Consider the following 43,990-nt stretch of genomic DNA (forward strand, 5'->3'; position numbering starts at 1 on the left):
TGTAACAACCTGGATGCCCGCCTGCGCGGGCATGAGGTCGAGGTAGAGAATGGCCTGGCGGTAAAAGCGCGGCCATGATGGTAAAAGCGCTGGCATGACGGTAAAGGTGCAGGCATGGGCTTAAGGAAGAACGCAGGAAAACGCGGTAAGCCCCTCTCCTGTGATCCCGGTCGCTGTCTCTCGTCTCAGGGGCCGGACTCCTCTGTTGCCAGCGGGTATGGCTCGGGTTGCGGCGACTGCTGTCCGGAAAGGTGTTTTTCCTGCGAGGGACTTTGCTCGATCGGTAGACCCCGGGCCGCCAGGACCTCATCCTCCACCGAGACCAGCCGTTCATCCACGGTGGAGTGGTTGAAAAAGAGGATGGTCAACAGCCAGCAGTAGCTCGCCACCGCCAGGATGGCAAACAGGGGGATGAAGTAGCCCAGGGGACAGAGGACCAGCACGGTCAGCCAGTGGAGCAGGATCAGTCGGTGGGAGTGGAGTTGGATGGGGAAGTCACCGTGGCGACCGATGACGATCAGGCCGCTGAGGTTCCAGCCGTAGAGGGCGGTAAAGGCATGGAGCCGGAGCAGGGGGAGACTGATCTCCGGGACATAGTAGCGGGAAAAGCTGAGCAGGATGTAGCCGATGCCTGTGATGGAGGTGATCAGCAGAAAGAGGATCCCGGAGGTGAGGAAGGTCTTCTGCTGGAGCCGGATGCCCTGACGCCAGTAGAGGTAGAGGATAGAGGTCACGGTGAGAAAGAGCAGGCTGCTGATCACCACCTGGGGCAGGAAGACTTCGGCCAGGATAAAGAGAAAGAAGATGATCACCCCCAGGTTGATGATCCAGAAGGCCGCCTCCTTCAAGAGACTGGTCAGCTTGAGCCCCTCCTGTCGCATCAGGGAGAAGATCACGGCCATGGAGATCAGGGAGATGGGAAAGGAAAATCCCAGGAAAAAGGTGTCCAGCTTGAGCTTCTCGATGGTGAACCAGTGGGTGAACTCCGAGTTGAGGATCACCGGGCTGGAGAGGGCAAGCCCCAGGGAGAGGCAGAGCAGGGCGGCCTGGTGAAACTTGCGTGAAACCGGTTCCTTCCTGGTGAACAGGGCCCGGGGCAGGCGGGAGCCAAAGTGGTTGATTCGGACCTGTTCGACCAGGGCGGCCAGCACCAGGGGGATGAGCATGGCCGGGAGGTACCAGTGGAGAAAGGCAGAGCCGGCAAAGAGCAGGGCAAAGAGCAGGAACAGCCGTCCCTGCCGGGAGAGTTGGGGCTGATCGTCGGTGAAGTAGATCAGCAGGGTACCGCCGCTGCAGAGGTTGAAGAGAAAGATATGCAGCCGCTCAAAGTTGAGTACCTCCGGCGGGATCAGGTGGTGGAGAAAGCCACAACCCAGCGCAGTGGTCATCATGCCCAGCAGCAGGGCCTTTAGTTGCCAACTCACGGTGTCTTCCTTGGGGCTAGGGATTAAGGGGATGGCTCACCTGCCCAAGAGCGCTGCCAGGGCGTCCTTGAGCTCGGGATGACGGAAGGTGTAACCGGACTGCTCCAGTTTGTCGGTGGCCACCCTGCATCCGGAAAGTAATACTTCAGAAGCCATCTGTCCGTAAAGGGTTTTCAACAGCCCGGCAGGAACCGAGGGCAGGAGCGGGCGTCCCGTCACCTGGGCCAGGGTCTGCATCAGCTCGCTGTTGCTGACCGGGGTGGGGGCGGCGATATTGACCGGGCCCTGCAGGGTCGTGCAGTCGAGGGCGTGGAGCATGGTGGAGATCATGTCGTTGATGGAGATCCAGCTGATGAACTGTGCGCCGGAACCGAAGCTGCGGGAAAAACCGATGGCTGCGGTGGTGAGCAGACGCTCCAGGGCACCGCCCCGGGGGCTCATCACCACCCCGATCCGCATGAAGACCGTGCGGATGCCCGCATCCCGGGCCGGATTGGCGGCCTGTTCCCAGAGCGAGCAGACATCGGAGATGAAGTCCTGACCCGAGGGATCCTCCTCCCGCATACAGCAGTCCTGGCAGTTGCCGTAAAAGCCCACCGCAGAGCTGCTGAGCAGGACCTTGGGCCGGGGGGATATCCGGGCCATGGTTCTGGCGATCAGGCCGGTGCCCAGAACCCGGCTGTTGAGCATCCGTTCCTTCTTTTCTCCTGTCCAGCGGCCCTGGCCGATGTTGTCTCCAGCCAGATGGATCACCCCGTCCAGGGCGGGGATGGCGGCCTGGTCGATCTCCTCCTTCTCCGGATTCCAGTAGATCTCCCGGACTTGGGGATCGGCCTTTCTGCGGACCAGGGTCCAGACCTCATGGCCGCCGGTGGTCAACAGCGGCCGCAGGGCCCTGCCCAGGACCCCGCTTGCCCCGGTGATCAGGATACGCAGGGGCCTGGTGCTGCAGCGCTGATGGAGGAGGATGTCATCGCGCAGGGTGGTGTGGCGGTAGCGGAAGATCCGTTGGAGCATGGCCTCCACCTGGCTGAGGGCAAAGCCGGGCAAGAGCCCGTGGCCGGGCAAGCGGTACTCGATCCGATCCTCCAGCCGGCATCCTTCCGGGTCGTCATGGAAGAGGTGGCTGTGGCGCCAGCTCGAAAAGGGACCCCGTTCCTGGGTATCGACAAAGATCCTGCCCGGGTGATCCTCGAGGTGACGGGCATGCCAGTGATAGGGGATGGGCCCCAGATGGAGCCTGAGACGGGCGCTGCCCCCAGGGGCGATCCCTCCCTGACTCGCCACCAGGCTGGTACGCTCCCAGGGCGGGATCAGCCGTTCCAGGGCCCCGGGCCGGCTGTGCCAGTCGTAGAGAGCACGGGGGCTGCAGGGAAAGGTGGAGGTGTGGACAAAGGTGGCGGTTTTAGTCACAGAGGATCTCCTGGAGCGCTGGTTGGAGTTCCGGGAAGGAGAAGATATAGCCATGGTTTTCCAGGGCCTCGGGGATGCTCTTCTGACCCTGGAGCAGTGAGCGGCCGAATTCACCCAGGACCAGCTTCATCATCATCCCGGGGACCGGGAGGATGGCCGGTCGATGGAAGACCTTGGCCAGCTGGCGGGAGAATTCCCGCTGACGCACGGTCTCTGGGGCGGTGAAGTTGAAGGCGCCGCGGAGCTCGTCTGTCAACAACAGGAAGAGCGCCCCGTTGATGATGTCATCCAGGTGAATCCAGGGAAACCACTGTTGTCCCGAGCCCAGAGGCCCGCCCAGTCCCAGCTGAAAGGGCAGTTTCATGGTGGCCAGGGCCCCGCCGCCCCTGCCCAGGACCACCCCCAGGCGCATCACCGCCACCCGGCAGCTCTTCTGTTCGGCCTGGAAGGCTGCATCCTCCCAATCCCGACAGACCCTGGCCAGAAAATCCGTGCCCGGGTCTGCGGTCTCCCGTTTTTCCACCTCGCCGCCATCGCCGTAGTAACCTGCAGCAGAAGCGCTGAGCAGGACCGTGTCTGCCTGCGAGGGGATGGCCTCCACCAGGTGGCGGGTGGTGAGGATCCGACTGTCATAGATCGTCTTCTTGTAGCCTTCGCTCCAGAGGTGAAAGACCGAACGACCGGCCAGGTTGATCAGGGCATCGTGACCGGCGACCTCGTCCTGCCAGGGGCCGGGCCGGGTGGTATCGGCGGAGATGTAGCTGAGGTGGGAGTGAGCAGGGAGGCTGCAGCGCTTCCTGCTGCCGACCACGGTGATCTCGTGGCCAAGTTCCAAGAGGCGAAGGGATAATGCTGAACCGACAAATCCGGTTCCACCGGTGATGAGAATGTTCATGGGCTCCTCCTTGCAGAAATCCGAGAGCGGTAGGTCGGGCAGGTGCCGCATCCCGTGGTTGTTGGGTTGTCTATAATTATAGCTAAAAGGTAATCAATGGAGAGTGTTTAGGTACTTTTTTTTCTTCCCCCCGGTCCTGTGGTCAATCCTGCAGCCCCTGTCGGGGAGAGCGGCTTGCGCTCATCTTGTCCCTCCAGGGGCAGGGAGAAGAGCCGATAGCCATAGCTGATCCGCATCAGGGCGGTGAGCAGACAGCAGCCTGCAAAGAACCAGGCCAGGGCCGGGAAGTGGCAGGGGAAGCAGCAGCAGAGGATAAAGAAGAGGATGGTTTCGCTGCCTTCGGCGAGGCCGCCCAGGTAGTAGAAGCCCTTGTTGGGCAGGCGCAGGTTGACCAGACGCCTCCGTTCCGCCAGGATGGAGAAGGCGAGAAAAGAGGCTCCGCTGCCCATGAAGGAGAAGAGCAGCAAGCTACCTGCCAGAGCGTTGGCCGCCGGATCTGCCAGGACAAAGCCAAAGACCACCCCTGCATAGAAGAGAAAATCACAGACAATATCAAGAAAGGCGCCGCTGTCGGTCGGCTTGGCGAGCCTGGCCAGGGGGCCGTCGATACCGTCGGCCAGCCGATTGAGCAGGATGACGGCCAGGGCCGCCGGATAGGCCTGGTGGAAGAGCAGGGGGATAACGCCGAGACCGAGAATGAAACCGCTCAGGGTGACCTGATCGGCCCGCACGCCAGAGGCGTGGAGTCGCCGGGCCAGCCAGGCCAGGGGGCGGCGGAGGAGTCGGAGGGCAGCCGGATCAAGCATGGGGCGTCTGCCTCTTCTTTGCGGCCACCCCCTTGGCTCGCCGGTAGAAGCGGGCCAAACGGTCGGGGGCGATGCCCAGGGTATAGCCCAGGACGATCAACTGGTTGATTAGGGTGGTCCGGAGGATGCCCAGGTTTTGCCAGCGCCTTGCCGAGGTCAGCACCACCTGGGGCAGGATGACGATCCGGCCCATCTTGCCCAGGCGGCGGATAAAGATATAATCCTCCATGATGGGGGTCTGGGGGAAGCCGCCTGCAGCCCAGAAGGTCTCCCTGCGGGTGAAGATGGCCTGATCCCCGTAGGGCAGCCCGAGGAGGCGGGAGCGCAGGTTGGCGCCGGCGGCAATCAGCCGCAGCATGGGTCGGGGATGGTCTATCCCTAAGGAGAAGGCTCCGCCGACCACTCCGGGGCGGTCCAGGGCCTGGCGGATGGAGCGGCCGGCCTCCCGGGGCAGCCGGGTATCTGCGTGGACAAAGAGCAGCAGCTCTGCGCTGCTCAGTTCTGCCCCTTGGTTCATCTGGCCGGCCCGTCCCGGAGGGGTCTGGATGACCCGGGCACCGGCCTCTGCCGCCAGCGCACAGCTTTGGTCCGTGGAGCCGCCGTCCACCACCAGGATCTCCGTGGGTGCTGCAGCCGCCAGTGCGGCCAGGGTCGCGGGGAGGTTGGCGGCCTCGTTGAGGGTGGGGATGATCACGGCCAGGGTGGAGTTCATGGCCTGACCGCCTTGGGGATGGTGTCCAGGTCCTCGGGCCGGTCGATGTCCTGGAGCGTGGGCAGGGTGGTGAAGCTGGCCTGATGCGCCTCCAGGATGGCCACGGTGGAGAGATAGACCCGGGAGGTGGACCAGTTGATCCCGCTAAACAGGGGAGAGAGCAGCTCAGGGGCGCGGTCTCTCTTGATGCCGATCAGGTAGTAGCCGCCATCCATGGCAGGCCCCAGCACCGTATCGTTCCGCTCCAGGGCGGCAAAGGCCTTCTCCAGGATCTGTTCGTTGAGCCCCGGGATATCGCAGCCGATCAGGACCACCTGTTCCATCCCCTGGTCAAGGGCCTCCCGGAAGGCCTGCCGCATTCGTTCTCCCAGGTCCCGGCCCTGCTGCTCATGGTAGTGGAGATCCGGACCCAGCCACCGGATCATCTCTGCCAAGCCTGCCCCGGTGTAGTAGACCATGATCTCCAACTCCAGCCGCCGGGAGAGGAGCCTGGCCCGTTTGACCACCAGCTCGCTCAGCCGCTGTTGGAGACGGGCGGCACCTTTGGCTCCCAGGCAGGGGATGAGTCGGGTCTTGGTTGAGCCGGGTGCTGGAAAACGGCTGAAGATGATCAGGCCTTGTCGGTTCTGCATAGGGTCTGCTTAGGTTGTGCCAATGGTCTCAGTGGTGAAGGTAGGGGGCAAAGAGGGCGCGGATAAATGCCGGCTCCAGATAGCGGTTCAGGACCTGCCAGGTCTGCTGGTTGCGGATGCCCTGGTAGTCGCCTTGGTCGTAGGTTTGGTAGGCGGCCCAGGCCATGGCTGACCAGGCGATGCCGCGGAGGAGCACAAAGGGCATCTTCAGCTCCAGCCGGTCATGGATGGTGGCCGCCAGCCGCTGGCCCTCTCTGCCCCGGAAACCGTCCAGGTAGGTGCGGACAAATGCAGCCCTGGTCTCCGTATCCAAGCGGTGGCTGCTCCTCCAAAGCGTGGTCAGCGGCGAGATGAAGTGACAGAGATCCGAGCTGGGGTCGCCCCAGCGGGGCATCTCCCAGTCGATCAGGTGGATGGAGCCTTGCTGGGGATTGACGATGAAGTTACCCGAGTTGACCTCGGTGTTGACGATGCAGTTGAAGGGGTCGCTTTCGAAGTAGCGTTCCCTGTGGCGGGCCCCATCGGCCCAGGCCAGGATTTCAGCAAGCAGGCCGCCGATCTCCGGGGCCGCTGCGGCTGCCCGGGACTGGAAGTAGCGCTTCAGCAGTTCGCTGCACTCGGCAAAGATCAGACTCAGGGGCTGCTCCTCCCGGATCAGCTGGTGGGGCTGGCTTGGTCTGAGCTGGTGAAGGGTACTGAAGAGGGAGGCAGCCTGGGGCGTATCCGTGGGGTAGTGGAGGGGGCGGCCCTCCAGGTATTCCATGATCAGGATCCCCCGATCCAGCTGCTTCCTGCTGTTGTCCAGGTAATAGGGACAGGGGGTGACCCCTGAGTCCCGGAGCAGTTCCAGGGCATGGTACTCGTAGCAGATCTGGTCCTCGCGCTTGAGCTGGGAGGCGATATTGATCCGGAAGACCGCCGGCGCACAGCCTCTGCTGAGCAGGAAGTTGAGGTTATACTCCCCCTGGGCCAGGGGCTGGACAGCAATCTCGCTCGGGTCAGCGCAGCCGGGCAGGGGGGGGCGGCAGCTGTGGAGGTAGCGTCGCACCTGGGGCAGGTAGTGGTCTGAGAGGGTGCCGGCTTCAGCCGGCAGGTTCTGCAGGCTCTGCTTGGATTGCTTGGTCTGCTGGGACATACGTTCGGTTCGTCTTTTGCTCAAAAGAGAGGTTAAGGACAGGGCAGGACATGGATGGCCGAGGCCGGGATGGCCAACTGGACATCGCTGCCCGGGCTGGGTCCGGGGTGTGGGCTGAGCACGGTCAGCCGGCACGAGCCCAGCCGCACCTCCAGTCGGGTCAGGGCGCCTTCAAAGGAGAGCGACTCCACCCTTGCCGTCAGGGTGTCGGCCCCGCCGCCAGCCAGCTCGATCTGTTCCGGGCGGATGGCCACAATGCAGCGCTTCCCTTCGACCTGGGCCGACGGCTGGGTGGACGGCAGGGGCAGCGCCAGGGGCAGCCCTGCGCAGCTGAAGTGGCGGTCCATGATCACCCCCTCCAGCAGGTTGCTGCAGCCGAAAAAGGCGGCCACCTCCCGATCAGCCGGTCGGTAAAAGAGCTCCCTGGGCGTGCCCAGCTGGCGGATGCTGCCGCCAAGGAGCAGGGCCACCCGGTCGCTGAGCATCAGGGCCTCGCTCTGATCATGGCTGACAAAGAGGGTGGTGGTCCGGGTCTGGCGGCAGACTGCCTGAATCAGTTCCCGCATCTGTTGGCGCAGGTCAGGGTCCAGGTTGGAGAGGGGTTCGTCCAGGAGCAGGAGCGAGGGTCGCAGGACCAGTCCCCGGGCCAGGGCCACCCGTTGCTGCTGTCCGCCGGAGAGCTGCTGGATCTTACGCCGCTCCAGGCCCCCAAGGCCGGTGAGTTCGGCCATCTCGGCGATCTCTCGTGCGGCCCTGGCTCCGTGGATGCCCTGCATCCGCAGCCCGAAACCGATGTTTTCGCCCACATCGAGGAAGGGAAAGAGCAGCGGCTTCTGGAAGATCAGCACCACCTCCCGTTTCTCTGCAGCCACCTGGTTGACCATCTGGCCGTTGATCCGGATGGTGCCGCTCAGGGGGGGGAGCAGGCCGGCGATGGTCTTGAGGATACTGGTCTTGCCCCCGCCGCTGGGGCCGAGCAGGGCCACCATCTCGCCCTGGGCCACCTCCAGATGAAGCTCACGGACGATGGCCCGGCTGCCATAGCCCACGTTCAAGGCTTCCAGCTCCAGGATCCCCATCAGCGTACCCCCGAGAGTCCCTGGCGGCCAAGGAGCCGACCATTGGCCAGCAACACCAGCAGGGCCGGCAGCACAAAGAGCAGGCTCACCGCGGCGGCTACGGGACGGTCGCCGCTGTCCATCAGGGAGAAGAGCAGGATGGGCAGGGTCAGCAGCTTGCCGCCGCCGATGATCAGGGTGGAGAGGTACTGGGACCAGGAGAGCAGGAAGGAGAACAGGGCTGCCAGACAGAGGCCGGGAAAGATAAAGGGCAGGGTCACCCTGACCAGGGTCTGGAGGCGACCTGCTCCCAGACAGCGGGCCTGCTCTTCAAACTCAGGGTTGTAATCGGCAAATACCCCCCAGAGCACAAAGATGGTGTAGGGCAGGCAGAAGCTGAGGTGGACCAGGACGACCCCGAAGAAGGTCTCGGCCAGGCCCAGCCGGATGAACCAGAGATGCAGCCCCATGGAGACGCAGAGCGGCGGCACGATCACCGGCAGGAGCAGCAGCAGGGCAATCAGCCTCTTGCCGGCAAAGCTGTAGAGCCCCAGGGCCCGACCGGCCGGGATGCCGATCAGCAGGGAGAGGCAGGTGGTCACCCCGGAGAGGCCGATGCTCTGCACCAGGCCGCCGGCGATCTGGGAGGAGGCGGTGGAGAAGATGTAGCTCCAGCTGCGCAGGCCGAACTTCTGGGGCAGGAGGCCCGGGTAAAACCACTGCTCCGAGACCGACCAGAGCAGCAGGGGCACAAAGGGCAATAAAACCAGCAGTAGGATGGCCAACCCCAGGAACCGTCGACCGCTCACCGGGCCGTCCCCTGTCTGGAGGTCATCCGGGTAAGCCCCTGGGAGAGGAGGATGGCGCAGATCACCACCGCGGCAATGATCAGGCCGATGGCAATGCCCTCGGGACGGGCCATCAGGTCCACATCGCTATAGTTTCGGTAGGCCCAGACCGGCAGAACCATGGGAAAGGTCTTGCCCAGGAGAAAGGGGAGCTCAAAGGCGCCAAAGCTAAAGGCAAAGACGATCAAACAGGCCCCCCTGAGGTTGGGGGCCAGCAGGGGCAGGGTGACATGGCGGAAGCGTTGCCAGGGAGAGGCCCCCAGGGTCTGGGCGGCCTCTTCCAGCTCCTGGCCGCTGTTTTTTAAGATCGCCACCAGCATGAAGGTGATGAAGGGGATCTCCTTCCAGATATAGCTCAGGAGAATCCCCACGGACCAGGTATCGTTGACCAGCAGCGGAAAGGCAGCCGGTCCGGCAATGAGTCCGGACCAGGAGAGCAACCTGGAGACGAGTCCTGCCGGTGAGAGCAGCAGGCTGATGCAGATCCCGATCACCAGGTGGGGGACGGTGAGTGGGATCTGGAGGATAACGTTGATCCAGGAGCTGGTCGCTGCCAGGCGCGTCAGCAGGAGGGCCAGCGGCAGGGAGCAGAGGGCCGCCGCCAGGGTGGAGACCGTGGCGATATAGAGGGTCATCAGCAGGCTGGTGCTAAAGTCGGGGTCCGTGAAGACCGCGGCAAAGTGGCTGAGGCTAAGGCTGCCTCCGCCGGCGCCGGGCCGGTATCCCAGGGCCTGGAGTATGCCCAGGAAGATGCCGCCCCCGAAAAAGAGGAGGATAATGGCCAGGGCCGGCCCGAGCAGCATCAGTAGCCGGAGCCTTCCGGGTGCGGTTCCGGCCTGGGCCGGGGATTCAGGGAGGGGCTGGAACATCAACGCTCCCTGAGGACCTGTTCTTGCCAACCCTTTTCCAGGTAGATCAGGACCCTGCTGGGTGGCTCTGGCAGTTGATGGGCCTGGAGCTCCCGGTTGCTCAGGGTGGCCGGCCCCCGCTCCAGTTCGGCGAACTGCTGTTGTTGGGCCCGGGGCAACCTGGTGGTGTCAATGGCCGGGAAATCGCCCCAGACCCCGGCCTTGGCCTTCTCCAGCTGGGCCTCGGCAGAGAGCAGGAAGTCGGCCGCCACCATGGCCGCGGCCTTGTCTCTGGCGTTAAAGGGGATGGCTACAAAGTGGGTGTTGGCGATGGTGCCCTCGGCAAAGACAAAGGAGCGTACCGTGGGCGGGAACAAACCGTCCAGGATGTTGCGCGAGGCCTCGGCCTGGTGGTAGGAGAAGGAGAAGTCGATCTCGCCGTCGGCAAAGAGGGTGTTCATCCGTACCGGAGAGTTCGGATAGGTGGAGCCCTGGCGCCAGAGTGCGGGCTTGAGCTCCTTGAGCAGCGCATAGGTGGCCCTGGCGGCGCTGCTCAGCTCTTGCTGGGAGTAGTCGCCCTGCCAGGTCGAGGCCCCGCCGCCCTGGTGATAGAAGAGCTGGCGGAGAAAGACCGAACCCGTGAAATCAGGTGGTGCCGGATAGGTGAATCGGCCGGGATGCTCCCGGATCCAGGTGATCAGCTCAGCCATGCTTTTGGGTGGCACCGGGGTCCGGGCGGTGTCGTAGATCATGATCACCTGGGCACTGCCCCAGGGCGATTCCATGCCCTCCACCGGGGTGCCGAAGTCGTTGTACACCGAGGGCCTGCTCCAGTCGACGTAGTGCTGATTGGGCAGTCGTTGGGCAAAGGGGCCAAAGAGCAGACCCTTGTTCTTGCAGGTCCGGAAATTCTCGCCGTTGATCCACATCAGGTCCACGCTGCCGTCGCTGCTCTTACCGGCCTGACGCTCCACCAGCAGCTTGCTGACCACCTCGGCAATATCCTTGACCGGGACCTGGCGGAGGGTGATGTTGTATCGTTCTTTCAAGCGGTGGGCCACAAAGCCGTTGACATAGGCATTGATCGCGGGCGAGCCGCCCCACATGTACCAGTCAAGGGTTTGGCCGTCTGCGGCCTGAATCGTCTCCTCCCAGGAGGTCTGGTCGAGCTCAACCGCCCGGGCCTGGTGGGGCAGGAAGAGCAGGAAGAGCAACAACAGGATGGGCAAGGGGCTGAGCGGCTTTCGGCTGTGGGCAGGGTCCATGATTCCTCTGGGGCTGTGGGGATGTACGGGGGCAGGGGCCTGCCCCGGGGTGCCGGGGCCTCTGCCTCAGATCCTCCCGGAAGTGTACCTGAGCTGGGGCGAAAAAACAATATAACCGACACAAATTCTTATTCTTTTCCTGTTCGTCCCGGAACCATCAGGGCGGCGGATCCCAGCCATTGTCCCCAGCCGGGACGGCGTCCATCCGGCCTCTGGGGCAGGCAGCGACTAGAGGACGTGACTGCTGATGATCCTGGGCTCCTTCAAGCCGATGACCTCCGGTTCGATCCGTTCCAGTTCATCCGGATTCCACTGGCCGCTTGCCGCCAGCAGCTGCCTGGCCTCGTCTGCGGAGGCGGCCAGGACCGCCACCTCGGCGTGGGTGTAGCGCTGGCTGTGAATCTGGGGTTCATCGATCATCGACCAACTGGAAAATTGGGTGTTATGTCGCCAGAGATAGATCTGCATGGGGGGCTCCATGGGTCAGGGGGAAAGAACTGCTGATGGTGATTTCTTCTCTACAGGTCGTTGGAATCGTACCCTTTTTTAAAGGGAAAGGGAAGCGTTCTCACCCAGGGGGCTGCTCAGAAAACGGGCAGAGGAGCAGGCCCCTGATCCCTGTGGACATATTTTTCCCCAAAGGATGAATTTTCTCCCCTCCCGGGAGAGACAAATGGGCAAGAATAGAGTAAGGAGCAAGACGATAGGGTAAGGGGAGGCCGGCTTCCCACCCCTGGAGGTGAGGATACCGGCCAATAATGAGCAGTTAGCTTGTCGTAGAATTATGAGTATTCGAATCGCAATAAACGGATATGGCCGGATCGGTCGCTGCATACTCCGGGCCCTCTATGAGTCCGGCAGGCGGGAGCAGATGCAGATCGTGGCCATCAATGAGTTGGCCGGTCTGGCCTCCATCACCCATCTGACCAAGTTTGACTCCACCCATGGCAAGTTTGCCGGCTCGGTGGATTGTGACGGCAGTCACCTCCTGGTCAACGACGATGCCATCGCCATGAGCTGTGAACGGGATCTCTCCCGGCTGCCCTGGAAGGAGTTGGACGTCGATGTGGTCCTGGAGTGCAGCGGTTCCTATACCGACCGGCGGATCGCGGAACAGCATCTCCTCAGCGGGGCCCGTAAGGTCCTCTTTTCCTGCCCTGCCCAGAGTGATGTGGATGCCACCGTGGTCTATGGTCTCAACCATCAGATCTTGAAGACCACCGACCAGATCGTCTCCAACGCCTCCTGCACCACCAACTGCATCAGCCACGTCATCAGGCTGCTGGATGAGCACTGCGGTATTGACTCCGGGGTGATCACCACCATCCATTCGATGATGAACGACCAGCCGGTGATCGATGCCTACCATAATCCGGATCTGAGGAAGAGTCGCAGCTCCAGCAACTCCATCATCCCGGTGAATACCGGCCTGGCCAGGGGGATCGATCGGATCTTTCCCCATCTCCAGGGACGCTTCCAGGCGGTCTCTCTGCGGGTACCCACCATGAATGTCTCCCTGATGCAGCTCACCGCCAGGGTGAGCAGGGGCACGGATCGACAGGTGCTCAACCGCCTCTTTCAACAGGCCGCCCAAGGCCCCCTGCACCAGGTCCTGGGCTATACCGAACTGCCCCTGGTCTCCTGTGACTTTAATCACGACCCCCGCTCAGCGGTGCTGGACAGCACCCAGACCAGTGTCAGCGAGGGGCGGCTGGTCAACCTGATGGCCTGGTTTGACAATGAGTGGGGCTATGCCAACCGGATGCTGGATACCACCGCCATGATGATCGAGACCCGGCACAGTCCGGGACAGGGGGTGTTATGAGCGAACAGCAACCGGGCGACGAGCAGATGGAGATCGTGGTTATCGGAGCCGGGGCCATGGGCTGCCTCTTCGGGGCCTGGCTCTCCCGGGTCGCCCGGGTACGGCTCTATGATATCGATCCGGACACGGTGGAGGCCATCAACCGTCAGGGCGTGGTGGTCACCACCATGGCAGGGGAAGAGCGGCGTTATCCGCTGGAGGCGGTCAGCCGCTTTGAGGAGGGTGAGCCCCCGGCAGAACTGGTGATCCTCTTTACCAAGTCCAGGGGCACCCGGGCGGCTGCCGAACTGGCGAAAAAGATCCTGGCCGAGGAGGGCCTGGTGCTCACCCTCCAGAACGGGGTGGGCAACCTGGAGCAGATCGAGGCGGTCTTTGGCCGTCCCTGCGGGGTGGCCGGGGTGACGGCCCAGGCAGGCACCGTCATCGCTCCAGGGCACAGCCTCCATGCCGGGGAGGGCGAGACCCTGCTGGGTCCGGCTCCGGGGCAGGAGAAGCAGTTGCAGGCGGTGGAGCAACTCTTTGCCCGGGCCGGTATTACCAGCCGGATCAGTGGGGATGCCAGTGGCTTGATCTGGGGCAAGCTGTTGGTCAACGTCGGGATCAACGCCCTGGCCGCCATTCTCCGGGTGCCCAACGGGGTCTTGGCCCAGGTGCCTGAGTGCAGTCGGATCATGGAGCTGGCCGTGGCCGAAGGGGTGGCCGTGGCCCGGGCCCTGGGTATCCGGCTGCCCTATGAGGATCCCATGGCCCAGGTGCTCAAGGTCTGTGCAGATACCGCTGCCAACCGGGCCAGTATGCTCCAGGACATCCTGCGCAGGGCGCCCACCGAGATTGATGTGATTAACGGGGCCATCGTGGCCAGGGGCCGGGAGGTCGGGGTGGCCACCCCGGTGAACGGCACCATAACCATGATCATCAAGGCACTGGAGGCAAGCCATGTCCAGCGCCTGGAGAAGAGTTGAGCAGGGGGAGGCCGTCACAGCTCATCCCCTGTTCACGCTTTGTGATGGCTTCCATTGTTGAGGCATGTAATAACCTAGAGTTACCCGTCCGGTGATTGGTAACGAATAAGGAGCTGCTATGAAAAAGTTGACCATACCCGATATCCTGGCACGCAAGCAAGCCGGTCCCAAGGTAACCATGCTCACCGCCTATGACTATCCCTGGGCCCGAATGGTGGATGAGGCCGGGATCGATATTGCCCTGGTGGGCGACTCGCTGGCCATGGTGGTCCTGGGCCATCCGAATACGGTCTCGGTGACCATGGAGGAGATGCTTCACCATACCCGGGCGGTTGCCAGAGGCGTTCGCAGGGCCCTGGTGATTGGGGATATGCCCTTTGGTTCCTACAACTCCTCCATCCCGGCGGCGGTGAACAATGCCAGCCGTTTTCTCAAAGAGGCGGGCGCCGACGGGGTCAAGTTGGAGGGTGGCCGGATCGTGGCCGACACCGTGGAGGCCATCGTCCGGGGCGGTATCCCGGTGCAGGGCCATGTGGGCCTCACCCCCCAGACCGCCACTTCCCTGGGGGGCTTCAAGGTCCAGGGCAAGAAGGCCGAGGCCGCCCGGCAGATGATCGACGATGCCCGGGCCCTGGAAGATGCCGGTTGTTTTTCCCTGGTCCTTGAGGCCATCCCCGCAGCCGTGGCCAGGATGATCAGCGAGACCGTCTCCATTCCCACCATCGGTATCGGTGCGGGACGGGACTGCGACGGCCAGGTCCTGGTCACCCATGACATGGTGGGGTTGTTCGACGGTTTCACCCCCAAGTTCGTCAAGCAGTACACCACCATGCGCGGCGGGGTTCTCGAGGCCATCGCCGCCTATAAGAGAGAGGTGGAAGAGGGCCTCTTTCCCGAAGATATCCATAGCTTTACCATGCCGGCCGAGGAGCTGGCCAAGCTCAAGGATCTGGAGTAGGCCCTGAGCGCGCTTAAGGGTACCTTAAAAAAAACATTCCGCGGCGGTCGCAAGACCGCTGCCACCTCTCCGGACAGGCCTGTGCAGGGGTTGCCCGGAACCACCTGAGGAACACGATGATAACCTATCTCTATTGGCTGGCGGTGATCCTGGTGATCGCTGCCCTGTTGTACCTGTTCAGCGTCAGAGGCAAGAACTGGAAGGTCGGGGCGATCCTGGGCCTGATCGTCTTCATCGTCAGCTGGGGCGCCTACTACTTTCGCTTTCAGCAGGTCTTTGTCAAACGCTACGGCGGGGTGATGACCATCCATGTCCCGGAGGGACAGCGTCACCTGGCAGCCACCTGGAAGGACGATAACCTCTGGATAGAGAACTATGATCCGTCCAGCAACACCTGCTACTTCACCGAATACTCCAAGGGCAATGTCCTCCAGGGGAAGGTGACCATCAAGGAGTGCAGCCCCCTGATGCCGCAGCCGTAGCTCTCAGCAGGCTGGAACAGCACAAGGGGCCGCCAGCAGTGATCACTGCTGGCGGCCCCTTGTCGTCTATCGGCCTGGAGCCGATTTTTCGGCCTTCGTGCGTATGAAGAATCAGCTGCCTGGGGCAAGCCCAGCCCAGGTTGGTTGGTACGCTGCCAGGTGGCACGACCCCATGCCGCGCAGACGGGAATCCCGTCTTGGGGCAAGCATGAGCCACTCCTGGATCACGCCCTACCATCGCACCGGATGTACGCAGTTGTAGATGTACGCTTTGTGACGGGCCGCTCAAGTGTTTCTCTGCGGCCAGTCACAACCGGGTGAAGCCGGGCTGCTGCTCCTTTGGCAGCCTAGAGGCCGTACTTGTTGTTATAGCCCCTGGGGGTAACCATCTGGCCCTGCCAGGTAAAGGTCTGGGAGTTGCCGATGATCACCGTGGTCTGCATGCCAATCTCCTGGTCGAGCATCTCCCCCAGGGTGGAGAGGCAGACGCTCTGATTGTCCCGGGAGGCGCCCTGGACGATGCCCACCGGGGTATCCGGGCTGCGATGGCCGAGCAGGATCTCCTGGGCCCGGACGATCTGCTGGGTCCGTTTCTTTGATTTGGGGTTATAGATCACCACCACGAAATCCGCGGACGCCACCGCCTCCAGCCGCTGTTCGATCAGCTCAAAGGGGGTCATCAGGTCAGAGAGGCTGATGGCGGCAAAGTCGTGCATCAGGGGCGCCCCCAGGACCGCGGCACAGCCGTTTAAGGCGGCAATCCCGGGGATCACCTCGATGGCTGCCGCGGAATCGGTGGCCTTTGCCAGCTCAAAGACGAGCCCGGCCATGGCGTAGATGCCGGGATCCCCGCCACAGACCAGGGCAACCCGTTTGCCTGTTTCCGCCAGTTCCAGGGCCTTGCGGCAGCGATCAATCTCCTGCATCATCGAGGAGGAAATCACCTCGGCCGTGGCCGGGATGCAGTCGGTCACCAGCTCCAGATAGGTCCGGTAGCCGACGACGATTTCGGCCTTTTCGATGGCCTGTCGCGCCCTGGGCGCCATCAGGTCCTGTGCTCCAGGGCCCAGGCCGACGACCTGGAGTGCTGGGGTGGTGTCTGCTGAAGATGTGGTCATGGTTCTCTCTTGATTGTGGTTAGGCGGTGGTTGCCAGGGGATCCGGGATCCGGGCAATGGCCAGGGTGACCCCGGCTCCTTTAATCTTGTTGACCAGCAGGGCCTCGGCCCCTGCCGCGAGGATGGCGGCGGGTTCAGCCACGGCCCGGGCACCGGTGACCCGGTAGACCGTGGCTGAGGAAGCCTCGCTGGGGATGGTGTTGAGCTGTTCGCTGGTGTAGAAACGAATGTCCAGTTGGCGATCCCGGGCATAGGCCAGCAGGCCCGGCTCATCCTGCTTGAGGGTGATGGAGGCCAGCCGGGCAATGGCGGCCGCTGCCAGGTTATGGTTGCGGCAGGCCGCCTCAACGGTCGCCTCGATCCGGGCGGCCGGGGTGTCCCGTTTGCAGCCGATCCCCAGGGCCAGGGCCTTGGGATGGAGCAGGACCCCCTTGCCCGGGGTGGTGGCCGCTGTGCTGATGACCAGGTCCGCCTCCTCGGGCGTCTGGCAGATCATCAGATCTTCCGGCAGCCGGGGCAGGGGAAACTCGCTGTAGAGGCGGAGGCTCCCCTGGTCGACCAGCTGGCCCATCTTGCGGGTAAAGGCGGCCTTGTCGGCGATGCTCAGTCCCAGTTCCCGGCACCAGAGGTCCAGGCCGGTTTGGCCGAGCACATCCGAGGCCGTGGTGATCACGGCCTGGCCGCCGCTGATCCCGGCAACCCTGGCGGCCAGGCTGTTGGCACCGCCGAGGTGACCGGAGAGCAGTGAGATCGCATAGCTCCCCTGCTGGTCACAGACCACCACTGCCGGGTCCTTGCTCTTGTCAGCCAGCAGCGGGGCGATCATCCGGACCACGATGCCGGTGGCCATGATGCAGATCAGCCCCTGGTAGCGCGGCCAGACCCGGCTGAGGGTGGGACGCAGTTCTCCCTTGCAGTAGTAGAGATCGGCGTTCAGCTCCCGGGCCAGCTGTTCGCCCAGGAGCCTGCCCCCTGCGGTGATGGCCAGCACGGCATAGCCGCCGGCTGCGGGCATGCTCACCGGTACTCGTGTTTGAAGCTGGTGTCGTAGAGCTTGGAGGCTATGGTGCTGGCGTCATCCAGGGCCGGGCCGACGATGATCATGGCGGTCTTGCGGATCTTGGAGCTCCCGATCTGGGCGCTGATGGTCTTGAGGGTGCCGCGGAGGACCCGTTCTTCGGGCCAGCTGGCCTTCTCCACCACCGCCACCGGGGTCTCTTCGCTGTAGCCGCCGGCCGTGAGGTCGGCCACCACCTGGTCCATCATGGAGACGCTCAGGAAGATACACATGGTGGCCTGGATCGCTGCCAGCCGGGTCAGGGATTCCCGCTCCGGTACCGGGGTGCGGCCGGCCTGGCGGGTGAGGATCACGGTCTGGGTGACCTCGGGAACGGTCAGCTCTCTTTTCAGGGTCGCGGCCGTGGCAAAGGCCGAGCTTACCCCGGGTACCACCTCGTAGTCCACCCCCTCCCTGTCCAGCCACTGCATCTGCTCACGGATGGCTCCGTAGATCGCCGGATCACCGGTGTGGAGCCGGACCACCTTCAAGCCCTGGCGGTAGCCCTTGAGCACCAGGGTGATGATGGCTTCCAGGTCCATGCCGGCGCTGTCGTGACAGCGGCCGCCCACCCCTTCCAGCAGGGCGGTGTTGACCAGGCTGCCGGCATAGATGATCAGATCGGCCTGATCCAGGAGGCGTCGTCCCTTGAGGGTGATCAGTTCCGGGTCGCCCGGGCCTGCCCCCAGGAAGACCACCGGGTGAATACTGGGTTCCTGCGTGTTCTCGTTGCCTCTGCTCATGGTCATACCTGTACCTGTTTTTTTCTGATCAGCATGGTGGAAAAGTAGTGGAGCTCTTTGCCCAGGGCCTCCCGGATATCGGGATAGACCCGTTGGTCAGGCAGGCCGAAGCGCTCAAAGAGCACGGCCTGATCCACCAGCTCCAGCTCGGTCAGCAGCTCCACCAGCTGGTCCATCTTGCGGTGGACCTTCATCAGGACCACCGCGTCCAGGCTGATCAGGGTGTCCCGGAGCCGGTCGTCATCAAAGGCCGCCGGAACCACGGCCAGGACATCGTTGCCCAGGGCAAGGGGGGCGTTGATCCCGGCTGCACAGGCTGCCATGGCGGTGATTCCGGGGATGACGGTGACCTGGGTCTCGGGTCGCCTCTCCAGGATCATGGGCAGCAGGTAGAAGGCGGTGGAGTAGAGGCTGGGATCGCCCAGAGTGGGGAAGGCCACGTCTTCACCACGGTCCAGGTAGGAGATGACCTCCTCGGCAGAGGCGCGCCAGGCCTCGCTGAGCTGGGAGGTCACGGTCTCGCCGAGAAAGACCTTCTTCATGGGGAAACAGAGCTCCAGGATGGTCTTGTCCTTGGTCTCAAGCTGGTTGGCTGCGATCGACAGCGCCCGGGATTGACCGTCTGCCTTGGCCTGGGGTACGGCCCAGACCCGGGTCTGATTGAGAAAACGACCAGCCTTGTAGGTGATCAGTTCCGGGTCGCCTGGTCCGATACCGACCAGGTAGAGGTGTCCTGGGGGTGATGAGTGTTCCATAGTCATGAGCAACCTGTAATAATAGTGATGGGATTAAAGGAAGTGGCCTCTTGTTCTTGGACCGTTTTTCTGGTTACCGCAATGGTGGTGGTTTCGACCTCGTAGCCCTGCTCGAGCAGCAGGCTTGGAGCCAGCTCGGCGGTACCTGCCAGGACCGCGTTGATCACGACGCGTCCCCCGGGCTGGAGGCGCGGAGCGATCAGCTCGATAATCTCCCTCAGGCGGGAGCCGCTGCCGCCGATGAAGACCCGATCCGGGGCCGGCAGCTGGGCCAGGGCCTCGGGGGCCTCACCACCGATCAGGCGGATGTTGTAGGTCCTGTAGCGGCGGATGTTGCTGCGGATATTTTCCTGCTCTTCGGGCTTCTTTTCGATGGTATAGACCGAGAGCTCCGGGTTGAGCCGGGCCGCCTCCAGGGAGACGCTGCCCGAGCCGCCGCCGATATCCCAGAGCACACCCCGGTTGGGCAGGCGCATCTTATGGAGGGAGGCTGCCCGGACCTCATCCTTGGTGATTAAGCCCCGGGAGTGATGGATCTCCTCGGCAGTGAGGCCGAAACGTCCCTCCTGTTCGACCAGGGGCTGCTCCACCAGGACCATGTTCAGGGGCGCAAAGCGCTGCTCTGCCAGCTCGGCCAGGGGGCGGTCATGGAGCTGTTCTTCGGGCAGGCCCAGGTTCTCGGCCACCCGCATTCGGATGGCGCCTGCCCGCTCCGGCTCCCCGGCGGCCTCCAGGGCCTCCAGCAGCAGCCGGGCAATACCATCGGGGCTGTTGTTCCGATCGGTGAAGACCATGGTCTTGGCCCGGGCCAGGATTCTGGCTGCAGCCTGGCGGCTGTCGCGGCCGTGGAGGCTGAGCAGGCTCAGGTCATCCCAGGGGACCTTGAGGCGACTGCAGGCCAGCTGCACCGCGCTCAAGGCCGGGTGGATGCGGAGCTGTTCGGCCGGGAAGTGGCCAAGCAGGGTCCGGCCGATCCCGAAAAAGAGGGGGTCGCCGCTGGCCAGGATGGCCACATCACCCTGCTCCAGGGCCAGCTCCACCTCTGCCACCATCTCCCTGATCGGGGCAATGGGGATGACGGCAAGACCCAGCTCCGCCACCAGGGGAGAAAAACGTCTGGAGGCCACCACTGCCCTGCAGGCCGTGACCAACTCCTCCTGACGCGGGTCCAGTTGGTCAGCGTTGATGCCGATGAGTTCAATCCGGGACATGATGCACCACTCCCTGTTCAGAGGTTACCAGATAGATGGCCACGGCCAGGCCGGACCAGTGTCGGGCCTGTTCCTGGGCCCGGAGGGAGACCGCATGGATCAGGTCCTGGCGCTGGCCGGCAAGCAAGCGGTCATAGATCTCCCTGGCCGTGTTGGCCTGGGCCATGGAGCGGGCCGTGTCCGGGTCCAGCCCCAGCTCTTCCAGCAGCTCTGCACCCTGGAGGGGCTCCAGGGCACCGTTGCGGACATGGGTCTGGGGGATGGCCAGGGCCGCCTTGAGCAGTTTGGCCCACATGGCAGCGATGACGATTCTGGAAAAGCCGTGTCGCTGGGCCGCCTCCAGGGCATAGCGCAGGTAGTCGCCCATCATCACCTGGGCCTCTTCGGGCAGCCGGATCTGTTCCTGGACCGCCCGTTCCGAGGTCCTGCCCGTGGAGAGGAGGACCGTGTCCAGGCCGGCGGCCCGGGCAACGGACATGGAGGCCTCGATGGTGTCGGTCCAGGCCTTGGCCGAGACCGGCCGGACAATGCCGGTGGTGCCCAGGACCGAGAGGCCGCCCAGGATGCCCAGCCGCTGGTTGAGGGTCTTCTTGGCCAGCTCTTCGCCGCCAGGGATAAAGACCGTGGCTGCCAGCTGCAGCTCTGCTTGGCCGCAGGCCTCCAGTCCCTCGGCCATGGCCCGGCGAATCATCTTGCGGGGCATGGGGTTGATGGCGGGCTCGCCCACCGGGATGGGCAGGCCCGGCTTGGTGACCGTACCCACGCCGCTGCCGCTGAGCAGCTGGAACTGTTCTGCTGTCCCTGCCTGGCCGGAGACGAGGCGGACCTCCACCCCGATCTCGGCCCCGTTGGTCACATCCGGGTCATCACCGGCGTCCTTGACCACCGTGGCCAGGGCGCCCTGGTCCAGGGAGGTGCAGCGGCAGAGTTCAAAGCGATGGCGGGAGTCATCGGGAAAGGTGATGGTCACCTCCTCCGGTGCACGCCTGCTCAGCAGGCAGAGCACCGCAGCCTTGGCCGCGGCTGCGGCGCAGGCACCGGTGGAGTAGCCGGAGCGGAGCTTTTTCTGGCGTTTTCGACTGGTCACGATCAGGCGGCCCGGGCCAGCCGGATCAGGGCATTGACCGCTGCCACGGCCACCGGGGTGCCGCCCTTGCGGCCCAGGGCCACGATATGGGGGTAGGACTTCCGGGCCAGGAGCTCCTTGGATTCGGCGGCATTGACAAAGCCCACCGGCGCGCCGATGATCAGCTCCGGGGCAAACAGGCCCGCCTCCACCAGCTCCATGGTCTGGAGCAGGGCGGTGGGGGCATTGCCCACGGCCACGATGCCGATGTTGTCTTCCAGGGATCGGGCAATGGCGGCGTCGGAGCGGGTGGTGCCCTTTTCCCTGGCCAGGGTCACGGTCTCGGGCTCGCTGATCCGGCAGATCACCTTGCCGCCGAATGGGGCCAGCAGGTTCTTGGAAACCCCGCTGGCGGCCATGTTGACGTCGACCAGGATATTCTTCCCGGCTCGGATCGCCTCGATCCCCACCCGGACCGCATCCCCGTGAAAGCGGAGGTTGTCGGCAAAGCTGAAGTCACCGGTGGCATGGATGGTCCGTTGGACCACGGCAAACTCCTGGGGGGAAAAGGAGGTGGGGCCCAGCTCTTCGCTGATGATGCGAAAGCTTTCAGGTTCGATCTGTTCCGGGGCAATATCGAGAATCTCTACCATGATAGTCTATGTGGTCAAAGGTTGTCGGCAGGCCTCAACAAAACGGGTTGCCACCTCCGGGGTGCGACCCCAATGGAGATGAACGTATCCTGCCAGGGTGTTTTTATGGGTGTAGCCCTCGGGCCTGTCATCATCCAGGACGTAGGCCGTAGGCATCCCGGCGTCCTGCTCGCTGATGGCCGAGTAGTGGAACTCATGGCCGTGGACCAGGGTATCCTTGGGACCCAGGATGGTGGCTCTGCTCTGGCGAGGCTGGCGGTAGCCCAGGCGGCGCAGGCGCTGTTGCATGGTGGTGGCGCAGGCAAAGACCCCGGCCATGGGGAACCGTCTCCCCTCCAGGTCGGTGATGGCCTGGCTCAGGTACATGAAACCGCCGCATTCTCCGTAGACCGGTCGACCCTGATCGGCAAAGCGCTGCACCTCCCGGCAGAGGCTCTGGTTGGCGCTGAGCGCCTGGGCATGGAGTTCGGGATAGCCGCCGCCCAGGTAGAGCCCCTGGATCCCCTCGGGCAGGGCCGGGTCCCTGAGCGGGCTGAAAAAGACCAGCTCCGCGCCGGCCGCTTCCAGCAGATCCAGGTTGTCCTGGTAGTAGAAGCAGAAGGCCTCGTCCCGGGCCACCCCGATGGCTACCGGAGGTCCTGGCTCGGGCAGCACCAGGGGGGGGAGCTCCGGGGAGGGCGCGGAAGGGGTGGAGTTCGTCCCTGCCAGCTGCAGGAGCAGTTCCAGGTCCAGGTGGGTCTCGATCAGCTCGATCAACTGTTCCAGCTTGTCTCCTCTGAGGGGGTGTTCTTCACCCATGTGCAGCCCCAGGTGGCGGGAGGGGATGGAGATGGCCTCGTTTCTGGGCAGAAAGCCGACAATGGGGAGCTGGCAGTAGCGTTGAACCGCCTCGCTGATCATGCTCCGGTGTTTGGCCGAGCCCACCCGGTTACAGATCACCCCGGCTACCTGCACCGCCGGATCCAGGCTGGCAAAGCCCTTGATTACCGCAGCCACGCTTTCGGCAGCCGAGCGGACATCTACCACCAGGATCACCGGCAGCTCCAGCAGGGAGGCCAGGGAAGCGGCCGAGCCCTTGCCGCCGTCAAAGAGGCCCATGACCCCCTCGATGATGGCGCAGTCGGCCTGGCTGCCGTTGCGCTTAAAGCTGTGCTGGACAAAGGGAGCACCGCACATCCGCACATCCAGGTTCCTGGAGACCCGGCCGGTGACCAGTTGGTGCAGGGTGGGGTCGATGAAGTCGGGGCCGCACTTGAAGGGCTGAATCCTGAGCCCACGTCGTTGCAGGGCCGCCATGATGCCCAGGGTCAGGGTGGTCTTGCCGCAGCCTGAGTGGGTACCGGCGATGAGCAGGGCAGGGGATCGTTTCATGGGGTCAGACCTTCCTGGAGCGGGGCCTTGGGGTAGAGCAACTCCATGATGATGGCTGCCCCGTCCAACAGGCCCATGGTGGGGCGGGAGACCAGCTTCTCATCGATCAGATAGACCTCTTTTTCCCGTACCGCCCGGATCATGGCAAAGCCGGGTTCGTTGAGGATCTCTGCCCGGGTGACCGGGTTCATCCGACCCTGCTGGGCCAGGAAGACCTGGATCTGGTCAGCCTTGGCCAGGATGCGTTCCTTGGAGTAGGCAGCGATATTGGTGGAGCGGACCTGGAGGGCGTCGTCGGCCACGTTGATGCCGCCGGCGGTTTCCAGGGCAAAGATGGCCATGGAGGTGGAGGCAAAGGTCTTCATCCGACGGTGGATGGCCTCAAAGTAGACCTTTTTTCGTTCTTCCTGGGGGATCTGGCTGAGCTGTTGGTGGAACTCGGCCAGCCGGCTGCTGAAGCTTCGACTCAGCTCGGCGGCACCCAGCTCACAGCCGCTCAGCCGTCCCAGCTTCTGCCAGTAGGCAAAGAGTTCGGCCATGTCTGCGGGCTGGAGCGAGACCACCTGGATATTACTGCGTCTGAGCCGCTGGACCAGCTGGGGGTAGCTGCGGCTGATCATCGGTCGGATCAGGACCAGGTCGGGTCGCAGGGCGATCAGCCGCTCGGGATCGTCCCGGAAGTGGACCCTGGGCAGCCCGGGCAGGAGTTCATCGCTGCGGCCCACCGCGACGATGGCCTCTGTTGCCCCCATATCCACCAGGTTGCGGGTGTGGGCCGGATAGAGGGAGATGATCCGGCTGAAGGGCTGTGCAAAGACCAGGGTCTGCTGGTCGCTGTCGGTGATAAAGGCGGCCCGGGCTGGAGGGAGGGAAACCAGCAGCAGGACGGCCAGCAGCAGGGTGAGGGCTGACGCCAGGGGGGGCGCTGAGGTCATGGCTCGGCGTGGGCCGGCGAGGTCTGGTCGTGTGCGCATTAGAGGGACTCCCCGGGCAGGCGAAAGCTGACCTGCTGGCTGTTGGTAAACTCGTTGTAGCGGATCTGGGATTCCACCTGATAGACCCGGGCAATGACCTCGCTGGTCAGGACCTCCCTGGTGGGACCTTGGCAGACGATCCTGCCCTCTTTGATGAAGATCAGCTCATCACAGAAGAAGCTGGCCAGGTTGAGGTCGTGCATCACCGCCACCACCTGGATGGACCCCTGCTCGAAACGCTGCCGGATCAACCGGAGCAGCTCCAGGCTGTGGAGGATGTCCAGGTTGGAGGTGGCCTCGTCCAGGAGCAGGACCTGGGGGTTCTGGGCCAGGGCCCTGGCCACGGCCACCCGCTGTTTCTCGCCGCCCGAGAGGTTGGTTACCGGCCGCTGGGCCAGCCCACTGATCCCGGTCTCTGCCAGGGCCTGATCGATGAGGAGCTGGTCTTCTCTGCTGGGCGAGGCAAAGCGGTGGAGGTGGGGGTGGAGCCCCATCTCCACCGCCTCGCGGACAGTGAAGCCGAAGCTGACCATGAAGTCCTGGGGGACCAGCCCCAGGGTCTGGGCCAGCGCTCGCTTGGGCCAGCGCTGGAGGGAGCGTCCCTGAAAGGAGATCCTCCCCTCCTGGGGGGCGACCACTCCGCTGAGCAGGTCCAGGAGGGTGGTCTTGCCGCTGCCGTTGGGGCCCAGGATGCCGTAGCAGCGGCCTGGCAGGAGTTTCAGCTCGATGGCCTTCAGCACCGGGCTGGCACCGTAGCCGAAGCTGACCCGCTCCAGGTCCCAGAGGGGAGTGGTATCTGCCTTAAAATCCACTTGAGCCCTCTCGCTGCCGTCGTTTGAAGAGGATACAGAAAAACGGTCCCCCCAAGAGGGCGGTGAGCACACCGATGGGGACCTCGGCGGGGAGCACGGCCCTGGTCAGGGTGTCGGCCACCAGCAGCAGGATGCCGCCGCTGAAGAAGGAGAGCGGGATCAGCCTCCGGTTGTCGGGGCCGGCCAGGTGGCGGAGCATATGGGGCACGATCAGGCCGACAAAGCCGATGATACCGGCCACCGAGACCGAGAGGGCGGTCATCAGGGTACAGCCGGCTAAAAGCACCATCCGCAGGCGGACGGTGTTGACCCCCAGGGAGGTGGCGGTGCGATCGCCGGTGGCCATGATGTTGAGATCCCTCCCATAGAAGAAGGCCAGCACGGTGCCCAGCAGGGCAAAGGGGGTGAGCAGGAGGATGTTGTGCCAGGAGGCCCCGGAGAGGCTGCCCATCAGCCAGAAGATGATGATGCCCACCTGCTCGTCGGCCAGGAACTTGAGAAAACCGATGGCAGCCGAGAGGATGGCGGCGACGATCACCCCGGCCAGGATCAGGCTGGTGGAGGAGAGGCGGCGATCCCCGGAGGCCAGATAGAGGACCAGCAGCAGGGTACCGATGCCGCCGGCAAAGGCAAAGACCGGTACCGAGACCGCCGGGGGCAGGGCCAGGCCGAAGATCTGGAGAACGATCACCAGGGCGGCCCCAAAGGCGGCCCCGGTGGAGATTCCCAGGGTATAGGAGTCGGCCAGGGGGTTGAGCAGGATGGCCTGGAAGACCGCTCCGCTGACCCCGAGCATGCCGCCCACCAGCACGGCTGCCGCAATCCTGGGCAGACGTACATCGGTGACCACGGTGGTGGCCACCGGATCAATCCCGGAGAGGGGCAGGTTGAACAGCTTGGCTGCGATGATGGTAAAGACGTCTCCCACCTCTACCTGAAGAAAGCCCATGGTGGCGGAGATGGCCACCAGGGCGACCAGCACCAGGACCAGCAGGGGGAAGAGGAGCATACCCCGGTTCAGCTTGAGGGTCTTCAGCATAGTTCGATCCCTGCCTCGGCTGCGGCCTCGGCCAGATGCTGGACAAAGATCCGGGCAACAGCCGGCTGCTCGCCCAGGCCGCGGAGCACCGGTATGACCTCGATGCCCGTCCGGCTGAGGCGGGATTGCCAGGAGTCCTCCCCGCTGCCGGCCATATCACGGAGCGCATGCGCACCGGCCACGATCAGCAGGGGTTTGAGCAGGACCTTGCTGATCCGGCGCTCCAGCAGTTGGGGCAGGAGCTCATCCAGGCAGGGGAAGCCCTCGATGGTGGCGAGAAAGGTGGGGGTGTCCGGGTAGAGCTGATTCATCCGGGCCGCCAGTTCCAGGTAGAGGCCGCCTGCGGGAAAGAGCGGGTTGCCGTGGCCCATATAGACCAGGGCGGCCCCATGTTCCCGCGCCAGGGCAACATCCTCGGCCAGGGCTTCGGCCGCGGCCCGGATATCTGCACTGTAGGGGTGGCTGGGGTTGTAACTGCCAAAGAGCGGTCGGCCCAGGGCCAGGGCCTGGAATGGTTGCCAGCGGGGCTTCATGGTCCGGATGGAGTTCAGGGCCCGGACATAGCTGGAGAGGTCGTGGAACTCCTCTGCCGGAGCAATGTGGATCGCCTGGATCGCCAGCTCCTGGTGGCCCTGATCCTGGAGATTGGCCATGGCGGCCAGGGGACCCTGGATGGTGTAGATCTCGTCCGGGATCTGAGGGTGCTGGTCGCGGTAGCTCTGGTCGTGGCTCCGCTGCTGCCAGATCTTGCGAATCAGGTTGGAGGTGAAGGCCAGGCGGACCAGGGTGCCCGGGAAGGCCTCTTGAACCCGGGTGCGGATATGGAGCAGCGCAGCCAGGGCAGGAGGCGCCGTGGTGCCGAACATGGCAAGGACAATGGCGCTTTTCTGGTTCACGATAACTGCTCTTCCTCTCTACTGGCGGGTCGCCTGAAAAAAAAACCTGGATCAACATTGGTGTTGATCCAGGTTATCCCTTTTTTCCCTGAGTCGATATCGTCACCCCTGTGCCGGAAAGGTGCGATTCTGATTCTGCATGCAGGTTTTCTGACTCCCGGATCGTTCGCCTCCCCCGCCTTCCCATTCATCGGTGAACAGTGGCATCCTGGTGGAGTTGTCCTCGGTTACAGCGGTGGGCCCGTTCCGGAGTTGAACCGGATTCCCTCAGGCGTGTTGCTACACGCTCATGCAAAATGGTAGGCGACAACTTACCTAGCGGCTAGCAGATAGTCAAGCAGGTAATATGGGCGGTTTTTTAGTGGGGAAATATTGATCACTGGCAGGAAAGGCTGATTTGCGGTAAGCAGTGGGGGCGCTTTGACGAATAAAGCCGGCCGCCATGGTATCGGCAATGGTATCGGCCAGGGTATCGGCCAGGCAGCGGGGCTGCTCTCGGCAAAAAGGGCTATTGGCCTGTTGGACTATTGGGCTCTTGGCCGCAGGGGCGGGGATTTTTTTCAGTTTTCTCTAAGCTAGGATCCGGGATCAGCTCGGGGCGATGGGCTCTCAGGGGTCGGGAGGATGGGATGCAGGGCTATGTACAGGTGTATACAGGTGAGGGCAAGGGCAAGACCACGGCAGCACTGGGCCTGGCCCTGCGGGCTGTGGGTGCGGGATTGCGGGTCTATATCGGTCAGTTTATCAAGAATGCCCCCTACAGCGAGTTGACCGCTCTCAAGCGCTTTTCCCAGGAGATCACCATCTGTCAGTACGGTCTGGGCTGCTTCATCTATGGGCCGCCCAGCCAGGAGGATCTGGAGGCCGCCCGACAGGGATTTGTCACCCTGCGCTCTGCCCTCACAGGGGGCGAGTATGATCTGGTGATCGCCGATGAGATCAATGTGGCCTATGACTGCAAGCTGCTCAGCGAGGATGATCTGCTGGAGTTGATCGGCCTGCGGCCGCTTGAGGTGGAGTTGGTGCTCACCGGCCGGGGGGCGCCGGCCCGGGTGCTGGAGCAGGCGGACCTGGTCACCGAGATGCGACCGCTGAAGCATTACTACAGCCGGGGGATCCAGGCCAGGAAGGGCATCGAGAGTTGAGCCGGGGCTCAGACTCTGTACCTCTGCAAAGAGACTGGTTCAAGGGCCTGATCTCCAGATCTCTATTCAGGCTGCTTTGAAGCAGCAGATTTTTCGATCAAGGCATGGGGAATATTTCATCACAGGCAGATGACGGATATTCCGAGATACAACGTTCACCGTAACGCAGGGATTGGGCGAAAGAACCACTGTTGAAGCTGCCCTTTAAGCGTACAATAACAGGGAGACGGGCGAAGCCATGGGGAAACAAGCTGTTTGTGTTGCTGTCTTAGGAACAGGGTCTGATGTGGGCAAATCCATAGTCACCTCCGCCCTCTGCCGGATCCTGGCCAATCAGGGGGTCCGGGTGGCGCCGTTCAAGGCCCAGAACATGTCCAATAACTCCGGAGTCACGGCCGAGGGCTTGGAGATGGGGCGGGCCCAGATCGTCCAGGCCGAGGCGGCCAGGATTGCCCCCCATGTGGACATGAACCCGGTGCTGCTCAAGCCCACCAGCGACGTCGGCTCCCAGGTGGTGCTCCACGGCAAGGCCTGGCTGGAGGCCTCGGCCAGATCCTACTATGAGCAGAAGGCCTTTCTCTTCCAGGAGAGCTGTGCCGCCCTGGACCGGCTGCGTAATCAGTATGAGGTGGTGGTGATGGAGGGGGCCGGCTCCTGCGCCGAGGTCAACCTGATGGCCAACGATATCGTCAACCTCCGGGCCGCGGCCTATGCCCAGGCCCCGGTGATCCTGGTGGCGGATATCGATCGGGGCGGGGTCTTTGCCCAGATCGTCGGCACCCTGGCCTGCCTCTCTTCCGAGCAGCAGGAGCAGATCGCAGGCTTTGTGATCAATCGCTTCCGGGGCGATATCCGCCTGTTTCAACCCGGAGTGGACTGGATCGAGGAGCGTACCGCTAAGCCGGTCTTCGGGGTGCTGCCCTGGTACAGACACTTTCATATCGAGGCCGAAGATGCGGTGACCATTGAAAACGTCCCCTCCTATACCCAGGCGAGCCAGGACCAGCCGGCGGTGGCGGTGATCAAGCTGCCCCATATCTCCAACTTTACCGATTTTGATCCGCTGCTCCACACCCCGGGTCTGGAACTGGTCTACCTCCAGCAGCCCCAGGATCTGGCCTCCTTTGCCGGGGTGATCCTGCCCGGCTCCAAGAGTACCCGCAGCGACCTGGAGTGGCTGGCAGAGAGTGGCTGGCAGGAGCGGTTGCTGGCCTATGCCCGGGGGGGCGGCCATGTCCTGGGGGTCTGTGGCGGCTACCAGATGCTGGGCAGTCAGGTCCACGATCCCCAGGGGATAGAGGGGCAGCCCGGCTCCACCCGGGGCCTGGGGCTGTTGGAGGTGGAGACCGTGCTCAAGGCCCCCAAGACCACCACCCTGACCGACTTCTCCTGGGCCGGCCATCAGGGCCGGGGTTATGAGATTCACATGGGCCAGACCACCCTCCAGGGAGGCCGGCCCCTGATCGAGGTGGAGCAGAGAAACCAAGAGGCGTGCCAGGACAGCGACGGCTGCATCAGTGCAGACGGCCGGGTGATCGGCACCTATATCCACGGCCTCTTTGATACCCCGGCCATCACGGCTCACTGGCTGCAGGCCATCGGCCTGGCAGAGATCCGGCCGGATCAGAGCCACGGGCCGCTGGCCCGGGACAGGGCCTATGAACAGCTGGCCGAGCACATGGCCGAGCATCTGGATGTGGAGGCCATCCTGGCCTTGATCCATCGACAGAGAGAGGGAGGAGCAGCATGATCCAGGGACACGGCGGCAATATCGCCTCAGCAGCGCTCGAGCTGGGTTGCAGTCCGGAAGATATCGTTGACATGAGCAGCAACATCAACCCCCTGGGGGTGATGCCCGGCCTGCTCGATCATCTCTGCGACCAGCTGGACCGGGTGATGGTCCTGCCCGAGGTGGATGCCGGGGGGGCGGTAGCGGCTATGGCACGGATCCTGGATCTGGACCCCGGCCGGATCCTGATGGGTACCGGCACCACCCAGTTCATCTACAACGTCTGTCCGGCCCTGGAATCCCGGCGGGTGCTGATCGTCGGTCCCACCTACGCCGATTACGCCTCCAGCTGCGCCATGCACCGGGTGGAGGCCGACTTCTTCCTGGCCAGGGCGGAAGACCAGTTTCTGGTGGATAGCGGCAGATTGGCTGAGCAGGCCCGCTCCTATGACACGGTCTTTCTCTGTAATCCCGACAACCCCACCGGCCAGCTGATCCCCCATGACCAGCTCCTGGCCCTCTGCAGCGAACTCCCTGAGACCACCTTTATCATCGACGAGTCCTACCTCTCCTTTCTGCCGGTCGCCCAGGATCGGAGTATGGTCAACTGCGGGCTGGCCAACGTGGTGGTGCTCTGGTCCATCTCCAAGATCTTCGGCATTCCGGGGCTGCGGGCCGGCTTTCTGGTGGCCGATCCCGAGGTGCTGAGCCGCTTCGGCCGCTACATGCAGCCCTGGTGTGCCAACAGCCTGGCCCAGGAGGCGGTCGTCTATTTGGCCGACCACGGGGGGCTGCTCCAGGAGTTTCTCCAGGTCACCAAGGAGTACCTCGACCGGGAGCTGAGCCTGTTTCGCCGGCGCCTGGCAGAGACCTCCCTGGAGCTCTATCCCAGCCATACCCCCTATCAGCTGATCCGTCTGCCCCAGCCCCATAGCGCCGAATCCGTCTCTGCGGCCATGCTGCGGGAGCGGATCCTGATCCGTAACTGCAGCAACTTCCATGGCCTGGACCAGGGTTTTGTCCGGATCTCCCTCAAGGGAGCGGAGCTGAACCGGCGGGCAGCCCATGGTCTGAGAGACGTGATCCTGGAGGGGGCGTGATGGAACCGTTTTTTTCTCCCGGCTCCGGCTGGTCGCTGCTCCTGGTCCTGCCGGCAGCCTTTCTTCTGGACAGTGTGGTTGGCGATCCCCGGGGCCTGCCCCATCCCATCCGCTGGATGGGAAAGGCCATCGAGTCTGCCGAGCCGCCCTGCCGGGCCCTGGTCAGGAATCCCCGCCAGGCCGGCCTGCTCTTTGCCCTGCTCCTGATCGGCGGGACCTGGTTGCTGAGCAGCCTGCTCCTGGGACTGGTCAGCGCTCTCCACCCCCTGGCCGGTTTTGTCCTGGAGGTGATCATGCTCTTCTACTGTCTCTCGGCCCGTTCCCTGGCCCAGGCCGCCAGGGAGATCTACCAGCTGCTCATCGCCGGTGAGGTGGATCGGGCCAGGCAGGCCGTGGCCATGATCGTCGGCCGGGATGTGGGCTCCTATGGGGGGGATGACATCGCCCGGGCAACGGTGGAGACGGTGGCGGAAAATTTTGTGGACGGGGTGCTCTCTCCGCTCTTCTTTGCTGCCCTGGGCGGCGGGCCCCTGGCCCTGTGCTACAAGATGGTCAACACCCTGGACTCCATGGTGGGTTACAAGAATGAACGCTACCTGGATTTTGGCCGGGCCGCGGCTCGGATCGATGACCTGGCCAACTTTCTGCCGGCCCGCGGGGCAGTGGCGGTGATCAGCCTGGCCGCTCAACTCTCGCCCCTCAAGAGCGGCCGGCTGGCCTGGGAGACCGGACGCCTGGAGGGCAGCCAGCACGCCAGTCCCAATGCCGGCTATCCCGAGGCCGCCTTTGCCGGGGCCTTGGGGGTACGGCTGAACGGGCCCAACTATTACGGGGGCAAGCTGGTGGACAAACCCTTTATCGGCAAACTCTTTGCCCCGCCCAAGGTTGTCCATATCGATCGGGCCTGCTCCCTGATGATGCGGGCCTCGGCCCTGGGGTGCCTCCTTGCCTGGCTGCTGGCCTGGCTGCTGATCCTGTGAAACCAGAGAGGAAAAGATGAAAAAGATTCCCTGCGAACTGACCCTGGGTAACGGCGGCGATGTCATCGCCATGGTGCCCCTGGAGGCGGATGGTACCCTGTGTATCCCCCGCTATTCCCTCTACGGCACCTTCAAGGAGGGGGTGATCGCCTGCCGGGTGATGAATCCGGCCGACCAGGAGGTCGTGGTCCGAGAGGTCTGGGAGGAGGGCTAGCCGCCCTCACCCTCCCTGCCTGCCCGGGCCTGTCCGGGGGGATGTTCCGGACTGTAAGCCCTTGCCTCCTCTACGCTTGCCCCTTAGATGGTGATCCCGGCCAGGCGCACATCCAGATATTCTTCCAGGCCGAGCCGTGCCCCCTCCCTGCCCAGACCACTGAGCTTGATGCCGCCAAAGGGGGCGGCCGCGCTGGTGGGGTTGATATCGTTGATCCCCACCATCCCGAACTGGAGCTGTTCAAAGCTGCGCAGGGCACGTTTCAGGTCCCTGGTGTAGACATAGGCGGCCAGTCCATAGTCGGTGTCATTGGCCATGGCAATGATATCGTCCCGGTCGTCAAAGGGGATGACCGCTGCCACCGGCCCAAAGGTCTCTTCCCGGTAGATCAGCATCTCTGGGCGGACCCCGGTGAGCAGGGTAGGGGCATAGAAAGTTCCCTGGTCCAGGCCCCTGTCCGTCAGCCGGTGGCCCCCGCAGAGCAGGCTGGCACCCCGGTCCACCGCATCCCGGACCTGGGCGTCGACCTTGTCCAGGGCCGCCTGGTTCACCAGTGGCCCCACCTGTACCCCCTGGTCCAGACCGTTGCCGGCCCGCATGGCCGTGATCCGGTCAAGCAGGGTCTGGACAAAGGGTTCCAGAATGGAGCGATGCACATAGATGCGGTTGGGGCAGATACAGGCCTGGCCGGTGTTGAGGAACTTGACCAGGGCTGCGCCCTTGGCCGCGTGGACCGGGTCGGCATCTGCAAAGACGATGAAGGGGGCATGGCCGCCCAGTTCCATTGAGACCCGTTTGAGCTGGGGTGCAGCCAGGGTGGCCAGCTGCTTGCCCACAGCGGTTGAACCGGTGAAGGTCAGCTTGCGGACCAGGGGGTTGGTGCAGAACTCTTCACCGATGGGGGCGGGCTCGGCTGCGGTCACCAGGTTGACACAGCCCGCAGGCGCACCGGCCGCTGCAAAGATCCGAAACAGGGCCATGGCCGTGAGCGGGGTCGCCTCTGCCGGCTTGAGCACCACGGTGCAGCCGGCTGCCAGGGCCGGGGCCACCTTGCGGGTGATCATCGAGACCGGGTAGTTCCAGGGAGTGACGGCCCCCACCACCCCCACGGGCCGGTGCTGGACCAGGAAGCGTTGGTTGCTCCGGGCCGAGGGGATGGTTTCGCCGTAGATCCGTTTGGCCTCTTCGGCAAACCAGAGGAGGAAGTCGGCGCCATAGGCCACCTCGATCCGGGCGGCAGCCAGGGGCTTGCCCTGTTCACGGGTCATCAGCCGGGCCAGTTCTTCCTGTTGTTCCCTCATCAACTGGTGGGCCCGGTAGAGCAGGGCACTGCGTTCGTAGCTGGTAGTCTGGGACCAGGCAGGGAAGGCGGCAGCCGCCGCAGCGATGGCCGTAGCTGCATCCTCCCTGGTGCCGTTCGCCACCTGGGCAATGAGCTCACCGTTGGCAGGGTTGGTCACAGGAAACTGGTCTTGGCGCTCAAGCCAGGTGCCGTTGATAAACATGGGGCCTCCTTGGTTGAAGAATGGTCAACGCTCCCGGCCTACGCTAGCCTGGAGCCTGGGCAGACCCCCTGTTGCGGTCAACAAGGACCCTGGTCTGCCAACGATCCGTTGTGGTAACTCTGCTGCTCTCACAGGGTACCGGCTAGTGTGAAAAATTGCTTTTTTTTCCCGTCTCTGCCTGAGTCTTTGCGTTATGGTGTACCTCTTGTCTTCGGAATATCCGTTATATGGCTGCGGTGGAAATTCCCCATGCCGTGATCCTGAGCGGGAAATATCATTTTTCAAAGTACCCTGCAGGCAAGGGTCGGCAGAGGGCTTCTCGCCTTGCCTGAAATTTCGTGGTGTTCGTCTCTCTGCGGCCGCCTTTGTCAGCACCAAGAACGTCATTCCTGCCAGAGGAAGGAGTCATGCAACTGTTCTCAAGTTTCCATAAGACCATCACCGCAAGCCTGATTGTGGTGGCCTTCCTGGCCGCCGTCTCGGTCGCGGCCCTCTGGCTGACCAGGGAAGTGTTGAGCTTTAAGCAGGAGATCAGGGCACTGGAGGCCGGCTACCTGGCGAACTCCAAAGAGAGGGTCCGTGAAGAGGTGGCCCAGGTGGTGGAGCAGATCAAACTCCTGCGCGAGCATTCGGAAGAACGCCTGCTCAAGCGGCTCAAAAAGCGGGTCGAGCAGGCGGTGGGCATTGCCGAGGGTATCCATGCAGCCCAGGTCGCCACCATGGACGAGGCGGAGGTGAAGGCTCTGATTCGGGAGGCCTTGCGCGGGGCCAGCTTGGCCGATGGCCAGGGGGATTACTTTATCTATGACCGTGCCGGCAACAACATCCTGCTGCCCTTTGCCCCTGGATTGGAGGGAACCAGGCTTGCGGATCTCCAGGACAGCCGGGGAAGGTATATGGTTCGCCAGGCCATCGAGTTAATCAAGAACCAGGGGCAGGGCTGGTTGCGCTGGCACTGGGATCGGCCGGGCAATCCCTCGGTTCCTCGGGAAAAGATAGGCTATATACAGGCATTACCTTTCTTTGGCTGGTGGGTGGGCAGCGGTGAGTATCTGGAAGATTATGAGCAGGAGCTCAAGCAGATGGCCCTGGAGTGGATCGGCAGGGTGCGTTACGGCGGGGGAAAGTCGATCTTTGTCTATGACTATCAGGGGCTGACCCTGTCCAGTGTCAACCCTGCCCTTGTGGGGGCCAACCAGTGGGATTTTCAGGATGTCAACGGGGTGGCGGTGATCCAGGAGCTGATTCGCCTGGCTCGCCAGGAGGAGCAGGGCGGTTTTCTGGAATACGTGGGCACCATCCGGGCCAATACCGGCCTCCCTGCCGCCAAGATCGGTTATGCCCGGGGCGTGGATGGGTGGCAGTGGATGGTGGGAACCGCCATCTATGTGGACACCATCAACCAGGGCCTCATGAAGAGGCGTCAGCTCCTCTTCCAGACCATTCAACGGGACCTGCTCCTCATCGGGGTGCTGTTGTTGCTCTGCCTGCCGGCCATAATCTGGCTGTCGCGCTACCTGGGTCGCTCCATGGAGGCTGCCATCGAGGAGTGTCGCGATTTCATGGTGCAGCCGGTCAGGGCTGAGCAGGAGCAGGAGTTCGCTGCGCTTCCCTATCAGGAGTTTCACGCCCTGGCCCGTTCGGCCAGGGGGATGGCGGCTGAGCGCAGGAGGGAGGCCGTCGCCTTTGGTGCCATGGAGGAACAGCTCCAGCGGAGCCGTAAGATGGAGGCCCTGGGCGTCCTGGCCGGCGGCGTGGCCCATGACCTCAACAATGTCCTGGCCGGGATGGTCGGCTATCCTGATCTGATCCTCAACAGTTTGCCCGCTGACAGTCCCCAGCGTAAATTTCTCCTCACCATCAAAGAGACCGGCCAAAAGGCCGCCAATATCGTGGATGATCTGCTTTCCCTGGCCCGGCGCGGAGCGAGCCAGCGGTTGGTCATCGATCTCAACAACCTGGTGCGACAGTATCTCCGCTCTCCGGAATACAGCCAACTCTTTGCAGACTTTCAGGGGATTGAGGTGGTGGTTGAACTCGATCCTGAGCTGATGAAGATGAAGGGCTCCCAGGTACATCTGCAAAAGACGATCATGCATCTGATCTGCAACGGGATCCAAGCCCAACCCTATGGTGGGCGGATTACCATCGCCACCGAGAACTGCTATATCGATGGGACCGACCAACCCCTCGTCCCCCCAGGGGCTGAGGAGGGGGAGTACCTTATCCTCAGGGTGGCGGATGAGGGCAGCGCGGTCGCGCCGGAGGATATTGATCACATCTTTGAACCCTATTATTCCAAGAAAAAATTAGGGCGCAGCGGTACCGGCCTGGGGATGGCCGTGGTCTGGGCAACCGTCCAGGACCATGATGGCTTTATCCGGGTGAGTCCCCGGGAAGGGGGCGGGACGCTCTTTAGTCTCTACTTCAGGGCTACCAGGGAGGATATCCTCCAGGAGGTGCTCCAGGCCAGGCAGGGTGACTACCGGGGCAGGGGCCAGAGCGTTCTGGTGGTGGACGATATCAGGGAACAGCGGGAGCTGGCCAATGCCATCCTCACCAAGCTGGGCTATCGGAGCGTGGAGGTCGGCAGCGGAGCAGAGGCCATCGCCTATCTCCAGGATCATCCTGTGGATCTGGTGATGCTGGATATGATTCTGGCAGAAGCGGAGATGGATGGCCTGGAGACCTACAGGGGCATTATCCAGGTCTGTCCCGGCCAAAAGGCCATTATCGTCAGTGGCTACGCTGAAACCGAGCGGGTGAAGGAGGCGATCTGCTCGGGGGTGGGGCGTTTCGTGAAAAAACCCTACTCTGTGGCCAAGATCGGGGTAGCCATCAGGGATACCCTGGAGGAATCCTGACTTCCCGGCTGTGGTTCATCCCTCCACCCTGTTTCGGCCGCTTCGTTTGGCCGTGTACAGGGCCTGATCACTCTGGGCGATCAGACCGGCGCGGCCCAGCTCCGCTCCACAGTTGTCGCTGGCTGCAAGGCCGATGCTGACCGTTACCGCGATCTCCTGCTGGCCGATCCTGGTGCGGTACTGTTCCACCCCTCTGCGAATTCGCTGGGCCAGGACCCTGGCCCCGCTGCTGCCGATTTCCGGCAGGATAATGGCAAACTCCTCCCCACCATAGCGGGCCACAATGTCCACCTTGCGAACCAGCTCAACCATCCTCTGGCCCACCTCTTTCAAGACCCGGTCACCCACCGGGTGACCATAGGTGTCGTTGATCTGCTTGAAGTAATCGATATCCAGCATGATCAGGGCAAGGGGGTGGTCGTAACGGTGGCATCGTTGCAGTTCCTTTTCCAGGACCTCCTGAAAGTAGCGGTGGTTATAGAGTCCGGTCAGGTCATCCCTGAAGGCCAGTTCGCGCAGTTTGTCATTGGCCTCTTTCAGGTCCACGGCCAGTTGTTCGGCACTCTGTTTGGCCTGCTTGAGTTCCAGGACCACCTGTTCATAGGAAAAGTTGAGCTGGCGGAGCTCTTCGTTGGCCTCCTGCATGAGCAGAGAAAAGGGCTTCATCTCGCCGGGATCAAAGGAAAACAGCTCCATGATCTCGCGGGATCTTTCGCCGACTCCGTCGATCAGTTCCGTTATCTGGGAACTCTCGAGCCGGGATCCGGCCATGAGTTCCTGCTGCACCTCGATGGATTTACGGTTGCTCTGGTTGCCGTGATAGATGGAGCCGATCTTGTCGGCGATGCTGAGGATGCTGGCCGCCTGCTGGTGTTCGCCCCGGGATGGGGCGTGATGGGAGCGGATCGGCTCCACGATGCCGGCTGGAAAGTCCCACTGCTGGAGCAGCCGTGCCCCGAGCTGGGCATGGTCAAAGCCGAAGTGTTGCTGCTCCGCCGCGCAGAGGGGCTGGCCGTTGATTCGCTTCAGGTCCAGGATCTGGCTGAAGCCGACCCCATCGGAGAGGAACATGATCAGCACGCCGATGTCCTGGAGCAGGGCCGAGATAAAGAGATCCTGGTCCCGGTAGCCCATGGCGGTGCTCAGGCTCTCGGCAGCCACTGCCGTGGAGATGGCCCGCTTCCAGAAGAGCTCCAGGTTAAAGCCGGCCTGGTGGACACTGTTTAAGCCCTCCACGATCACGAAGGAGAGGGCGATGTTTTTCAGGGTATCGGTGCCGAGCAGCGAGGTGGCCTGGGTCAAGGAGCTGATCTCTCTGGGCAGGCCATAGAGGGAGGAGTTGGCAACCTTTAAGATCCGGGCCGTCAGGGCAGGGTCGGCACGGATGATCTCGGCCAGGTCGGCAAAGCTGCTCTCCTCCTGGCGTACCGCCTTGAGGATCTGGAGGGCAATGGCCGGAGGTGAAGGTAATTGTATCTTTTCGCTAAAAAAATCTTCCAGTGTACTCATCTGAAAACCTTGTTAGTGATGGTTGCTCTCTGCCAGGATTGCTGCCGGCAAGAGGGTCTGCGTCTTTGGGTGTGGGAGGATGAGGGCTGCTCAGCTTAGCCCCCTGGCTCCTCCTTGGCCTGGTTTCTCGGGCGTTCAAAGTGGATGAAGAAGGTCAGCAAGGAGGGGATCACAAACAGGGTGAACAGGGTGGAGAGCGCCAGGCCGCCCAAGAGGATCGAGCCCAGGCCCCGGTAGAGTTCACTGCCCGAGCCGGTGGCGATGACCAGCGGTGACATGGCCAGGACACTGGTGGTGGCGCTCATGAAGATGGGCCGGATTCGGGTGCGGACCGCATCGGAGATGGCGGCCGTGCCGCTGAAGTTGTTGTAGCGGACATTGTTGAGCGACTGGTGGACAATCAGGATGGCGTTGTTGACCACCGTGCCGATCAGGATGATAAAGCCCAGCATGGAGAGGATATCCATGGGCTGGGGGGCGATCAGGGCATTGACGCAGCGCAGGCCGATCAACCCGCCTGCCGCGGCCAGAGGCACGGTGAAGAGGATGATCAGGGGGTAGAAGAAGTTCTCAAACAGGGCCGCCATCAGCAGGTAGGTGATCACCACGGCCAGGAGCATGTTCCACTGCAGGGCCTGCCTGGTCTGGCTGAGTTTGTCCGCATTCCCGCCCACAGAGACGGTCACCCCGGTAAGTTTGCCGTCCTCGGCCAGGGGGGCGATGATCTCGCCCTCTATGATCTCCATGGCCTCCTGGAGGGCCAGCTCTGCGGGAGGGGTGACCTGGAGGGTGATGGTCCGGTTGCGCTCCAGGTGGTTGATCTGGGGCATACCCTGGGAATATTCCAGGGTGGCCAGGTCGCCGATCCGCACCAGGTCGCCGTAGCGGCTGACAATGGTGGCGTTGAGCAGGTCTTCCGGGGTCAGGAAGAGGGTCTCGTCGCCCTTGAGCACCAGGTCCACCTGCTTGGTGCCCTCGGGCCGGTACTCGTCGATCTTACGCCCATCCATCAGGATATCCACATAGATGCCCAGGTCAGACTCGCTCAAGCCGTTGGCCCGCATCTTTTCCTTATCCGGATGGATCTTGACCTCGGGATAGCTGGTCTCCAGGGAGGGCACCGGCCGGACCTGGGCGCCGGGGATGGCCTTGCCGGTCATCCCGAACAGGGTCCTGGCTGCCGCGACAATGGGCTCGATCTGTTCGCCGGAGATGTTGATCTCCACGGTCCTGCCCTTACCGATACCCGACTCAAAGATACCGGCCTGGATGCTGACCCCGAAGATGCCGGGGATGGACTGCATGATCCGGTTGAAGACCGGCATCATCTCCTTGGCCCTGGTCTCGTGGATACTGATGCCGCCAAAGAGGTTGATCCGGTCTGCGCCCACATAGAACATCTGTTTCATCTGGGGGATGCCGTCTCGGTTGTCCTCCTGGAAGTAGGGGGCCGCCTCCTGGTAGATGTAGCGGCCCATATCCTTCATCTTCTCCACCGAGTAGCCCGGCGGCGGGATCAGGATGTTGAGGATCAGGTTGCGGTTGCCCTGGGGCAGGTACTCGGCGCTGGGCAGCAGGCTGACGATCAGCACCAGGGACATGGCCGTAAAACCGACCACCGAGAGGATCCGGCTGGCGAGGTTGCGCATGCAGAGGCTGGAGAGGGCCATGATCATCCCGGCCAGCCATGGCCCCAGGCGGGACTGCTGCAGCCGGTTCTTCTTCCGGGGCCGGTTTCGGCGGTAGAGCAGGTTGATCATGGTGGGGATCACCGAGATGGAGACCACCAGGGAGAGGAGGATGGAGGAGGTGATGGCAATGGCAATGTCACGGAAGAGCTGACCTGCCTCTTCCTGGATAAAGACCACCGGCAGGAAGACCGCCACCGTGGTGGCGGTGGAGGCAAAGATCGCCCCCCAGACCTCCCGGGTGCCGTCGTAGGCGGCGGTCCAGGCGGATTTTCCCAGATGACGGTGGCGGTCGATGTTTTCCAGGACCACGATGGAGTTGTCCACCAGCATGCCCACGGCAAAGGAGATCCCGGCCAGGCTGACCACGTTCAGGTTCCGGCCGGTGAGCCAGAGCAGGATAAAGGCGCCGATGGCCGAGACCGGGATGGCGGTGGCAATGGTGGCCGTGGAGCGGATGCTTCTCAGAAAGAGGAGCAGTACCCCGATGGCCAGCAGGCCGCCGATGAAGACGTTGTTCTTGACCAGGGCAATGGCCCGGTTGATGTAGGGCCGCTGGTCATAGACCCAGTCGATGTAGAGGCCCTTGTCGGCCATGAGGGTGGTGTTGAGGCCTTGGACCGCCTTTTCCAGGCGATCACTCATCTCCAGGACATTGGCCCCCTGTTCCCGTCTGACCCCGATGACGATCACCTGGGAGCCGTTGTGGAGCACCGAGACATCCTCCTTTTCATGGCCCTTGGCCACCCGGGCCACATCTCCCAGGTAGACCCGGTTGGTGCCGTCATCGCGGATCACCACCTTGAGGAGATCCTCCGGCCTCTGGAACTGGCTGACGGTGCGGATCCGGTAGTTCTTCTTCTCGATGCCCAGGACCCCGGCCGCGATGTTGACGTTGGCCTGCTGGACCGCCTGGCTGAGCTGGTCGATGGAGACATCATAGCGGGCCATCTCCTGGGGATCGATGATGACCTCCAGTTGATTCTCGGTACCGCCGAAGACAAAGAGGGAACCCACCCCTGGGACCCGCTCCAGATGCTGGCGCACGGAATCCTCAAAAAAGGTCCGAAAGTGGTTGATGGGGGTGGGATTGTCGGCAAGGGGCCGGATCACCATCCAGATCACCGGTGAACTCTGGGCTCCTGCAGCCTCGATCACAGGTTCCCGGGCGGTCTCGGGATAGTCGGCGACCTCGTTGAGTTTGTTGGAGACCCGGAGCAGGGCATCGTCCAGGTTGGTGGCCAACTGGAAGGAGAGGGTGATCTCACCAAAGGAGTTGTAGCTGGCGCTCTCCATCTTGGAGAGCCCCTGTAAACCCTTGAGCGCCTCCTCCTGGGGCTCGATGATCTCCTTTTCCACCTCATAGGGCGTGGCCCCGCTCCAGGAGGTGCCCACCGTAATCTGGGGCGTCTCCACGTCCGGGGTGAGCTGGATGGGCAACTGCTTGAGGCCCAGGGTGCCGAAGAGGAGCACCAGGATGACTCCCACGGCCACGGAGACCGGCTTGTCCAGGGCATAACGGATGATATCCATCTCCTTACTCTCCTGTCACCATGACCGCCTGATCAGGACGGAGTCGTTCGTTGCCCTCGACAACCACCGGCATGCCCGGGACCAGGTAGGGGTTGTCTGCGGCCACCCGCTCTCCCAGGAAGGTGACGATATGCACCGGCAGGATGGCGGCCTTGCCCTCCTTGATGGTGTAGATGAAGTCCTTGCCCTGAAATGTAATCAGAGCGTCCCTGGGGATGATGCTCAGCCTTTGGCGCGCACCGATGGGCAGGTAGACCGTGGCCGACATGTTTTCCGCACCCCTGCTCAGGGGGGGGATTCGGATCTTGACAAAGACGTTCTTGGTCTTGGCATCGGCCCGGGGTTCGATGGTATCGATAATCCCGCCCATGGCAGTCTCAAAGGCATTGATGACCACCTCCACCTCGCTACCCGCCTCCAGATAGCGCAGCAGGGTCTCGCCCACCGGCACCTTGATGTAGAGTGCCTGGCTGGCACCGATGGCCACCACCTCCCCCCCCTGCTTGACCCAGTCGCCTGAGTCGACCCCTTTGTCGAGGATGACGCCGTCAAAGGGGGCGGTGATCAGGCTCTTCTTCTTCTTCAAGACCAGGCTGGCCAGGGTCTGGCGGGCGGCCTGTTGCTCCATGGCGGCATTGTTGAAGGCGTACTGGGCATCGTCATACTTCCTCTGGCTGGCTCCGCGGTTTTCCAAAAGGCTCTGCTGTCGCTGGAAATTCTTCTGAGCCAGTTTCACCTGGAGTGCGGCCTGCTCCACCCTGGTGGTAGCCAGGGCGATCTCGATATCCAGCAGCTCGGTGTTGAGCTGTACCAGGGGTTGGCCCTCCTTGACCAGGTCGCCGCTGCGGACCTCCACCCGTTCCACCTGGCCGGCGACCTCACTGGCCACCTCACTCTTGCGGTCATAGTAGAGCAGGCCAAGAAACCCCTTACTGGGAGCCACCTCTTCCTGGACAATGGGCGCGGTCCTGACCTTGGCCGCAGGTGGGGCCTGGGCAGAGCTGGTGGAGAAGAGGACGAGCAGCAGGAGCAGGCTGAGGAACAGACGACGCATGGAGTGCCTCTGGATTAGAAGGAATGGGTGATGGTTCTGTCCGGAGAAAAGCTGTCCCGGCCTACCCCCCCCCAGGATGGGCTGAAAGTTGCTGCGTTTTTCCCAGGCCTAAGAGGCTCTCCGGAACCGTCTCCCAGGGGGTAACTGATCAGGAAAATAAAGATATTACGATAAACGAGGGCAGGTTGAAACTCAACTGATTTTTCCGGATCGGCCCTTTTCCTGCTGGGATCAGGACAGGGCAGCAGTGGTGGGCGTCCCGGGCATGGCAGTGGTAGCCCTTGCCGGCAGGAGGGTCGGCCTGCAAGAGGTGGGTCAGATTCCTCCACCCTGGCAGTGCAGGCATGGGTGGAAATCCGCCACTATGAAGGCAGGGTGGCGGCGCGGAAAGTTTGATTTCATCGTTTTTTCAGGTAGATGTTTGTTTTTTGTTTTCTCGGGTCCCATCCTTGCTTGGAAAGGGGAACTGTCAATGATCCCTGTATACACCGACTGGAGCAGCGCAGGCCTTAGGCCGGAGCGCACTCCAGGGGGGCCCGGGGGGACCGGGTAGAGGTGTTGGGGGACGCATTTCAAGGAAAACCAATCATGCTGTTTGAAGGTGTGAAGTTACTGTTCGTCGGCATGGCCACGGTCCTCTTGTTTCTGAGCTTTACCATCGCTCTGATCCAGCTGGTTTCACGACTGGCCAGGGGGGCTGTGGCCCGGGAGGTGGAGGCCATCCGCCTGGAGCGGCAGCACCGCAACCTGGCCCGGCAGCAGTCCGCTGCTCTGCCGGGGGCAGGGGCGGCCGATGTTGAGGATGATATCGTGGTGATCGCCGCTGCCGTGGGCGCCTATGAGGCGGAGCTGTTGGCCGGGGCCTGAGTGATCTGGCTCAGGGATGACTGGTTCGGGTTCTGTCAAGATGAAGTAGAGCTTTTTTTCAAAGCAAGGAGAATGTTGTGGCTAAGAAAGTAATTCGTTTTATGGATACCTCGTTTCGGGACGGTTTCCAGTCCGTGTTCGGAGCCAGGGTATTGACCAACGATTTTCTGCCGGCCCTGAAGGCCTCGGTGGACGCCGGAATCACCCACCTGGAGGCAGGCGGCGGGGCCAGGTTTCAGAGCCTCTTCTTTTACTGCGGGGAATCGGCCTTTGACATGATGGATCGTTTTCGGCTGGAGGTGGGCAAGGAGGCGGAGCTGCAGACCCTTGCCCGGGGGATCAACGTGGTGGCCCTGAGCCAGTGTCCCCGGGACATCATCGATCTCCACGCCAAGATGTTCAAGAAGCACGGCATGACCACCATCCGTAACTTCGATGCCCTCAACGATATCCGCAACCTGGAGTATTCGGGTCAGCGGATCGTCCACCACGGCCTCAAACATCAGGTGGTGATCTCGATCATGGACCTGCCGCCGGGCTGCACCGGAGCCCATACCGTGGAATTTTACATGGATCGGCTCAAGCAGCTGCTGGCGGCCGAGGTCCCCTTTCACTCCATCTGCTTCAAGGATGCCTCGGGCACGGCCAACCCCAAGAAGGTCCACGATACCTTCAAGGCGGCCCGGCAGCTGGTGCCCGAGGATACGATCCTCTGGTTCCATACCCATGACACCGCGGATCTGGGCATCGCCCAGAACCTGGCCGCCATCAACGGCGGGGCCGACGGCATCGACCTGGCCAAGGCCCCGGTCAGCGGTGGGACCTGCCAGCCCGATATCCTCTC

General features: G+C 63.0%; 39 protein-coding genes, 1 pseudogene and 1 riboswitch. Of the genes and pseudogenes, 12 read left to right on the top strand and 28 right to left on the bottom strand.

Features of this window, described 5'->3' with window-relative positions; translation table 11 throughout:
• Positions 1-185: 185 nt before the first annotated feature.
• From G494_RS24805 to G494_RS0120600, 12 genes are all read right to left on the bottom strand, one after another.
• Positions 186-1,424: a hypothetical protein gene (locus G494_RS24805; RefSeq protein ID WP_232362610.1), complete on the bottom strand. Its 1,239-nt coding sequence runs from the start codon at positions 1,422-1,424 to the stop codon at positions 186-188.
• 36 nt (positions 1,425-1,460) lie between these two features.
• Positions 1,461-2,837, bottom strand: coding sequence for a TIGR01777 family oxidoreductase (locus G494_RS0120550; RefSeq protein WP_028586016.1), 1,377 nt, complete (start codon positions 2,835-2,837; stop codon positions 1,461-1,463).
• Positions 2,830-3,732, bottom strand: a complete 903-nt coding sequence (locus G494_RS0120555; RefSeq protein ID WP_028586017.1) for a TIGR01777 family oxidoreductase — start codon at positions 3,730-3,732, stop codon at positions 2,830-2,832. The genes G494_RS0120550 and G494_RS0120555 overlap by 8 nt, the downstream gene beginning before the upstream one ends.
• 107 nt (positions 3,733-3,839) lie before the next feature.
• On the bottom strand, positions 3,840-4,538 hold the full coding sequence (locus tag G494_RS24810) for a CDP-alcohol phosphatidyltransferase family protein (protein ID WP_084457183.1): 699 nt from the start codon (positions 4,536-4,538) through the stop codon (positions 3,840-3,842).
• Positions 4,531-5,250 (bottom strand): TIGR04283 family arsenosugar biosynthesis glycosyltransferase, encoded by a 720-nt coding sequence (locus G494_RS0120565; RefSeq protein WP_028586018.1) that lies wholly within the window; start codon positions 5,248-5,250, stop codon positions 4,531-4,533. The genes G494_RS24810 and G494_RS0120565 overlap by 8 nt, the downstream gene beginning before the upstream one ends.
• Positions 5,247-5,882, bottom strand: a complete 636-nt coding sequence (locus G494_RS0120570; protein WP_028586019.1) for a TIGR04282 family arsenosugar biosynthesis glycosyltransferase — start codon at positions 5,880-5,882, stop codon at positions 5,247-5,249. The genes G494_RS0120565 and G494_RS0120570 overlap by 4 nt, the downstream gene beginning before the upstream one ends.
• Before the next feature lie 28 nt (positions 5,883-5,910).
• Positions 5,911-7,017 carry a phosphotransferase family protein gene (locus G494_RS24815; protein WP_051305932.1) on the bottom strand — a complete coding sequence of 369 codons (1,107 nt, stop codon included), beginning with the start codon at positions 7,015-7,017 and terminating at the stop codon, positions 5,911-5,913.
• Between the two features lie 32 nt (positions 7,018-7,049).
• Complete coding sequence (locus G494_RS0120580) at positions 7,050-8,096, bottom strand: ABC transporter ATP-binding protein (protein ID WP_028586020.1); 1,047 nt, start codon at positions 8,094-8,096, stop codon at positions 7,050-7,052.
• Positions 8,096-8,884, bottom strand: a complete 789-nt coding sequence (locus G494_RS24820; RefSeq protein ID WP_051305933.1) for an ABC transporter permease — start codon at positions 8,882-8,884, stop codon at positions 8,096-8,098. Before G494_RS24820 ends, G494_RS0120580 begins: the two co-directional genes overlap by 1 nt.
• On the bottom strand, positions 8,881-9,792 hold the full coding sequence (locus G494_RS0120590; RefSeq protein ID WP_051305934.1) for an ABC transporter permease: 912 nt from the start codon (positions 9,790-9,792) through the stop codon (positions 8,881-8,883). The genes G494_RS24820 and G494_RS0120590 overlap by 4 nt, the downstream gene beginning before the upstream one ends.
• Positions 9,792-11,036: an ABC transporter substrate-binding protein gene (locus tag G494_RS0120595; protein ID WP_051305935.1), complete on the bottom strand. Its 1,245-nt coding sequence runs from the start codon at positions 11,034-11,036 to the stop codon at positions 9,792-9,794. Before G494_RS0120595 ends, G494_RS0120590 begins: the two co-directional genes overlap by 1 nt.
• Before the next feature lie 228 nt (positions 11,037-11,264).
• Entirely contained in the window at positions 11,265-11,504 is a 240-nt protein-coding gene (locus G494_RS0120600) for a hypothetical protein (protein WP_028586023.1), read from the bottom strand.
• 316 nt (positions 11,505-11,820) lie between these two features.
• Between G494_RS0120600 and G494_RS0120605 the strand changes: the two genes are divergently transcribed.
• The 4 genes from G494_RS0120605 (at position 11,821) to G494_RS0120620 (ending at position 15,263) form a co-directional block, all read left to right on the top strand.
• A complete protein-coding gene (locus G494_RS0120605) occupies positions 11,821-12,861 on the top strand; it encodes a type I glyceraldehyde-3-phosphate dehydrogenase (protein WP_028586024.1) in 1,041 nt (346 codons plus the stop codon).
• Positions 12,858-13,823, top strand: a complete 966-nt coding sequence (locus tag G494_RS0120610; RefSeq protein WP_232362611.1) for a ketopantoate reductase family protein — start codon at positions 12,858-12,860, stop codon at positions 13,821-13,823. Before G494_RS0120605 ends, G494_RS0120610 begins: the two co-directional genes overlap by 4 nt.
• A 118-nt stretch (positions 13,824-13,941) precedes the next feature.
• Complete coding sequence (gene panB / locus G494_RS0120615) at positions 13,942-14,781, top strand: 3-methyl-2-oxobutanoate hydroxymethyltransferase (protein WP_028586026.1); 840 nt, start codon at positions 13,942-13,944, stop codon at positions 14,779-14,781.
• Positions 14,782-14,897: 116 nt separating this feature from the next.
• Positions 14,898-15,263, top strand: coding sequence for a hypothetical protein (locus G494_RS0120620; protein ID WP_028586027.1), 366 nt, complete (start codon positions 14,898-14,900; stop codon positions 15,261-15,263).
• Between the two features lie 347 nt (positions 15,264-15,610).
• Here the strand turns inward: G494_RS0120620 and cobJ are convergent, their stop codons facing one another.
• The 12 genes from cobJ to G494_RS24835 are packed head-to-tail and all read right to left on the bottom strand — an operon-like array spanning position 15,611 to position 26,958.
• Positions 15,611-16,381: a precorrin-3B C(17)-methyltransferase gene (cobJ, locus tag G494_RS0120625; protein ID WP_028586028.1), complete on the bottom strand. Its 771-nt coding sequence runs from the start codon at positions 16,379-16,381 to the stop codon at positions 15,611-15,613.
• A gap of 19 nt (positions 16,382-16,400) precedes the next feature.
• Positions 16,401-17,396: a cobalt-precorrin 5A hydrolase gene (locus G494_RS28015; protein ID WP_035247876.1), complete on the bottom strand. Its 996-nt coding sequence runs from the start codon at positions 17,394-17,396 to the stop codon at positions 16,401-16,403.
• 2 nt (positions 17,397-17,398) lie between these two features.
• The gene (gene cobM, locus G494_RS0120635) at positions 17,399-18,181 is read right to left on the bottom strand and encodes a precorrin-4 C(11)-methyltransferase (protein WP_051305938.1); all 783 of its coding nucleotides are present in this window, start codon (positions 18,179-18,181) and stop codon (positions 17,399-17,401) included.
• A 2-nt stretch (positions 18,182-18,183) separates the two neighbouring features.
• Positions 18,184-18,936 (bottom strand): precorrin-2 C(20)-methyltransferase, encoded by a 753-nt coding sequence (gene cobI, locus G494_RS0120640; RefSeq protein ID WP_028586031.1) that lies wholly within the window; start codon positions 18,934-18,936, stop codon positions 18,184-18,186.
• 2 nt (positions 18,937-18,938) lie between these two features.
• Positions 18,939-20,147, bottom strand: coding sequence for a precorrin-6y C5,15-methyltransferase (decarboxylating) subunit CbiE (gene cbiE, locus G494_RS24825; protein ID WP_051305936.1), 1,209 nt, complete (start codon positions 20,145-20,147; stop codon positions 18,939-18,941).
• Positions 20,134-21,234 (bottom strand): cobalt-precorrin-5B (C(1))-methyltransferase, encoded by a 1,101-nt coding sequence (locus G494_RS0120650; RefSeq protein ID WP_035247879.1) that lies wholly within the window; start codon positions 21,232-21,234, stop codon positions 20,134-20,136. The genes cbiE and G494_RS0120650 overlap by 14 nt, the downstream gene beginning before the upstream one ends.
• Before the next feature lie 2 nt (positions 21,235-21,236).
• Positions 21,237-21,866 carry a precorrin-8X methylmutase gene (locus G494_RS0120655; protein WP_035247882.1) on the bottom strand — a complete coding sequence of 210 codons (630 nt, stop codon included), beginning with the start codon at positions 21,864-21,866 and terminating at the stop codon, positions 21,237-21,239.
• Positions 21,867-21,872: 6 nt separating this feature from the next.
• The gene (locus tag G494_RS0120660) at positions 21,873-23,237 is read right to left on the bottom strand and encodes a cobyrinate a,c-diamide synthase (RefSeq protein ID WP_028586034.1); all 1,365 of its coding nucleotides are present in this window, start codon (positions 23,235-23,237) and stop codon (positions 21,873-21,875) included.
• Complete coding sequence (locus G494_RS0120665) at positions 23,234-24,211, bottom strand: ABC transporter substrate-binding protein (RefSeq protein WP_232362613.1); 978 nt, start codon at positions 24,209-24,211, stop codon at positions 23,234-23,236. The genes G494_RS0120660 and G494_RS0120665 overlap by 4 nt, the downstream gene beginning before the upstream one ends.
• The gene (locus G494_RS28020) at positions 24,211-25,023 is read right to left on the bottom strand and encodes an ABC transporter ATP-binding protein (protein ID WP_084457186.1); all 813 of its coding nucleotides are present in this window, start codon (positions 25,021-25,023) and stop codon (positions 24,211-24,213) included. Before G494_RS28020 ends, G494_RS0120665 begins: the two co-directional genes overlap by 1 nt.
• Positions 25,013-26,062, bottom strand: coding sequence for a FecCD family ABC transporter permease (locus G494_RS0120675; protein ID WP_167331689.1), 1,050 nt, complete (start codon positions 26,060-26,062; stop codon positions 25,013-25,015). The genes G494_RS28020 and G494_RS0120675 overlap by 11 nt, the downstream gene beginning before the upstream one ends.
• Positions 26,056-26,958, bottom strand: a complete 903-nt coding sequence (locus tag G494_RS24835; protein WP_051305937.1) for a sirohydrochlorin cobaltochelatase — start codon at positions 26,956-26,958, stop codon at positions 26,056-26,058. The genes G494_RS0120675 and G494_RS24835 overlap by 7 nt, the downstream gene beginning before the upstream one ends.
• A gap of 123 nt (positions 26,959-27,081) precedes the next feature.
• Positions 27,082-27,266, bottom strand: a riboswitch (cobalamin riboswitch).
• Between the two features lie 321 nt (positions 27,267-27,587).
• Between G494_RS24835 and G494_RS0120695 the strand changes: the two genes are divergently transcribed.
• The 5 genes from G494_RS0120695 (at position 27,588) to G494_RS0120715 (ending at position 32,126) form a co-directional block, all read left to right on the top strand.
• Positions 27,588-28,103 carry a cob(I)yrinic acid a,c-diamide adenosyltransferase gene (locus G494_RS0120695; RefSeq protein WP_028586038.1) on the top strand — a complete coding sequence of 172 codons (516 nt, stop codon included), beginning with the start codon at positions 27,588-27,590 and terminating at the stop codon, positions 28,101-28,103.
• A 238-nt stretch (positions 28,104-28,341) separates the two neighbouring features.
• Positions 28,342-29,853: a cobyric acid synthase gene (locus tag G494_RS0120700; RefSeq protein ID WP_028586039.1), complete on the top strand. Its 1,512-nt coding sequence runs from the start codon at positions 28,342-28,344 to the stop codon at positions 29,851-29,853.
• On the top strand, positions 29,850-30,932 hold the full coding sequence (locus G494_RS0120705) for a pyridoxal phosphate-dependent aminotransferase (protein WP_028586040.1): 1,083 nt from the start codon (positions 29,850-29,852) through the stop codon (positions 30,930-30,932). The genes G494_RS0120700 and G494_RS0120705 overlap by 4 nt, the downstream gene beginning before the upstream one ends.
• Entirely contained in the window at positions 30,932-31,912 is a 981-nt protein-coding gene (gene cbiB / locus G494_RS0120710) for an adenosylcobinamide-phosphate synthase CbiB (protein WP_028586041.1), read from the top strand. Before G494_RS0120705 ends, cbiB begins: the two co-directional genes overlap by 1 nt.
• Before the next feature lie 16 nt (positions 31,913-31,928).
• On the top strand, positions 31,929-32,126 hold the full coding sequence (locus G494_RS0120715) for a hypothetical protein (protein WP_028586042.1): 198 nt from the start codon (positions 31,929-31,931) through the stop codon (positions 32,124-32,126).
• Positions 32,127-32,209: 83 nt separating this feature from the next.
• Here G494_RS0120715 and G494_RS0120720 read toward each other — a convergent pair whose 3' ends face one another.
• Entirely contained in the window at positions 32,210-33,631 is a 1,422-nt protein-coding gene (locus G494_RS0120720; RefSeq protein ID WP_028586043.1) for an NAD-dependent succinate-semialdehyde dehydrogenase, read from the bottom strand.
• A gap of 407 nt (positions 33,632-34,038) precedes the next feature.
• Between G494_RS0120720 and G494_RS0120725 the strand changes: the two genes are divergently transcribed.
• Positions 34,039-36,495 (top strand): cache domain-containing protein, encoded by a 2,457-nt coding sequence (locus G494_RS0120725; protein WP_028586044.1) that lies wholly within the window; start codon positions 34,039-34,041, stop codon positions 36,493-36,495.
• Between the two features lie 15 nt (positions 36,496-36,510).
• Here G494_RS0120725 and G494_RS0120730 read toward each other — a convergent pair whose 3' ends face one another.
• The 3 genes from G494_RS0120730 to G494_RS0120740 form a co-directional block, all read right to left on the bottom strand.
• Entirely contained in the window at positions 36,511-38,004 is a 1,494-nt protein-coding gene (locus tag G494_RS0120730) for a sensor domain-containing diguanylate cyclase (protein ID WP_028586045.1), read from the bottom strand.
• A 95-nt stretch (positions 38,005-38,099) separates the two neighbouring features.
• Positions 38,100-41,225, bottom strand: a complete 3,126-nt coding sequence (locus G494_RS0120735; protein WP_028586046.1) for an efflux RND transporter permease subunit — start codon at positions 41,223-41,225, stop codon at positions 38,100-38,102.
• 4 nt (positions 41,226-41,229) lie between these two features.
• Positions 41,230-42,279 (bottom strand): efflux RND transporter periplasmic adaptor subunit, encoded by a 1,050-nt coding sequence (locus G494_RS0120740; protein WP_035247890.1) that lies wholly within the window; start codon positions 42,277-42,279, stop codon positions 41,230-41,232.
• Positions 42,280-42,867: 588 nt separating this feature from the next.
• Between G494_RS0120740 and G494_RS0120745 the strand changes: the two genes are divergently transcribed.
• Positions 42,868-43,146 (top strand): OadG family protein, encoded by a 279-nt coding sequence (locus G494_RS0120745; protein WP_028586048.1) that lies wholly within the window; start codon positions 42,868-42,870, stop codon positions 43,144-43,146.
• Between the two features lie 77 nt (positions 43,147-43,223).
• A pseudogene (locus tag G494_RS0120750) lies at positions 43,224-43,990 on the top strand (biotin attachment protein); the annotation flags it as partial.

The sequence above is a fragment of the Desulfogranum mediterraneum DSM 13871 genome (genome assembly GCF_000429965.1).
GTDB lineage: Bacteria > Desulfobacterota > Desulfobulbia > Desulfobulbales > Desulfobulbaceae > Desulfogranum > Desulfogranum mediterraneum.

Excerpts from the sequence above, each read along its gene's own strand:
- G494_RS0120555 (WP_028586017.1), bottom strand. The coding sequence starts at position 3,732 with ATGAACATTCTCATCACCGGTGGAACCGGATTTGTCGGTTCAGCATTA.
- G494_RS24810 (WP_084457183.1), bottom strand. The coding sequence starts at position 4,538 with ATGCTTGATCCGGCTGCCCTCCGACTCCTCCGCCGCCCCCTGGCCTGG.
- G494_RS0120565 (WP_028586018.1), bottom strand. The coding sequence starts at position 5,250 with ATGAACTCCACCCTGGCCGTGATCATCCCCACCCTCAACGAGGCCGCC.
- G494_RS0120570 (WP_028586019.1), bottom strand. The coding sequence starts at position 5,882 with ATGCAGAACCGACAAGGCCTGATCATCTTCAGCCGTTTTCCAGCACCC.
- G494_RS24815 (WP_051305932.1), bottom strand. The coding sequence starts at position 7,017 with ATGTCCCAGCAGACCAAGCAATCCAAGCAGAGCCTGCAGAACCTGCCG.
- G494_RS0120580 (WP_028586020.1), bottom strand. The coding sequence starts at position 8,096 with ATGGGGATCCTGGAGCTGGAAGCCTTGAACGTGGGCTATGGCAGCCGG.
- G494_RS0120590 (WP_051305934.1), bottom strand. The coding sequence starts at position 9,792 with ATGTTCCAGCCCCTCCCTGAATCCCCGGCCCAGGCCGGAACCGCACCC.
- G494_RS0120595 (WP_051305935.1), bottom strand. The coding sequence starts at position 11,036 with ATGGACCCTGCCCACAGCCGAAAGCCGCTCAGCCCCTTGCCCATCCTG.
- G494_RS0120600 (WP_028586023.1), bottom strand. The coding sequence starts at position 11,504 with ATGCAGATCTATCTCTGGCGACATAACACCCAATTTTCCAGTTGGTCG.
- G494_RS0120605 (WP_028586024.1), top strand. The coding sequence starts at position 11,821 with ATGAGTATTCGAATCGCAATAAACGGATATGGCCGGATCGGTCGCTGC.
- G494_RS0120610 (WP_232362611.1), top strand. The coding sequence starts at position 12,858 with ATGAGCGAACAGCAACCGGGCGACGAGCAGATGGAGATCGTGGTTATC.
- panB (WP_028586026.1), top strand. The coding sequence starts at position 13,942 with ATGAAAAAGTTGACCATACCCGATATCCTGGCACGCAAGCAAGCCGGT.
- G494_RS0120620 (WP_028586027.1), top strand. The coding sequence starts at position 14,898 with ATGATAACCTATCTCTATTGGCTGGCGGTGATCCTGGTGATCGCTGCC.
- cobJ (WP_028586028.1), bottom strand. The coding sequence starts at position 16,381 with ATGACCACATCTTCAGCAGACACCACCCCAGCACTCCAGGTCGTCGGC.
- G494_RS28015 (WP_035247876.1), bottom strand. The coding sequence starts at position 17,396 with ATGCCCGCAGCCGGCGGCTATGCCGTGCTGGCCATCACCGCAGGGGGC.
- cobM (WP_051305938.1), bottom strand. The coding sequence starts at position 18,181 with ATGAGCAGAGGCAACGAGAACACGCAGGAACCCAGTATTCACCCGGTG.
- cobI (WP_028586031.1), bottom strand. The coding sequence starts at position 18,936 with ATGGAACACTCATCACCCCCAGGACACCTCTACCTGGTCGGTATCGGA.
- cbiE (WP_051305936.1), bottom strand. The coding sequence starts at position 20,147 with ATGTCCCGGATTGAACTCATCGGCATCAACGCTGACCAACTGGACCCG.
- G494_RS0120655 (WP_035247882.1), bottom strand. The coding sequence starts at position 21,866 with ATGGTAGAGATTCTCGATATTGCCCCGGAACAGATCGAACCTGAAAGC.
- G494_RS0120660 (WP_028586034.1), bottom strand. The coding sequence starts at position 23,237 with ATGAAACGATCCCCTGCCCTGCTCATCGCCGGTACCCACTCAGGCTGC.
- G494_RS0120665 (WP_232362613.1), bottom strand. The coding sequence starts at position 24,211 with ATGCGCACACGACCAGACCTCGCCGGCCCACGCCGAGCCATGACCTCA.
- G494_RS0120675 (WP_167331689.1), bottom strand. The coding sequence starts at position 26,062 with ATGCTGAAGACCCTCAAGCTGAACCGGGGTATGCTCCTCTTCCCCCTG.
- G494_RS0120695 (WP_028586038.1), top strand. The coding sequence starts at position 27,588 with ATGCAGGGCTATGTACAGGTGTATACAGGTGAGGGCAAGGGCAAGACC.
- G494_RS0120700 (WP_028586039.1), top strand. The coding sequence starts at position 28,342 with ATGGGGAAACAAGCTGTTTGTGTTGCTGTCTTAGGAACAGGGTCTGAT.
- G494_RS0120705 (WP_028586040.1), top strand. The coding sequence starts at position 29,850 with ATGATCCAGGGACACGGCGGCAATATCGCCTCAGCAGCGCTCGAGCTG.
- cbiB (WP_028586041.1), top strand. The coding sequence starts at position 30,932 with ATGGAACCGTTTTTTTCTCCCGGCTCCGGCTGGTCGCTGCTCCTGGTC.
- G494_RS0120715 (WP_028586042.1), top strand. The coding sequence starts at position 31,929 with ATGAAAAAGATTCCCTGCGAACTGACCCTGGGTAACGGCGGCGATGTC.
- G494_RS0120720 (WP_028586043.1), bottom strand. The coding sequence starts at position 33,631 with ATGTTTATCAACGGCACCTGGCTTGAGCGCCAAGACCAGTTTCCTGTG.
- G494_RS0120725 (WP_028586044.1), top strand. The coding sequence starts at position 34,039 with ATGCAACTGTTCTCAAGTTTCCATAAGACCATCACCGCAAGCCTGATT.
- G494_RS0120730 (WP_028586045.1), bottom strand. The coding sequence starts at position 38,004 with ATGAGTACACTGGAAGATTTTTTTAGCGAAAAGATACAATTACCTTCA.
- G494_RS0120735 (WP_028586046.1), bottom strand. The coding sequence starts at position 41,225 with ATGGATATCATCCGTTATGCCCTGGACAAGCCGGTCTCCGTGGCCGTG.
- G494_RS0120740 (WP_035247890.1), bottom strand. The coding sequence starts at position 42,279 with ATGCGTCGTCTGTTCCTCAGCCTGCTCCTGCTGCTCGTCCTCTTCTCC.
- G494_RS0120745 (WP_028586048.1), top strand. The coding sequence starts at position 42,868 with ATGCTGTTTGAAGGTGTGAAGTTACTGTTCGTCGGCATGGCCACGGTC.